This is a genomic window from Aggregatilinea sp., from assembly GCF_036822615.1.
Lineage (GTDB): Bacteria > Chloroflexota > Anaerolineae > Aggregatilineales > Aggregatilineaceae > Aggregatilinea.
Genome location: NZ_DAISHJ010000009.1, coordinates 6303 through 63973, shown reverse-complemented (window position 1 = coordinate 63973; position 57671 = coordinate 6303). Strand labels below are relative to the sequence as shown.

Genomic DNA, 57671 nt, shown 5'->3' with positions numbered 1-57671 from the left:
TGCCGTACAGGTAGAGTAAAAGGCCCATTTTCCCGATTTCCTCTCAATGCAGCCCGTCTCCGAACCGGCTGCGTTCTTTGTGTCCACAACCGAGTTCGGAATTTTGACACCCAAATCCGGCAAATTTCCGTACCCAAAATGGTAATCCTCCGCAAGATCGCCCTCTCCACTTTGATATCCTGAGAATGTCAGATGGAGCGGGGTGGCGCAGTCGCAACACGACCTCACTACTCAGAAGGAGAAGCGCGTCACAGACCGCGACTCCCACCCTGCCCTGACATCATCGTCTAATCCACATGTGGAGGGTTTTTACCGTGTCTTTGTCTCAAACGATCGAGCAGTGGTTTGCCGAAGCGCAAGCCGTCGCACAGTTGGTGGCCCCGATGGCTGCCTTCCTCGGGTTCATCGCGCTTGGAATTATGTACATGGGGTCGTCTTTTCCAATCATCGGGCAGTGGAAACAGGATAACCCCCGCGCTGCCAACCAGGTGGTGATGGGCCTCTTGTTCGTCATTGCCGCGTCCACCGTCGCCAGCCTCATCTCGTTCACCTAGTCCCGTCCGTTCATCACCCGCCGCCGCAAGGGCAGCCGCACTGGGCTGCCTTTGCGCACCGGCAGAGGACCATGTATGGCTGCCGACATCAAATCACACGTGCTGCGCAGAGACGAAAAGGGGTTCGCCGGGATTCCGTTCAAACGCCTGCTGCTAGGCGGCGTCAGCGGAGGCATGACACTCATCCTCGCCCGCTTCGCGTTGGGCAACGTGGCATTCCTGCTGGCCGTGATCACCTTTATCCTGGCGCTGGTCTTAACCGGCCCGCGCGGCGGACTCCCTTTGTGGCAGCGCCTGCTCTACCGCGTGCGCGGCAGCCTGATGCTCGCCGCCGAACGTAAGCCTAGAAGCATCGGCGGTCGCCTGGGGACAGCGCTTGATATGCCGACCGGCCTGGTTACTCTTGACTCTGAGGCCGTTTTCGCGCCGCCGGAAGGCGAAGTCGAGGCCGATATGACCGAATGGATCACTTTCGCACATGCCGATGAAGCCGACCACGACAGCGGCCTGATATTTGTCGAAAGACCTGCGGCGCTGCCGTTAGAAGGGAGTCACTAATGGCCGATAAGAACATCCCGGTTCGCACCTTCCTGATTGAACCGTTTGACATCATGCTGCACGCGACCGAAGAGGGCGTGCAAACATTGCAAGCGCGCTTCGCCACCTGGCTGCGCACGCTGCCCGGTCCGGCGCGTTTTTTCTGCTGGCAGACACCCGCCAGCCTGGATGAAAAGATCGCTCAGGTCAGCCGCGCCGCCCGTGAGACGGACGATCCCCGCCGCGCCGCGCTATTGATGGAATACCGCCGCCATTACGAGATGCTGGAAGCCGAAGCGGATTACCAGCGCACATTGTGCGGCATGGCATTGTGGTCGGATGAAATGCCGCGCGCCCTGGCAGGTGGCATGATCTCCGCCTTCGACACCCCGGTCTTCGAAGCGCCACTGCCGCCGCTCTTTGAGGGACGTTACGAACTGCGGGAATCCCCATTCTGGCACCTGGCTCCGGTCGGTCGTCCCGGTGGGCGTCCGCTGCTGGCGGTGCTGACCAGCTACGAATTCCTGCCTGCGTCATGGAACTTCTTCCGTCCGCTGGCCAGTGTGCTGCGCCTGAATATCCCGCTGGCGCTGGCGGTGGACATCCCCAAAACCTTCGAACGTAACGCGGCAGTGGATGCGGTGGAGAACATCATCGCCGCCTACCAGGTCCACCTGTCCGGTGTGAGCGGCGAGGACAGCCGCTCGGTCACGCGCATTAACGACTGCCGCCGCACCTTGCAGGAAATCAACGCCGGGGACGCGCTGCACCAGGTGCAGATCAGTTTCGCCGTGTTCGCGCCTGACCTGGGCACACTCAAGCGCCGCGTGCATGAGGTCATCAACGAGACCCGTCCCTGGTTCTTTTTACGGCAGGAAGTGGGCGAACTGCTGGCGCGGGCGGTAAGTTTTTTCTCTCACACTCCCAGCAAGCTTATCAACATCCCGGCGACCACCTGGCCGGTCACGTCGCGCGAGCTGGCGCTTTTGCTGGCTCCACTCGGGTATCGCAAGCTCTCGACTACGGATGGCGTGCTACGGGGCGAAGCGGTTGGCGCGTCCTACCCGGTCTTCCACAACTCGTGGCGTGACAAACGCGCCACGCATGAGGTCTGGGTAGGCACGACCGGGTTCGGCAAGACGTTCTTACTCAATGGCTATCTTTCCCGCGAATACGCCGAATCGGGTATCCCATTCGACCTGCTCGAACCGATGGGACATGGCCGCCACATTGTGCAGGCCTTCGACCTGCCCTGGTACGTGCTCAGCGCCCAGCACACCTGCCTCAATCCACAGGACGTGATGTTCCCAACGCTCATCGAGCAGAAGTCACACACCATCCGCATTTACGAGACGGTGTTAGGTCGCCAGCTTTCCAGCGGCCAGCGTGAAAACCTGGAGCGCGGCCTGCTGGGTGAAGCGCTCGAAATCCTCTACAGCGGGTTCGGTGACCTGGAGTCGGTGACGCCGGACATCGCGCCCTTGTGCGAGACGGTCTGTGATGTGCTGGCCGGGTTGGGCGACAAGCCGCACATCCAGCAGGTGGCGCGCGACCTGGCCGACGAGATCGCCGGGTTGTGTACCGGCTCCGGTCCCTGGGCCAAGTTCCTCAACGGACACACGACGGTGGATTTTGGACGTGGTGGCAAAGAGCAGATTGGCCCGCGTGTGTTCTCGTTCCACGAGTTGGAAGGCGACCCGGTCATGACCGCACTGGCGTATGCCCAGGTGCTGTCCGCCATCCGCCGCGACTGCCTGCGCGATGAGTTGCCGCGTATCATCGCGGTCGATGAGGTCTACCGCCTGATGCGCCACCCGTCGCTGTTGGACTTCCTGATTGAAGCTGCCAAGACGTTTCGCACCAAAAGAGCCAAGCTGATCGTGGTGGATCAACAGATGAGCGTGTTCCTTGAGAACAAAGCCCGCCTGGTCTTCGAGAACTGCCCGATTCGCGTCATCTTTTCGCAGCGCCAGGGCATGAACGTCTTCCGTGAGGATGCAGCCTTTCAACATCTCAACAAACACCACCTGGACATCATCGCATCCCTGCCGCGTTTCCAGTATGTCCTGGATATACAAGACGAGGGAATCTTCTGGTTACTAAATCGTCCACCTGTGTCCGAAATTGGGCGCTTCGGTACAACGTAATGGAGCAGTTATGGCTAAACAACCCAGCACCAGCCCCTTCAAGGTCATGGAGGAGGAAGCGTATCATGCCTTCCTGGAATGGCCCGTGTGGCTGGTCCTCAGAGAGAAAGAACTCGCGGCCTACCTGGCCGCAGATCGACCGCAAGCGGACCCGCGAGCAGCTTCGGATACTCGTGGACCTGCTCAATCCGATTCGGAGAAGTGAAACACATGGTTAACAAGCTGTTGATCGTCGAGAGCACTGCTAAAAGCGCTCGCATCGCCAAAATGCTTGGTTCTGGCTGGCGGGTGGAAGCCACACGCGGCCACGTCCGCGACCTGCCCCAGGACAAGCTGGGGATTGAAGTCAATCAGGATTTCCGCCCGTTGTACGAAGTCCAACCGCGTCAGGCTAACACCGTCCGGCGACTGCTCAAAGCTATTCGAGAAGCGGAATCGGTCTATGTCGCCACCGACCTGGATCGCGAGGGAGAGGCTATCGCGTGGCACGTCCTGCAGTTGGCCGACCTGCCGCCGGACAAGCCCGTCTACCGTGTGGCCTTCACCGCCATCATCGAAAGCGCGGTCAAAGCCGCCATTGCATCCCCGCGCCCGCTCGACCTGAACCTGATCGAAGCCCAACAGACGCGCCGTATTGTCGACCGGCTGGTGGGTTACCTCGTGTCACCGCTGGCCTGCCAGGCGTTGGATGGGCGCTACTCCGCCGGGCGTGTGCAAAGCGCATGTTTGCGCCTGGTGGTCGAACGCGAGCGGCAGATCGCCGCCTTCACGCCAGAAACCTATTGGACCCTGGATGCACAACTGGCGGCAGGTGAAGGAGAGTTTAACGCCCGGCTGTATTCGGTCAAGGGGCAGCGGGTTGAACGCCTCACGCACGAACAGGTCGATACGCTCACCAGTGGCCTGAAAAACGCTGCCCTCTGGATCGGCAGCATCCGGCACGGCGAGCAGATACGCCACCCTGCTCCACCGTTCACGACCAGCACACTCCAGCAGGCAGCCAGCCAGGCGCTGGGACTGTCGCCGGAACGTACCATGCAGGTTGCTCAAAGGCTTTACGAAGCAGGTCAGATCACGTATCACCGCACGGATGGGGCCGATATCGCGCCAGAAGCGCAGGATGCCGCCCGCCGCTTGATCGCGTTGACCTACGGTGGGGACTATGTGCCCAACGAGCCACAAATCTACCTGGCCAAGAGCAAACATGCCCAGGAAGCTCACGAGGCCATCCGGCCTACCGATGTGACGCGCCTTCCCCAGGACGTCAAGGGCGATGGCGCAGAGCTGTATGGCCTGATCTGGCGGCGTTTTGTTGCGTCACAGATGGCTTCAGCACGTTACGCAGTGCAAGTGGCCGAGGTGCTGGCAGGAAAAACACATGGCTTGCCCTACCCGCTGTCGTTCCAGGTCAAAGGCCGGATGCTGGTGTTCGACGGGTTCCTCAAGATCTACCAGGACCCCCCCGATCCCGATGCTGAACCCGAAGAAAACCCGATTCTGCCGCCGCTGTCGGAAGGTGCGGCGCTGCACCTGATTGGGTGGCTGCCTGTCGAACGCCAGACCCAAGCGCCGCCGCGTTTCACCGAGGCGTCACTTGTGCGCGAATTGGAACGCCTGGGTATTGGTCGCCCGTCCACGTATGCAAGTATGGTCCAGACGCTCAAGCAGCGTGGGTATGTAACCGTCAAGAGCAAGCGGCTGGTGCCCAGCAAGAGCGGCGTGAGTCTGTGTGACTTCCTGACTGTTCATTTCCCTGACCTGTTCGCCGCCGGATACACCGCACATCTCGAAAATGAGCTGGATGCAGTCGCGAGTGGCCGGGCGGCGCGGCTGGACATACTACGCGCGTTCTGGTCCGACTTCACCCCGCAGTTACACGCAGCGGGTGAGGTCACCCAAGCCACCAAATCACCGCAACAGTCACCTATAGTGACCGGTGAAACCTGCCCTGCCTGCGGTGGCGACCTGGTCGAGCGCAAAGGCAAACATGGCAAATTCACCGGCTGTGCCAACTATCCCGACTGCGGTTATACACGCGGTCTGGAACACAAACCGGTTACGCTGCACGGCGCGACGAGTTGACGGGAGCTAACCAATGACCTACGAACCGGACACTCTCCCGCCTGAGCCACCGCCTGATGACAAGTATGACTACGAGCCGCCGCCGGATGATTTACGCTTCATGGATGAGCCGCCGCCGGAAGTGTATGACTATGAACCTGAGCCATTTGTGGTTTCGCCGGATCAGCAGTCCCTGCCTGGCTTTGAGCCACCGCCCGGACCGCCGGATAACTGGTCCTGGCTGGATGCGCGTTTCGTCGGGCTGGAACAGGCCGATGCCGATGGAAACCTGACCGGCTACGAGGTCGGCTGTGTAGACCTCTATGCTGACACGGTATCGGGTGATCTAGGCGGTACGTTTTTGCGGGTGCAGGCCTTTGGCCCTGACGAACTGGATCAGGCCGAAGACCTGTTCAACCGTCTCAACAACTACGCCTACGACCAGGGTTTGGGCGCGCACGACGTGCCCGACCTCGCTGAACGCGCAGCCGCGAAAATCGCCGGACGTGAAAGGCTTGAGCCGCCGCAGTGGCGCGCTCTGACACCCGGTGAATACGGACTGTTCGCGCGTGAGTTTGGTTTGACTCAGGATGCCGAACCGGACATCCCGCCGGAATACGCTCATGACGACCTGCTCCGCACGGCTTTCGAGTTGGGCGGTGTGGCAGTCGAGATGATAGAACCGGAACACTATCCAGCAGCACAGGCGCTGGAAGAGATCGGTCTTTCCGCTGACGGGTTTGACCCCGATCAGGACATGCCGCCCTTCTACGATGCCGACACCAACACGGCTTACTGGATTGGCGTCTACCAGCCCGATCCCGATGACCGGGAAGTCTGCGTCGCCAGCATCCTGTCGCTGACACACGATCCTGACTCCGGCGTATATGAAGCCCAGCTTGCACCGTGTATGGTTGGGGATTGGGACAGAGCGTATGAAGCCAGCGAACACCTCATCGGCATCGCCGAGCGGAGTGAAGACATCGAGCGTGTCTTCGAAGCAGCGGAAGGCATGGCCATCGCGGCTGACCAGCGCGAAGGCTGGCAGCATGAGCGCGGTGTCTCACTCGAACCCGAGTCATCCCAGGGAATCGGTGAATACGCCACCCAGACATGGGAGCTTGACCTATGAACGATTTGAGCGTGTCCTTCACCTTCCGGATAAGCGAAGAGGACAAGGCCGCACTGAGCACCTTGGCCGCACGATGGGGGTGTGACCGTGGGGCGGCGCTGCGGCGCTTCATCCGGCAGTCGTCGCTGCCCCTCACTCCGCGTGAAGCCGGTCAATTCACGGTCAACGGCCATGTATTCCCGCTCAAACTGAGTGTGGGGGAGCGTGTGGAATGACGGAAGAACAGACCATCAACCGCAAGGAATTTCCGAACGGCGATGTAGCGGTGGACGAAGGGTACGGCCTGGTCTACCGCACGCCGGAAGCGGCCTATACTGTCGAACTCGACCCACCTGCACACCCCCTGAGTGGTGAGCCGTTTGGCGTGGACCTGGTGCGTACCACGCGCAGTGAACACGGTTTGGAGCGGGAGCAGCGCCTGACGCTGGCCGAGTATCCGTCCTTCATGTCGGCGGAGGAGCACATGCATGAAGCTGAAAAAACGCTGCTTGAGTCAGGCCGTGAGGGGCTGCAGCCTGCGATGACGCTGGTTGAGGCCATGCCGTATGAGCCGGACAGCGCGATGTACGTGGTTGGACTGTATCCCTTTGAGCCTGACCTCGACCGGGGCACGTTGAGCCTGATCCGGCTGGATGATGGGCGGTTGGATGTAGCACCGGTGGCGCGCGGTCCCATCGTTGAACTGACGCCCATCGAGCAGCGGCTGTGGGATGTCAAAGTGGAAGGCGATACTAGCAGGCTGCTCGAAGCGGCCACGCTGGAAGCCACCCGCGCCGGTGAACTGGCTCCCGGCACGCCGTTGTTCGCATCGGAGGGACAGGAAATGACCGTAAACAAAACCGAGTTCACACCGGAATGGGAAAACCATCCCGACTGGCCGGATCTCAGCATCTGGGACCAGCCCCCCACACCCCAACCCGCCGCCCTGGTGCTGCCGGTCACGTTTGGCGATGACATGACGCCCTTCGATGCGCAGGGGCGTTACGTGCCGCACCACCGCGACGCGGCGGACACCGTCCACTTCTTCTCGGTGGTGGACCGCCCATCAGACAGTCCGCTGCCGGAGGATGCGCCGCGCGAGCTGCGTTACTTCCGTGCCCAGAAAACCGAAGAAGACATCGTGATGCATGATTCGCTGCCGGTCATGCCGGTGACCGATCCCACCACATCCCCCTGGCCGCTGCCCGCGCTGCACCTGCACATGGAAGACGGTGACCTGGATACAGCGCAGAAACTCGCGCGTAACACGGCACGGGATAACGGACTGTTTTTCCCGGACAGGCTGCCAACACTGGGTGTGGTTGAACCTGAACCATCGCTGGAAACCTGCTGGTATCACTTCGATGCCGCATTGGTGTCTTCCACGCCGCAGGGCGTTGATGACGGTTACAACGTCGGCGTGGTCGATGTATATGCCAACCACGAAGATAACCGGTGGGCGGCCCGGTACCTGCCGATGGGCGAGTTTGACACGCTCGATGAAGCGCTGGCCTACCAGCAGCAGGCGCTGATCAACCGGATTACCGAAGACCGCGAGTCGGCGTTCTCACCGGCAGGCTTCCACGACAGCCCGGCGATCTACGAACGTATCGCGTTGGCTGAAGCCGATGCCGCCCTGACCGACTTGCTCGAACAGCACGACGGGCATTACCCGCCTGACTATGATGGTGGTTACGAGCCGGAATGGGAAGCGTTGACCTCCAAAGAGTGGGAAGCCTACCGCGACCACGTGCGGATGGTTACAGAAGCCATTCCTGGCACCGAGCCGATCCGCGACAAGCTGCCCACCGCGCCCCCTGGATTTGCAGGCGAAACGCTCATCGCGTCCAGTGTGTTGCCCGACTCGCCCTATCTCCAGGCGGAAGATTTTGTCTTTGAGGACTTCGAGCCGAAGGATATCGCGCCGACCTGGCGGCTGGACATCGTACCAGCGCGTGACCCGGAGGGCGCGCAGTTGGGGTATTCCGCCGTGTGTGTGATGGACTTCAGCGACCTGGCCGAAGCGCTGTCCCCCGAATCACCGGAGCGCGCCCAGTGGCTCGAAGTGGCGCAGTTCCAGACCGAAGAAAGGGCGCAGCAGTTCCGCGAGGACTTCATGTCGCTGGCAGGCATGGAAGAACTGAGCCACCTCACCGGCCCTGGGTTCGCCGAGGCGGTCGCAAGTGACCTGGGGATGGACAGCGAGTGGCAGGTGATGGAGAAGGATGCACTCGAAAAGCTGGAAGCCGGTGAATGGAGTGTTACACATCCGGCTGAGGCGTGGCAACCCCGGCTGAATGAAGTATCCAATCCGGCGCTAGAAACTGCACACCTCGATATTGACCTGTGAACGCGCAAAGGTTGGCGGGGGTCCTCTCCGCCAACCTTTTTTGTTCTGCATTGAGCATTCTTGTCGTATTGACGATTGCTCTGCTAAACTTAGGCCACCGTGATGACAACGTTGCCCTTCTTGTGGCCCTGATCCACATAGCGGTGCGCCTCGACGATTTGTTCCAGCGGATAACAGCGATCGATGACTGCTCTGAACTTGCCAGCCTCAATCAACTCCCTGAGCAGCACCAAATCCTCAAGCCGTGGCGTGGGGTTCCCGCTATCGACCGACATGTACTTCCCGTTTGCCGTGAGTGCGTTCTTGCACGCCAGCTTTAACTTGGAACTTTTCTTCTTTCCAACAGCGTCCATGACGAAGTCGTAACGCGCTCCCTCGACTACCGAATCCTGTCTGGTGTAATCAAGCACATGATCAGCGCCCAGCGATGTCACGAATTCCAGATTCGCGGTGCTGCATACCCCGGTCACTTCCGCCCCATAGTGGTGTTTGGCGATCTGCACCGCAGTAGTTCCAATTGCCCCCGAAGCGCCATAGATCAGCACCTTTTGTCCACGCTGGATATGACCCCCTCTCAGAAAGTGCGACGCCATCGCAACCCCATAGACAACAGCGGCAGCTTCTTCATAGGTCATCGTGGACGGTTTTGCTGTTATCACGCTGGGGACGGTTCCCGGAAAGACCATCATACGTCCTTCCGGCAGGCATGTGTACTCGGCATAACAGCCAAAGTGCGTCCCGGTGAATGCAAACACCTGATCGCCCGACTTGAACTGAGTGACATCCCTGCCAACTGCTTCGATTTCTCCGGCCAGCACCATGCCCAGGATGGAATTTCTTGGTCCTCTAAAACCAACCACAAGTCCCATCAACAGTCCTATCGGGTGCCAAATCGGCAGTTTGAAACCCCGTACAATACAGTCACTGGCGGTGACTGCGGTCGCGCGAATCTTGATGCATACTTCATGATGTTTGGGAGTAGGCTTTTCAACCTCTTTGAGTTGAAGAACTTCGGGTGGCCCGTATTTTGTGCATACAACCGCTTTCACGATTTTTCTCCCGAGTTTGATTTTGCATTACTGTACCACCGTGATGACAACGTTGCCCTTCTTGTGGCCCTGATCCACATACCGGTGCGCCTCGACGATCTGTTCCAGCGGATAGGTGCGGTCAATGACCGGTTTGAGCGTACCGGCTTCCAGCAGGTCTTTGAGCGCCAACAGTTCCTCATTGCGCACGATCCGCCCGCCACTCTCATGTGAGTCCTTGTGGACATTCAGGTAGATACCCGCCGGTTTGAGCGCCTTTTTAGCGCGCGCAGGCGAAAATTTAGCTACGGCGTCAAAAATGATATCATAGGTGTCGCCGTGTTGGGTAAAGTCCTCCTGCGTGTAGTCGATGACATGATCGGCCCCCAGCCCGCGCACCAGATCAAGATTCGCGGTGCTGCATACGCCGGTTACGACTGCGCCCCAGTGGTGGGCAAGCTGCACGGCATTCGTGCCGACCGCCCCTGAAGCGCCGTAGATCAGCACCGTCTGGCCTGGCTGAATGTCGGCTTTTTTCATGCACCGTAAAGCCGTCATCCCCCCACCGACCGCCGCCGCCGCTTCGCCATAGCTCACATGATCCGGCTTGATCGCGATCAGCCCGTCTTCCGGCAAGCATTTGTACTCGGCATAGCCGCCAAAATCGACTTCAAAGGTCGAGGCAAAAATCGGGTCGCCGGGCTTGAAGCGGGTCACGTTCTGACCGACCGCCTCGACTTCTCCGGCCAGTTCCATACCGAGAATCGGGCGGCGCGGTTTCCTGATCCCCAAATACAGCCGGGCGGGTATCCACTGCGCGCGCGGAACCGTGAAGCTGCGCATTCGCACGTCGCCTTTGGTGACGGTCGTCGCATGGACGCGAATCAGGACTTCATTTTCTTTCGGCGTGGGTTTCGCCATCTCGACCAGGCGCAGCACTTCGGGCGGACCGTATCGTTCGTAAACAACGGCTTTCATGGTGCTTCTCCGTTTTGCGGCACTGTGATAACCACGTTTCCCTTTTTGCGCCCGGTATCGACATAGCGATGTGCTTCGACGATCTGCTCCAGTGGATAAGTGCGGTCAATGACCGGTCGTATTGCGCCTGTTTCAACCAGGTCTTTGACAAATGCCAAATCTTCCTGTTTTTCGGACGAAACCCCGGCCAGCACTTTCTGGCCGCCGAACAATGACGTGCGCAGCATGTGACCAAACACACCCGGACCACCCGCCCCGGCGAGATAGCGTCCGGTAGCAGTCAGCGAGTTTTTGCAGGCCGGAAATGAACTTTTGCCGACCGTATCAAAAATGACGTCATAGGTCTGGCCGTTTTGCGTGAAATCCTGCTGCGTATAATCAATGACCTGATCCGCGCCCAGCGCTTTGACCAGTTCAACATTCGCCGTGCTGCACACCCCGGTGACATCTGCCCCGAAGTGTTTGGCGATCTGGACTGCCGCCGAGCCAACACTGCCCGACGCACCGATGATCAGCACCGTCTGACCCTGCTGGACATGGCCCAACTTTCTGAGGAAGGTCAGCGCGGTCAAGGCCCCATTCGGGATGGCGGCGGCTTCTTCATAGCTCAGATTGGCGGGTTTTAGCGCCAATCCAGCGCCTTCCGGCATCACCTTGTATTCGGCATACGCGCCCACCCGTATACCATCGATCCCAAAGACCGGGTCACCAACTTTGAACCGGGTCACCGCTTTGCCAACGGCTGCGATCTCGCCTGCCAGTTCGACTCCCAGGACCGATTTCCTGGGTCTACGTAGACCGAACATCAAGCGCGATATAGATTTGAACCCTGGCGGCACAAAGACGAATCCGCGCATATTACAATCGCCGGTAGTAACGGTGGTCGTATGAACGCGAATCAGGACCTCGTTATCCTTCGGCGTGGGGTTTTTTATCTCGGCCAGATGCAGTACATCCGGTGAACCGTATCGTTCGTAGACAACCGCTTTCATGGTTCTGATTGCTCCTTATGCTTATGGGCGCTCATGGCGCGCGCAAGGGGAAACGCTGGCCCTGTTCCACCGGGAGCACATTCACCCGGTATCCGTTCAGCGCGCCCCGGATCGCGATTACGATAGCAAACGCGATCACGCCCGTGCGGTAGTCGATGGTCCCGATGATAGGCAGCGCCAACGGGACCCAATAAACCAGGTTATACACGGTAAAAATGATGATCTCGATAGCGGTCTGTTCTACCCGCTTATCCTGCCCTGCCTGCTGCCGGAGCCATGCGAACCGCATGACCGCATGCTGCTCGACCACCACTCAATACACCGCCCCCAGAATCGCAAACACGATAAAGCCGGCGCGAATCGGCAAAACGGATGTGGACAACATGACGATCACGAAGACCAGGAGCAGCACACCCAACACCAGCGCGAGTATGTTGTTCCACCGGGGAGTTAGAAATCTGTCCTTATTTATGGCTGTTCCCATTTACTGTGCGCCCGATGTGATCACAACATGGCCGGTGCGCTGCCCGGATTCGGCGTAGCGGTGCGCTTCGGCGGCCTGGTCTAGCGGAAACGTGCGATCCACCACTGTTGTGATCGCGCCCGCCTCGACCAGTTCGCGGATCGTATCCAGGTATGCATATCCCTCGCCAGAGAACGCGCAGACCACTTTTTGGCCGCCGGATCGCGCCGTGCGCAGCATGTGCAGCAGGTGCGGCAGTTTGAAGCTGGTATATAGAAGGAGACCATTTGGGGTAAGCGACTTTTTGGCGCGCGGAAACGTACTCTTGCCCAGCACGTCAAAAATCACGTCGTACTGCTGGCCGTTCTGGGTGAAATCCTCGCACGTGTAGTCGATGACATGATCGGCCCCCAGCCTTTTCACCATCTCTACGCGCGCTGTGCCACAGACCCCGGTGACTTCTGCACCATCGTGTTTGGCAAGCTGCAATGCATACGACCCGATGGACCCCGACGCGCCGTTGATCAGCACCTTTTGGCCGGGCCGGATGTTCGCTTTTTTGAGCAGGTTCAGCGCCATCATCGCCCCATACGGCACGGTGGCGGCTTCTTCATAGCTCATATTAGCGGGTTTGTGCGTCACCGATCCATTTTCGCGCATACAGATATATTCGGCATTCGCGCCGAAGTTCTGCCCCGGATAGCCGTAGACCTGATCGCCCACCTTGAAGCGCGTGACATCCTTGCCGACCGCTTCAACTTCCCCGGCCAACTCAGAACCGAGAATGCGAATGCGCGGCTTGCGCAGTCCGAAAACCAGTTTGGTCGGGACCCAGAGCAGACTCGGCATATTGAATTCGCGCGGGGTAATGCTGCGAAAATTGCGCGCGACCAGGTCGCCGTATCCGACCGAGCGCGCGTAGACTTTGATCAGGATTTCGTTGTCTTTGGGTGTGGGCTTTTCGACTTCGGTGAGGTGCAAAACTTCCGGTGGTCCATATTCGGTGTAGATAACAGCTTTCATGTGTTTCCCTCCAAGGCGGCTTTGATCCGATCTTTCTTACTATCCCAAACTACTGTACGACACAGGTCGCCAGCCAGTTGCGCCATCATTGATAGTGGTTGCGTATCACCCAAAGCCCCGCCGTTACTGTAGAAAACCTGCTATGATTAAGAGCAATCCGCCAATGGGATTGAGATTGCTATGGATGAACAAAAGAACGAACACGATGACGATGTACTGATCGACACCATCTGTGCCGGTTGCGATCTCCCGTTCCCGGTGAATGATTTGGGCCTGTGTGACGATTGTTTTGCGAAGCTCGAACGCGATCTCATTCGAGCACGAGATTGGGATTATTCAACTACAGCCTTCATAACTCCGCCGGATCAACTTGAGGCGCTGCGTGAGCGTATTATACGAGACTACGGCGCTGACTACGAACTCATCGCGTCACCCGAGACCGCCAAAAAACCGAAGCGAAAAAACAAACGCTCACACTCACGGGCAACTCAGCGCAAGCGCGAGATCGCAGCACAAGCAGTGAAGGACTACAGCACGGAAGATGTCCTGCAGGCGGCGCGCAACTTTATCCGAGAACGAGACGAAGAATGGGTGAACATCAGCCGTGTCATGCAACATCTCTACGAAACCTTCTACAGACTCAAGCCGAAACATTTGGGGCAGCCCGGCAAGAAATACAAGAGTCTGCTCAAATTCCTGGAAGACTACCCATCTGATTTTGAGCTGCGTGAAGACGCGGACAAACGCGGCCTTTACTGGATTCGCCTGATCTAAAAACAGAGGGACTGATGCAGTGCCCTCTGTCGAATTGAATGATGACGGATTGTTCGAATAAGCTGCAAGCGAATCTGGTTCCTGCTAATCCATCAGGAAATCTTCGCTGAGAGCGCGCAACGCCCCAAAATGCTCAACTTCATGTCGCCACGCCGCCAAAAACGCCTGCGCAATCTGAAGCGGCCTAAGCGAAGAAACAACCTCGAATAGCATTCCATCGGCCTCATCATCCGACACCGTCAGTATTTGCCCCAGGCAGGCAGCCGAAGCGTGTGTCAACCGCAGGCGCTGCTCCTGGCTCAGTTGATCCCCAATCGACCGGAGCAAACTCAGCGCAACATCCATCGACCGGGTAAATTGACCGGTCTCAACAGCGAGTTCTTGCTCATCTGAGATCCAGTTTATCACGACGCCATCCGCATTGACGCTGTCTGGTGCCAGCTTATCCATGCCGAAGACCTCTTGGGCAATCGCACGAGTCAAATACGCTTCATCCAACGCCAGCACTTCTTCTAACTGATTGATCATTTTTGTCTCCTCATCGCTTTTTCGAATGTTCAAATAACCTACGATAGATACTTATCGCGAGCTGTTCTTGGCGAAGATTAGCACAAAAGTTCTGTAAAATCAAGCATGAATCTCGTTCAGTGCCATCGAATCAATGGTTGATCCGTGCTTTCAGTTTTTTGCTGGGTCGAACGACCAACCGGCGGATCACCTGGCGCGACTGACCGGTGACGAGCATTCCGCGCTGCTCCCCTCGGTCAATACGCCGCACTTCCAGTACCAGGAAATTCTCAAGCTCGATACGCCCGCCGGAGGTCAGTTCTTCAGTCCATACCTCGATTAACGCTTCCAGCATCCGCTGGACGTCATGGTTGCGCAGCCGGGTGCGGTGGCCAATCTCGCTCACTATCTTGTTCTTCGTCAGTGCCATCAGTCACGCTCCATCTCTGCTAACCGGGCCTGACGCGCCTGCCGCATCCGCATGAGGTCGGTGAACGGCGTTGCTTTGCCCGGTGTTTTCTGTTCCAGTTTTGCCATCACGCGATGATGCGCGCGTTCCAGCATTTCGCGGTCAGTACCAGCTTTGGCGACCGGTGCTGATGCTGGTTCCGGCGAATTGACTGGTTTCAAATCGAGGGCGATACCCCGCTCCAGCAGGAGCGGTTCACCGCTGCGCGTGATGTGGAACCGCTCCCGCCAGTCGCGGCGCTCGTAGAGGCGCGTCAGCCGCGCGGTCAGGATCACCTGGGTGGCGAAATTCGGCTCGACATACCGCGCAAAAATGGTGCAGTTGCCCGACTGTGGCGTGATGACCTCATCCACCGTCAGCAGAGGACGCTGGCGCAGGTGGCTGTTGAGGTCGTCCTTATTTGCGTCTGCGGTGGCGATTCCGGACGCCTTCGAGTAGTATTCCGCCGTTTCAGCATCGCAGCCGCCAAACACGATCTGTGTTGCCAGACCGGTGAGCAGCGCCTGGGTGCCTTCCTGGCCGTAGATCAGGTGGAACTGCCCTTTGGTCTGCGCGCCAATCAGGATAGAAATCCGCCGTTTACGCACCAGGTTCACGTCAGCTACCAGGCTGTCGAGTTTGCCCAGGGTCGGGAACTCATCCAGCACCACACCAACCGGCACGGGCAGCGGCCCGCCGTTCAACTCACCGATGGTGTCCAGGTCGAGCATCAGCTTGCGCAGCGTCGCGCCGAGATACGAGGCATAGACCGCACGCATCCGGCCCGGACAGGTCAACACAACCACGGTAGGTTGTGAGACGATCATCTCCACCCCGAAGTCCGACGCGCTGGTGTTGGCACGCACATCAGCCGACGCCCAACCGGTCAGCGCCGTGGCGAGCGTTGCGACCACGTTGGCCGCGACCTTACCATCCGAGCGGGCACTGGCAATGAAAGCATTCGCCAGCAGGGATGCATCATCTTTGCCCCCTGCCAACGTATCGGCCAGTGCTTTCAGATCGTTGAGCGCGTTGTAGATGTCACCGAGCGTGTCGAAACGAATCAGGCACGCGGCCAGCAGTGCGGCAGCACTGTCGGTCCAGAAGCGGTTGTCGCCTTGCGCGCTGGGGACCAACACATCAGCAATCGCACGCGCATCGGACACGCTCGTGATGTCGGCTGCCAGGTTGTAACGCGGTCCGGCGCTGCTGGTCGGGTCATGCACCGCAACCAGGTGACCGGTCACCTGTGCGAAGCGGATGACATGGTCTTTGATTTCACCCTGCGGGTCAGCCACCACCAGGCTGTGCCCGGCCAGCATTCGGTCGCCAATGACCGGTAAGATCACACCTTGCGTCTTACCGGACCCCGCACCGCCCAAGGTCAGGATGCCGCGCGCCGCGTCTTCGCCGCTCAGATGGAACGTACCTGCTCCGTAATCCAGCCGCCACTTGTTCTCGCCCCAAAACGCGCCCAGGAAGCTCACCCCTTCCCGGTCCTGGCGGCGGTAGCGTCGGTATTCACGCATGGTGCAGAAGTGAGATGAACCGAGCGATCCACGCCGCACTGCCGGGCGGCGTTGCCGATCTACGCGCTCACGCAGCCAACCACCCTGGCGCAACCCATCATGCAAGACAACATTTGCCATACACAACACCATACATGCCATCAATCCGGCCATGAACAGCCGAGCGCGGTGAACGGTGGGTGGTCCTCCGGTGACCGTAGTGATAAAGCCCTGATCAATCTGCGGTATTCTTGTGTACTTGATGGCAAAATCGCCCATCAGCGTGAGATAGAGTGCCAAGACTCCCAAAGAGACCATGAGGTGTGCCAGCAGTCGCAAGACATGATCCCGCACCGTGTTTTGTTTTTCCTCGTCGGTGCGGCGAATCGATGCACCCATCAGGGCCGCTGTGAGAATTGGAGTCAAAGGGATCAGGCACAATAACGGTGCAAGACACGCACCCAGCGCCGCACGTCCTTCGGTGAACACCCAGTAGAACATAAGTTACTTCTCCCGCCGCAAGCGCCATTCGGTCACACCATAACTCACTCCGACCAAACCTAATGTGGAAACGTACAACGCTTCACCAAAGGTTAGTCCCAACCAACCCAGTACGGTGGTTATAATCAGCATGATCCCCAGCAGAGCCAAGCCACCCACATACGACAATTCTCCGGCTCGAAACACAATGTCTTCCTTTCGTTTAGCGTGGAAACCACACGTCCAGGTCTTCCGAATCCGTTGGAATGTCGTGCGTGACTTCCGGTTCTTCGCGCAGCCGACGCCATTCCAAGCCAATCGTCCGGTCCAACGCCTGTTCGAATTCCTCACGCGCAATATCGTTGAACAACTCGTCGTGGCCCTGGCGTTTGTTGATGTACATGGGTTCCCATCCCCCAACGGTCGGAGCCAATCCCGGCAGAATGACATGGGTATGAAGCTGCTGCTCGCCTTCCTTGGTCTGCCGATCATGGAGCACGTAGCTGTAGCACGGAATTTGGAAACCACGCGCATCGTAGTAGGCTTCAACGATGCGTTCGGTCACGTCCATCACCAGGGTTCGTCGCTGATCTTCGGGAACCAGCGCCATAAGGTCAGGTGCAGGCGAAATCACCCAGGTCCACGCCAGTACATGCTGGCTCTTGAGACGCTGGCAGTTGGCATCAATTTCGCGGTAGTGTGCGCCCAATCCCCGGTCCTGCCAGCGATCCCGCAGCTTACTTGCGCTGGCTTTGGTATTGTGATCTTCGCGGTACTGGAAATATTTGAGAGCCGAACGAAATCCTTTGGGTCCGCTGCCGCGTCCCCGTCGCCTGGGCGACTTGTACTTCAGATCGGGAACGATGATCGCTTTACTCACTGTTCACGCACCGTATCGATTTGTCTTTTGACAGCCTGCGTGTCTTGCGCAGCTGAGACAATCGCAGCTTGAATCAACTCCACGGCTGTGATGGACTGTTCGGTAAATACGGGCAGCATAACCGCCAGTCCGTGGGCAACCAGAGCGATGATCACATGCAGGTGGAATTCCAGGTCATCTTGCAGTTCATCAATCCGATCGCGAAACACCTTGTGGAAATGTACCTTACTGCCGGTGATATCTTCCTGCCGGTCCAGGTACTCCCGGATGGCCTGGCGAATGATCTCGGCTTCGGTGATCTCTTTGTCCTGTTGGTCGATTAGTTGTTGAAGTCGTGCGCGCAATTGAGGTGTCATCGCAACGCTGCGTCGAACGGTTTTGGTTGCTCGCATGAGAAGCCCTTTCAGTTACATTGGACTTCCTCATTGTCTCAAATCGGGGTGCTATCAGATGCGGAGAATTACCGTTTTGAGTATGGAATTCTCCCAAATCGCGGGGCAAAATTCCGAAGCAACACGTATTGTACTGGCTCACACACTATGCGTTGTGAGTTGGTCGCGTTTCCGCGACCGTCGCACCCAGAAAAACAGTGCTGCCGGTGGGCACGCTGTGGGGTGCGACATCTCAGCCTGGGAACCCAGGCTGAGACGCTGCGCGGGTGCTCTATCCCGCGCAGGGGTGCCTCGCGTGAGCGGGGCACGCCAGCCTCACCGGCGCATGAGGTGCGAGCTTTTAGCTCGCTACGCTCCCGGACAGCCAGTCCGCGCCCATGCCCCGTAAGACACACCTGTCTTACACGGCTGATGGCGCTGTCCGGGGGCGTAGGTCACCGCCGTGAGGCGGTGACTGGGCGTGCTGCAAGGCACGCCCGACACGCGCACAACGTCGATACCCTCAGGCGCGTGACAGTGTGTCCACGCAAAAAAAGAGCGGCACCGAAGCGCCGCTCTGGATGTCGTGCGAGGATGTGTCAGAAAGGCATCTCCTCCTCAACCGGTTCGTCCCCATTGGCGCGGTCCAACAGGACCAGGCGGGAGGCGCTCATGTCCAGGCTGACCTGCGGATTACCGCTCTGGTCAACCCAGGCGCGCGGGCGCAGCCACTCACCCGTCACCTGCAAAAGCGAACCCTTGTGGACGTACTTCTCGACCACGGCCACCAGGCCATTCCAGCAGCTTACGCGCACCCACAGCGTCTGTTCGCCCGAACGGGTCTTGCGATTGACTGCCACCGAAAAGCTCGCGACCTTCTGCTCCCCGACGGTTTTGACTTCAGGCTGACCACCCACGAAACCGACGACCGAGATATTGATGCTGGTACCCATGTTGTTGTCTCCTTGCGCCCTGGGCGCTCTTGTTCCACCGGCTCCATTGCCGATTGGCTGACCGGTCATCAGCAGGGGCGAACAGCCGGGGGTCACCCGTAGGGCGCTGCCTGTTTGCAATGAGCGCAGCGGCACAAGCCCGGCGCAAACAGGCGTAGCGACATCTGCAATGCAGATGTTGACGCCCGGCGCACCTGCTAGACTGTCAGCCTCCAAATCGGCGTGATGGGCAGCCGGTGGATGCACCGGGCAGCAGGGGACAATGGGAACCCAGAAAATCAGGTCATCGGATGTGGTCAAGCCGGGACTGGCGTGGGCGCAGCGTTCGCGCGAGCCGGTATCTAGGCAGCCGCTGTCGGGTGTCATACGCAGAGATGCGCCTGGCTGGAACCAATGGGCTGATTCCGGTTCGCCGCAGGAAACGAGGTGTGAGGATGGCTACTCCTGGCCTGGAAAGCGGTGGTCAGGCTCTATGAGCGCCCTCAGTGTCTTGCACGCGAAACGGTGGTGTGAGGAGGCTGACTCTATCGGCTGCACGACAGGCGCGCGAGACACTCTACCAGTGGCGTGTAACACGCGTCAGCGGTTACAATGGACCTATCAACTCATGGAGGAAAATGTGATGTCACCCACTCCCAAGAAGTTCAAACGGCCCGACCAAAAGCCCCTGCCCAAACCCAATGTCGATCTCACCGCCAGCGAAGATGGTCAAATGACTGCCGAGAAAGTCCGGGCGATGTTCTGCAACCCCCTCTATGCGGGAATATCAGCGAATTTCCCGAAGCTGGTTGACGACGAGACCTGGATCAGGGCCGCCGCGCAGGCCATTCGTGAGCATGGATCAGAACAATGGCTGGTCAACATGCTCTATGTCTTGCGCGAGTCCTTGGGCACCAAGACTCCCAATGCAGACGAATAACCTCCCGCCACCCACTCAAAAAAAGAGGCGGGAGGCTCGCGCCCCCCAACCTCAAATCAGATGGAACGTACATGGACCATACCGTTCTGCATAACGCACCGCCATCTGCTCAGCCCACTCCTCACCCCGACCTTCGTCCAAAGGCCGTATCTTCCAGGCCAGCGGAATCCAGCCCTGTTTGCGCTTGAGCCACTCCATCGTTGCCACGGCCATCTGCTTGCAGACGATTGGCCCTGGCCGGAACGGTCGCAGCGGCGCATCGACCAGTTCGTTTGAGGTGATGTGTCTCCACATCTGGCGATGGGTGAGATGTGGCTCAAACAGTGACATCTGGCCCACCGGCTGCAAGACACGCTCGTAGTAGGATGTCGATATCACTGCCAAGTTTCGGCGGTTTCGTGTCGCGTGCGGTTTGCGACACGGACAATCCGGGTAGTGCGGACACTGCCAGGGAAAGTCGTATCGACAGCGGCGGCGCTCGCGTTCGCGCTCTTTTGCCGTGCGCTCGGCGGTCTGCTTCACAAGCTCAAAAGCGGCGATCAGCCCTGCATCGTTGCAGCGGCGAGTCCGGCTGGAACCCACAGGATTCAGGTACCAAATATCCCCATCAGGCAGCAGCTCGAACTCGAACCGCCGCCCATCAGACGTGAGTTGCACAGTGGTATGCATGATGTTCTCACCCGTTGTTAGGAATTACTGTCTTTCGAGGTAGGGCAGCAGTTCTTCCCTACAAACCGGCAGACTGCGGGCACTGAGCGTGTCACCGTCGACAAATGAGGCGAAGGTGTGGATAGGCTGGCGATACAGGATGCGCCAGATGTACTGCGCTGCTATGGCCGCGACGAGGTCATTCACAAACAATCCCTGCTCACCAAGTGCCACGAGCGCTGCACATGACAGCCCTGCGTCTCGAATTTCTTGCTCAGATTCCGAGGGTGTCTCCGGTTCGAGCAGTTGGGGAAATAACAGTGCCGCGTTGGGTAGATGGGTATAGATCCCGTCCTTGCCATCGATGTGTTGCAGCATCACATCACGTTCCAAAACCTGGCCGATTACGATCTGGCCTGACTGTCTGTGGTTGCCTGTATCCAACCATAATGCCCCATGTGCGCGAGCAAGTTCACGCCGGGCAAGCTCATTGTCAACCGCGCCAATCAGCAGTGTGGATGAGGCATGTTTGACATGGCGCTCCGCGTCGAAGGGTTGGTCAATGGCGGAAATGTTCAGCCCTAACGCCGCGTTGAACCGTGCAGCCAACACACGTGCTTTGTTGTTCCCTAAATCTCCGTAACTGAATAGCTGGCGTCCGAGATTCGCATCGTCTACTGTATCGGGGTCGATGAAACACATGGCGGGCACATGCAGCCGCGCCCGCCCCATGTCATACGCCAGCCGTGCGATACAACGTGCAATCTGCGCGCCCGTGCCGCCGGTGCCAACGAGGATCACTTCCTTGATGTGCATGTGAGGGTCATACACGTTCATCGTCAATCTCCTAGTGCCTGCGCCAGCGTGCGCTTGACGGGAATGAGATCGGATTTGGGGTACACCCGCGCCTTGCGGCTTTCGAGTTCGAGCAGCTTCTGCCGGATGTCGTGCGGATGAGATTTGGATTTGCCGCTTACCACGTGGTCTCCAAAGGGAGAACCCAGAAGAGCCGACCAGTCAGCAGACAGCGAATTGCCGTGTAATGCGCTGTCCTCCACGCGGCGCACGCTGCCCCAACAGATGCTGCCTGAGTTGAAGACATTCGGCAGTGGGGCATGAAACAACGGCGAATCCAGCGTGGTCGGGCGAGCCTTAACCGCGTAGACCTGGTACTGCGGGTTTCTGTCTTCGGTGGTCGTGCGGACAAGCAGCAGCGGCGGAAGCGCGACGCGCACCGGCGCATCCGAACCTTCAAGGTAGATGCCGGTTTTCTGCGGGCGGCGGTACTCCACCACCAGTCGTTTGACGCCATCCTGCCGGACCAGCAGCGTGTCTTCGCTCAGCAGGCCAGTATCGAAGGTTACTTTCGCGGCCAGTGCCAGCGCGATCTGTCCTGGATCGACTGGATACTCTGTCACGCTGTCACCATCGCGTTTCCGCAGCAGTACACCGTATGAATAGAACTCAAGCGTCAGGTTCGGTTGTTCCTGTAAGGCCGCAGTCAAGCGCGGGCCAGTGAAGTCGAGGGCGGTCATGGATCTTGCGCTCCTTTTTGGATTGTCGTGCGAATAAACGATACAGGCGCTGGATGTTGTCTTGCAGCGCCTGCTGGATGAGAGGATTACATTGAACCAGCACGAGTCCGGCCTGGGCATCCGACATGATCTCGTCGGCCTCCTGGATGATGGCGAGGGCGAATTCGACATTCTCCGGCTCCCAACTCAGCGGCTCAAACTCCCACATGGATTCGGGATCGAGGTCAACGCTCGAATTGCCGGTGCAGGAAAAAAGCCAGCCGATCAGCCAGCCGACCTGTTGGTAACGCGGGCCGGGATGTTCCACCAGGCTGTCCATTAGGCGCTGCGCAGCCGTGCAGGCGTGGTCTGGGATGTCGATGGGGTCGTCTCCGTCCGGTTGAATGCCAAACCACTGCACGACCGGCACAACATCGGGGTGATGAGTGTAGAACTCAGGGTCGCACAGCAGCGTGCCATAAGCAGGCAGTGGAATGCCACAGCCCATGCTTTCCACAAAATCGAGGGGAAAACCCAGCTTCGAGAGTTCGGTGCAGATCAGGTGATCTAGGTCGTCATACGCTGCGCCGTGATGTAGTGCATCGACCGTCATCGCGTAAATGCCAGGGAAATGATTACGTGTAGCATCCAGCGCGGTCGCCAATGAACCATCATCGTTGAAGTCGTCATCGGACAGCCCAGCCCAGAACGGGTCGAGCCACGCAACCGCCTGTGCAAGACACAACAGCGGATCGTCGTGCAGCCCGGCAACGAGGAAACCATACACATCGGGAATGGTGGTCATAGCCCAAACTCTACAATCACAACGTGAAACAAAGGGACGGGAGCGAGGTTGCTCAGCCGGTTGGCAGCAGCCACACAGCGCCCGGTATAAGCGATGATCTCCGCCACCGCCTCGCGCAAAACATCACGCGGAACGTTGGAGGGAAGAAGCTGGGGACTTCCCTGCCTGAGCAAGGTCATCCCCAGCAGTTCCACCGGGGCAGCAGCGGCCAGACACGCGCATAGATCGTCGTGAGTCAAGCCGGACATGGAAATTATCCTTTCCGGCCCGGTTGAGGGAGATACTCGACGTAATGAAAGCCATCCTGCTCGCGCTCGCGGATAGTGGCATGCGCCACTTCGGGGTACGTCCGGACGAGAATCTGTCGAACTTCTTCGTTCGAAAGCCCGGTCATCGTCTCGTCCTCAACGATACGGATCGCGCCGGTCTTGAAAATACGCGGGGTACGGGTGGTTTCAGTGGTCATGATCTGGTGCATCCTTTCTGAATAGGGTTAGAGGTAACGGGTGAGGTCGAACTTGCTCAATCTGATGTGTCTTGCATCTCCGCAAGAACTGGAGCATCGTCCTGGCTGTCTTGCAGGCTGTTGTCAGCGCCTTGTGCTTCATCGGTTGCTGGCGTTTCCGGATTGACCTGCACAAACTGCTCCAGCTTGAACAGCACCTTCAGTTCTTTGTCGGTCAGCCCATCCAGACTGAGCTGCACCGCGTATACATCGTTGATGCCAATCGGTGTCTTGCCATCCCACAACCCACTGTCGAGCAGCCGCCCGGCGATCTTGATCGCCTGCTGTTGAGCGTCTTCGTCCGTCTCGCCGCCCACAATCCGCAAGCAGCGCGCCGGAACAGCCGTCGCGCCTTTCTTGGTTTTAGTGGGCACCTGGATCATCGGCTCAGGTGGTTCGGCAGGTGGTGTTGGCGCAGCGGTCACCGCTGTCTTGCGCGGCGGCAGATCGGGGATCATCGGCGGCGGGTTGTTTTCCAACGCGATCAGGGCATTGGTCGCATCGTGAATGGCGGACGCCATGTCGCCCGTGTTGGTGTAGTGGAACTGGAACAGCTTCGCCAGATCGCCGCGCTGGATGAGCAGCGTTCCGGATTTTGAGAGCGCGTCCGCGTGCGGCAGTGTCAGCGTGATCGTGATCGGCTGAGGTGTGCCGGTAATGTTGTTTGTCGTCATGAGCAGTTCCTTTCAGCTAATGAATGAGTTATGCGAGTAGGCCGCCATAGTCCGCCGGGCAAATGCCCAGTGTCTGGCAGAGGTCTTTGAGCAGCAGCGAGCCACACCTGTAGCAGTTTGCGTACCCGCTGCGCATGTTGAAGCCAAAGCTCGGATGTTGGTCGCCGTGCCTGTGATGCTTGGGAAAGAGGCATGGCCCGCTCAGCCAGTCACCGGAGCGCCGGTAGCCCTGGCGAATCAAAGTCTCGGTTACAGCGTCGAGCAAGGCCGGATTAAGGGTGTCTCTGGTTGGTACTGATCTGGCTGTTGATGCAGTCGGAGGTACTGGTCTCCGCACTGCACGATAAGCCATCAGTGGACTGAAATCCGCGAGTGTGTAACGCGCATCGCGCAAGACAATCACTTGGCACAAGGTGTTGTTGCGTCCAGCCTTAGTGTTGCGTGTGCCCGGTAGTCGCAGCGACTGTGTTGGGCTGAGCTGGTCTCCGCCCAGCTTTGTCGCTAGCGCGTGCAGCATCTGCCGGGCTTGCGTGAAATCGGGGAGCACAGCCGCTAACCACCAATACGCGTGGAATCCTCCGCCTGTGTAGGTGATGCAAGATGGAGTTGGAGACGCTTGCTGCAGTCGCTCCAGGGTGTCTAACGCCGGATCATCCACATCCACGAACAACGCCGGCAGCGCGAGCAGGTCGTCCTCTCCCCCACGCCGCCAGCGTCCGAGGTTCGTCTTGCGGGTAGCCACCGCGACATACGCGCCCCAGCCTTGTTCATTAGCAGCAGAGAGACGCTCCAGGGTGCGTGCAAGACAGACCGGATCGTTGACTCGCACATGCCGCGAAGGAGTCGGATGTCGTCCATCCGGATGGATGGCAGTGAGAGTGAGAAAGCCCTGTTCACACGGGGTAAACAGGGCTTTTAGGAAGTCGAGAGTGTCGGTGGTCACGATGCACCGCCTAAAACAGTGCCAACTGCCGGACTTCGGGAGCCTTCTTGACCGGCATAGGCTCCGGTTCCGGCTGGCGGATAGGCCAGTTCGGGACCTGGATTGGCTGTTCATCAGTTTCGGGCACGTCGAACAGGCTCACCTTACGGCGGCGGGTCTTCTTGCGCGGCGGCAGCACAGCCGGGCTGGGAGCGGGACGTTTCTCGTCCGACTCAGCGCTTTCGGCCACTTCGACCACCACGCCGCCAAGCTCTTCGACGCCAAAGCGGACCAGGTCATCACCGCCTTCAGCCGCGTAAAACGCTTCGGGTTCCGGCTCAGCCACAAACCAGGCGCTTTCGCTGGGGTCCGTTTGCTGCGCATGGCGTGCAAACAGGTCGCGCAGATCGGTGACACTCTCATCCCGATCAATGGCTTTCGCCAACTCGGCCATGAGGTCGCCTCCGCCGCCGTTCGCGCCGGTGAGTTCGCTCAACCCGCCTGCGCCGGTCTCGCCATAGAGCAGGTTGGCCGCTTGCTGCTTGCGCCCGATGAGTTCGACTGCCTGGTGCTCCATCGTATCCTCGTAATGCGGATAGTAGGTCTTGCACGGGCGATCCTGGATGATGCGCCACGCCCGCCGCGACGCCTGCCCCATCACGAAGAGGCTGTAATCCGGTTCCAGAAACACGAGAGTCGGGAACGCGACCAAATCCAGCCCGGTTTGAACTAAGCGAGGATTACACACCAACACGTTGATGCCCGCGTCCAACTGCTGCTGGACCAGGCTCTCGCGGCGTTCGGGGGTGACGCTACCCTTGAGGATGAAGGGTTTGGCGTTGGGGACATGCTCGCGGATGATGTGTTCGATGCGCGGCTGGATGTCTCTGGTACCCGTCTGGCGGAGAAACACACCGACGTTCCGACCCTGCGCCAGCTCGTCACGCACCAGATCGACCAGCCACTGCTCTTTCGGATACAGCCGGTCTTCACTCAAACCCGGCATGTCGTGCACCGGGATTTCGATGAACTGATCACTCTCGCGGTCGAAGCGGCGCTTGTGGATCACCCGCTCGCCCCGGAACGGCGCAGTCGGCCAGGCCAGCAGTGTTTGGAGATACCGTCCGAGGAAAGACGCATCGCCCTCCATTCGGCACTGGAAGAGGTAGGTCCCCATCTTGTCTTTGGCGCGGTTGTAGTGCAGGACCATATCGGCGTCCATCGGGATGGGAACGGGGATTTCTTCGAACTCCGGCATGTTGCGCCCAATGTCTTGCAGGCCGACAAAAACCGTGTGATCGATGATCTCTCGGACCAACAAGGGGGAACAGCCCGGCGCTTCTTTCGGTTTCTGTTCGATGCGGCGTTTGCCGGTGTAGTGCCCACCCTTGTCATACTCCGGGCGGTATTCGACGATGCGCTCCAACGCCCCCATGTCACGCACCCACCCGGCCTGCCCCTTGATACCCCAGGGGTAGTTCTGGCGCACGCGTGGGTTGAACACGAACTCCATCCCGTACAGCGACGACGCGACCCCACCGTAGAGTGTACCGGTCAACCCAACCACTTTTTCGGCGGTCTGGGCCAGTGTCATCATCGCCGCACCCTGGTCGGTGCTGGTCGATTTCGCCTCATGAATCTCATCGCACATGTAGAGATACACGCGGTTGGGAAACACGGTGGCGATGTACTCGGCCAGTGGCATTCGTGGGTTGCGTTTGGGGTACTTTTCGCCGGGTTTGGGAGCGGAGAAGGTGCGGGTGAACTGCCACAACGCCCCGCCGCATGACGGGCATTTCTGCGGGGCGCGCGCCAGCCAGTTCTCATCGGCGATGATCGCCTCGCCGTTTTTGGTGCGAGTGACGGTGGCATTGCAGTTTGGGCAAAGCGGTACTTTTGTGGTCAGGATACGCTCGCCGGTCAGGTTTTCCGGTCGTGTTTCGCCGTAAGCCCAGCGTGTCGTGCGCACCAGACGCCACTGCACTGCCGGTTCCCAACCTTCGCCCAACTTCGCCATTTCACGCGGGATGATGCCTACTTTGAGCGTGAGCGGCATATCAGTATCCATGAAGGCGCGGGTGTCATCGACGGTCTTGAGCACCTTGATGTGCAGCCGTACACCCACCGACCGGCAGACCATCTCGACCTCACGCTGCCACTTGCCCACCAGATGCGGCGGCGACATAACCAACACCACCTGGTCCGGTTTCATGTGGGGGCGCAGAGCGACCGCCAGTGTTGCTCCCACCACCGTCTTGCCGACGCCCGGCTCGCCCACCACAATCACGCCCTTACGGTGTTGCAGTGCGGTATAGGTGGACGCGACCACATGCTTCTGCGTCTCGTAGAGCCGGTGGCCGTTGAGCCGCGCGCGGTTGAGGATGGAAGCCAGTGGACCGTAGTCAAAATTGTATAGGGGTGTGAAGTGAGAATCCAGATAGTCCAGCAGCGCGGATTTATGCTTTCCGATGAAGTCTACCAGCGCCGCATCACCGCTCATGTCGGTGATCTGGCCGCGCTCGTCCAACAGGGTGATCGTCACCTGGGGGCGTGTGCGGTACACCTCTCGTTCGGTCGTGGTTTCGTCGGCTTCGTCAACTTCGACTCCTTCGACCAACTGCTCGACCGACTCAACGGTACTGCGCACGGCTGCGCGTCCTTCATCGGTCTGCACGACGATGCCGTTGAACAAGCCTGCCGCCAGCACCAACGCTAACTGCCCGCCGCGTGGGCGCACGATGGGATGCACTTCCTCGACCGGAGGTGGAGGTTCCAGTAGCCGCTGAAAACCCGCCCCGAACTGTGCGCCATCTGCCCGAACTGCCTGTAGTGCAAGCTCAGGCGTGATGACCTTTGGCGCGAACACAAAACGCTGCTTCGTGCGTGGTGGCGGAAAGGCGTAACGCGCAGTGTCTTGCAAGGTCAATTCACGCGGATGGGCGGCATCTTGCAGGATGTGCTGAGCGAACAGGGCTGGGTCTTCCGGCGGTGTGCCTTCCTGCGCAACCACCACGACGTGGACATACTCACCCAGGTGCAGCCCTGGCAGCCGCCACACATCGACCGACCGGCAGTGTTTCGCCAGAAAACTCGCGGCATCCGGCGTGACATGGTGTGCATAGACAACCCATATCACCCAGCCGCCGGGAGCCAGCCATTTCCAGCTGTGTTTGAGCATCCCCAGCTCGCGCCGCTTGTCGTCCGAATTGGCCATGTCCCAGGTGTAGGGGGGATTCAACCAGATAGCCGGGAAACTGCCCAGCGACGCGCGCAGGGTGTAGAGGTCGCCTTGCACCGCCTGGATGGGGCCAAACAGTGTCTGGCACGCGGCAGCACGCTCGCTGTCGAGTTCGTTGGCGTAGGGTGTAAGCTGCCACACCGCTGAAAGATGCTGTAACGCATGGCCTTCACCCGCACAGGGATCCAGCAGCCTGCCGCCATCCGGCGCTGAGGCGAATAGCGAAGCGACCGACGGAAGAGATTCTGGTGGAAATTCGTAGAAGCCACCTTTTTCGATGGATGATAACCTGGGCATCGTTCCTCCAAAAAATGAAAACGCCCCGTGATCTCCTTCAATCACGGGGCATCTTACAGTGCGAGAAATGACTTACGGCAGCGCGATAACGCCGGAAACCAGGCCATCCTGGATAGTCCGGGTCCAGCGGGAAACATCCAAAGTAACTACCCACACTTGCGCGCCACCATAACATACACAGCGCTGCATCAGGTGTTCCAGGCGTCCTTTCTGGACCAGAAACGGATACCAGTCCGGAAACACGGCTACCTTGACCAGCTTGGAGATGTGATCGCCGAGGATCGCAGTCGCCTGCTCTTTGTCGGCGAAGAACATGTAGGTGGTCGTCAATTCGGAGTACACCGGCTCGGTGATCGCTTTGTGGACCAGCAAGAGATGATCGATGCCAAGCCCATCAATCTTGCGTTGAAAGCGCGCAAACAATCCCGGCTCTGGTGGCTGTAAGACAATGCTCGACCCTGTATCCGGCACGATACGTGATTCCTTACCTTGAGCCAGGCGCGCCCAGACGGCTTCAACTGAGGTGGCCGGTCCGGCGATGTCCAGATACACCGGGCGATTGTCGTGCAAGGCTGCTCCGAACACGAAGCAGTCACCTACAACGTTCATGCGTCCGCAGTACTGCTGAGGAATGAGATGAGTTGTCATGGCTGCACCTCTCACGCCCAGGGATCGTCGAGACGGACGGTCGCCACCGCAGGCAGCGCGGGATAGCGGGTCGCCCGTTCCAGGTCCGCCTGGAACTGCTCGACAAACCGGCGTAACATGCGCGCCTGGTATGTTTCCCGGAAAGTCGCTGCGGTCGTGGTCAGTGGTGGCGAATAGTGTGGAGATGGCGGCGTAGTGGGTATAGGCAGATTGTCGTGTGCGGATGGCTCGTTGGCTGTGTCTTGCGATCCGAGCAGTGCGGTGATCTCCTCAGGCAGCTCGCGCCCGATGTAATACCACTGGCGGCGCTTTTTGGACCAGCGGCAGCCATACACTTTGAGGATGTCGCGGTGGCGGTAGGTCTGAGACAGTGATTTGGATACGTGACGCTCGTCGCCGATCCACCACCAGGGCACCAACCCACCTGGTTTCTCAGTGCGCTCGATGAGCAGGCCGTTGCCCGTGAGCGTCTGGGTGACCGTTTCATCGTGAGACATGGCAGCCCTCCTTGTCTTGCGCGGTGAGCCGCTCGTGGAACTGGCGGATAACCGGGTGGGGATTGCCATAGTGCACTATTTCCCCGGTCCCTGTACCGAGCATTTCGAGCGCTTTGCCGAACTTCTCGACCAGGTAGTCCGCGCTGGGGTCGCCTTGCAAGACAATCTCGGCGGAACGAATGATCTGGGTGCAGGCCAGCAGCCAGTAATACGGAGCTGTGCCTTGCCAGCCCGGCAGCAGTGCGGCATGATCCAGCGTGCGTACCAGCGCACGACGCGCCAATTCAGCCAGCGCCAGGGTCGCCATGTGAGCAATCTGCTCGCGTATCTTCCAAGGGCGCTCTCCGGTGGCGAAATTGTCCAGATGATCTGATGCGAGTTTGACCAGCGTGGACGTATGGTCATCCAGGGTACCGAGGGCATTGCCAAGTCGTTGTCCGGCCCCGGCGTAGAACTCAGCACCGACGAGTTCCATTGAGGCGTCGATAAGCAGATTCATGATCTGGTTGTGACGCTCATCATACGTCTCCAACTGCGTCACCCGTTCGTCCAGACCTAATGCCGAAGCAAGAGCTTCACTGAGTGCGCGATAGGTCTGGTTGTTGTAGTGGGCGTTGTAGTGATCCAGCGTATGCTGGGGAATAGTTGTCGTTTGGGACATACGAACCTCCGAAGCAAGGAACGAGGGTTTCAAAATGTGGAAATGAGGCCAAAACCTGCCGAACAGGCTGATGGCGAGGAACTCGCGCGAGGGAGGTTCTGTCTTGACGGGCTGGGCCTCAAAAACGCCTCGTCAGTGTAGGGTGCCGCCCGAACGTGACCACGCCTATCAGGGGATGGCGCAGCATTCAGAGGCCTTTCCGGCGACCACATCTCAGTGGTCAGTTCACGACGATCTACACCGGGCACCGCCCGGATCGGGGAGTGATCCGGACGGTGGAGGCGGATGACATCGCGGCCTCGCACGCGCTCGCTAGGTGTCGCGCCAGCACGTAATGTGGTGGGCAAAGGGCCTCGTGCACGACCCGTAACGCGTGAAAAACCGAGATGTATTTTTTAAGGTGCGCCTTCGCAGGCCACATGCCCCGCCGCAACCAGTGCAGATGTCGTCGCAGACCGGCCTGACCCTCGCCTGAGTGAAACGGCGCAAGCCAGGGCGAGGGTCAGAGTCCGCAGCCCGCAGGGCTGGACATCCGCACGCGGTGGGGCAGACTGCGAAATCAGGCGCACCCCAAAATGCATCTTGGCATGCGCTGTAGTTCGTGCACAGAGAGTCCCTGCCGACCACTTGGCAATGTTCGGACTGCGCGTCGATTGCGTCATTCCAGCAACCTCCATTCTGATCACTATTCCTGTTCAATGAGTTCCCTCATTCTTCAAGAAAACTTTCCCAAAGTTCTACGCTCTTACACTTGACCATTAAGCCGTGTTTCTCATCCTGCGTCTCTCCGTGTTATCATGGAAGAGTGTGAGACTATTCAGTGGACTATTCGATGATGAAACTAGAAGACCTCAAGCGTGGCGCGCAGGTCAAAGGGATCGATCCTCATCAACCCGTTACAGTGATTGACATTCAATGGCACGGAGCAAACGCCGTTGAGCTGTTCTACAAACGTGCCGATGGGCATCCTGGAACACAACTCCTGTATCGCGATAGCGAAGCCGTGCTTGAAATCGTGCAAGCGGGGCGTGCCTGGAGCTTCGATGGAGATGGCAGCCTGCTGCGCCTTGCATCTGAAGCCTATCGCATCCACCTGGCGCATCTCTTTGATCCCGTACTGGCCGTTCACACTTCACTCATCGAGCCACTGCCCCATCAGATCACAGCAGTCTACGGCGAAATGCTGACCCGCCAACCACTGCGTTTCCTCCTGGCAGATGATCCTGGGGCGGGCAAGACGATCATGGCAGGACTGTTGATCAAAGAACTGGTAGTGCGCGGTGACGTGCAGCGCTGTCTGATCTGCGTACCCGGTGGTCTGGGCGAGCAGTGGCAGGATGAACTCTGGTTCAAGTTCCAGCTTCCCTTCGAAATCATGACTCGTGAGACGGTCGAGGCATCGCGCAGCGGCAATCCGTTCACCGAGCACGACCTGGTCATTATCCGGCTGGATCAAATCAGCCGAAGTGACGATCTGCAAGCCAAGCTGAAGGTCACCGACTGGGACCTAATTATCTGTGACGAGGCGCACAAGCTGTCAGCATCCTTCTTTGGCGGCGAACTCAAAGAAACGAAACGCTACAAGCTCGGCAGGCTGCTGAGCAGTCTGACACGTCATTTCCTGCTGATGACCGCCACACCGCACAACGGCAAAGAAGAGGATTTCCAGTTGTTCCTGGCGCTGTTGGATGCGGATCGGTTTGAGGGCCGCTTCCGTGATGGCGTGCATACGGTCGATGTCTCCGACCTGATGCGGCGCATGGTCAAGGAAGACCTGCTCAAGTTCGATGGCAAACCCCTCTTCCCTGAGCGACGGGCGTATACGGTGGATTACGCGCTGTCCGATGCGGAAGCGCAACTCTATCACGCGGTCACCGAATACGTGCGCGAGGAGTTCAACCGGGCCGATCAGCTCGATAACGGCGGACGAAAAGGCACGGTCGGTTTTGCGCTGACCATTCTCCAACGGCGCTTGGCATCCTCCCCTGAAGCTATTTACCAATCGCTGAGGCGGCGACGCGAGCGACTCGAAGATCGCTTGCAGGAAGAAAAGGTGCTCAAGCGCGGCGCAGACCTGCTGGCGGAAACCGGTCTTCCCATGTTCAGCGAAGAAGACCTGGACGATCTGGACGATGCGCCGGACGCTGAAGTCGAAGAGGTCGAAGAAGCGGTCATCGACCGGGCCACTGCCGCCCGCACGATTGCCGAGTTGGAGATTGAAATTGAGCATCTGCGCGGCCTCGAAGCGATGGCATCGCGTGTGCGCTACAGCGGCCTGGACCGCAAATGGGAAGAACTCGCCAGCCTGATGCAGACCAACGAAGAGATGGTCGATTCGGATCGCGGACGCAGCAAGCTGGTTCTCTTCACCGAACACCGCGACACGCTCAACTACCTCTACGAGCGCATTACCACGCTGCTTGGCCGTGAGGAATACGTGGTATGCATTCACGGCGGGATGGCACGCGAGGAGCGGCGCAGCATTGAGGAACAGTTCCGCAGCGATCCTGATGTGGTGGTACTGCTCGCCACCGACGCAGCAGGCGAAGGGATCAACCTTCAGCGCGCACACCTGATGGTCAACTACGATCTGCCCTGGAACCCCAACCGCCTGGAACAGCGCTTCGGGCGTATTCACCGCATCGGCCAGACCGAGGTCTGCCACTTGTGGAACCTCGTAGCCGGAGAGACACGTGAAGGATATGTCTACCGGCGGCTGCTCGACAAGCTCGAAATCGAGCGGCAGGCGCTCAACGGTCAGGTCTTTGATGTGCTGGGCCACCTATTCGACCAGGAGCCTTTGCGTAAGCTGCTGGTCGAGGCCATCCGCTACGGCGAGCGCCCCGACGTGCGCGCCCGTCTGGAACAGGCGGTGGATAATGCGCTGGACCGCGAGCGGGTGCGCGATCTGCTCGAAAGCCGATCACTGGCAACCGAAAGTATGGACATTCGGCACGTCATGCGCATCCGCGAGGACATGGAACGCGCGGCGGCCCGGCGTTTGCAGCCATTCTACATCCAGTCCTTTTTCCTCGAAGCCTTCCAGCATCTTGGCGGGACCATCCGCGAGCGCGAACCGGGGAGGTATCAGATCACGCAAGTCCCGGCGGCCATTCGCAGCCGCGACCGGTTGATCGGCACCGGTGCGCCCGTTCTCAAGCAGTATGAGCGCATTTGTTTCGACAAACCGTTGATCAGTGTGCCGGGTAAGCCACTGGCTGCGTTTGTCTGTCCTGGACACCCACTGCTTGATGCAACGCTTGACCTGTTACTCGAACGCCACCGCGACATCCTGAAACGCGGCGCGGTGCTGGTTGATCCCACCGATCCCGGCGCAGAAGTGCGGGTGCTGTTCTACTTGCAGCAGAGCATCCACGATGCGCGCCCGATACGCGGCGGTGAGCGGCATCTCATCTCGCAGGAAGTGCATTTTGTCGAGATTGACGCGCAGGGCCACGTGCGCAATGCAGGCAGCGCTCCCTACCTGGACTATCGTCCGGCCAGTGAGCAGGAGATTACGCTCGTTCAGCCTCACCTGGAAGCGGACTGGCTGGCGGCTGAGCATCTCGAGGCAGCGGCCAGCAGCTATGCCATTGAGGAACTGATTCCGCGCCATCTGGCCCGTGTGCGCCAACGCCGCGAGGAGCTGATCGACAAGACCATCGCGGCGGTACGCGAGCGCCTGACGAAGGAAATCAACTACTGGGACTTCCGGGCTAACGAGCTACGCGCGCAGGAGCAGGCCGGGCGTCCCAACGCGAAAATCAACTCGGCGCGGGCGCGGCAGCGGGCGGATGAACTCGAAGGGCGGCTGCGGCGACGCATGGAAGAACTCGAACAGGAGCGGCAGATAGCAGCTTCACCCCCGGTGATCATCGGGGGCGCGCTGATTGTGCCTGCCGGGCTGCTGTGGGGCAATGATGTACCCGCCGCCATCCGAGACCGGCGCATCACCGAGCAGATCGCCATGCAGGCCGTGATGGAAACAGAAATCCGCCTGGGACATTCCCCGCGCGACGTGAGCGCCGACAACCTGGGCTACGACATCGAAAGTCGCGACGGGGAGACCGGGCAGCTTCGCTTTATCGAGGTCAAAGGGCGGCGCGCCGGTGCGGAAACCGTGACCGTGACCTATAATGAAATCCGCGCGCTCTGCAACCGGCCCGATACCGGCATCCTGGCGCTGGTGGAAGTGGACGATGACGGGCGAGCGCATCCACCGCGTTATGTGTGGCACGCATTCGACCAGGAACCCCATTTTTCCGTCGCCAGTGTGAACTATAATATGGATGAGTTGTTAGTTATGAGCGAGGAACCAAACTGATGGCCGTTCAACTCGACATCCCTTACGAGACGTTGGTCACCCTGGTTGAGCAGCTTTCCGAAGACCAGAAGATCGCCCTGCTGCGCCATTTACAGGGACATACTGAGCAGAAGCCCGCTTCTGCCGCCGATAAAAAGGCCCTGCTGCGGGCCGCGCAGCTCCACCTACCGGTGAATGAAGAGCCGTCACCACGCCGCGAAGACTGGTATGATGATGACGACCGATAAAGCCTTTGTCGATACCAATATCCTACTGCGGACCATCATCACGCAGATGGATCAACATGTCGAAAGTGAGGCCTTAGTCCAGCAGATGTGGGCGGACAAGGTCGAGTTGTGGATTAGCCGCCAGGTGATCCGCGAGTACCTGGTGCAAATAACGCATCCACGCACGTTTGATCCGCCGCTTGAGATCGAGCAGGTCATGGAGCATCTGACGCAGGTCGAAGGGCTGTTTCGGGTGGCAGATGATACACAAGCGGTGACCGCCCACCTGAAAACGCTGCTGCAAACGGTTCCCACGCGCGGCAAGCAAATCCACGACGCCAATATCGTCGCAACGATGCGCGCCAACGCCATCGATACCCTGCTTACGCTCAACTATGACGATTTCCGGCGCTTTGAGGACCAGATCACGATTCTTGCGCCCGACACCACACCTTGAGACCAGGACACACCATGACCCCACGCAAAAAACTGATCGAAGTCGCACTGCCACTCGAAGCGATCAACGTCGCCAGCGCGCGCGAAAAATCCATCCGGCACGGCCACCCCAGCACGCTGCACCTGTGGTGGGCACGGCGACCGCTCGCCGCCTGCCGCGCGGTGATCTTCACCTCGCTGATAGACGACCCCGACGACCCCAACGCGCCGCCGGAATTTGTTGAGGCGTGCCGCAAGCTGCGCAAGGGCGCGAACGCCAGCGTCGAGGACACGCCGCGCCAGCGACTGTTCGACTTCATCGAGTTGCTGGTGCAGTGGGAAAGCACGACCAACGAAGAGGTGCTCGAAACGGCGCGCGAACTGATCCGCCTGAGCACGGACGGCAACCCGCCCCCGCTGCTCGACCCCTTCGCGGGCGGCGGCTCGATCCCGTTGGAGGCGCAGCGCCTGGGCCTGGAAGCTCACGCGAGCGACCTGAACCCCGTTGCGGTGATGATCAACAAGGCGCTGATCGAAATCCCGCCGCGTTTTGCCAACCAGCCGCCCGTGAACCCGCGTGACCGAGAGAAATTTGGCGGGGGAGAAGGCTGGCGAGGAGCGCATGGGTTGGCCGCCGATGTGCGCTATTACGGCGAGTGGATGCGTGACCGGGCCTGGGAACGAATCGGCCACCTGTACCCGAAGGGACCGAACGGCGAAACGGTGATCGCATGGCTTTGGGCGCGCACAGTGAAGTGCCCGAATCCAGCGTGTGGGGCACAGATGCCGCTCATCTCGTCCTTTGATCTGAGCAAAAAGAAGGGGCGGCAAGCCTGGGTAGAGCCAGAGATTGATCGCCGGGCAAAAACGGTGCACTTCAGGGTACACAATGGAGTAGGCAAAGCGCCAAACCCGCCCAAGATTGGACGCGGGGCAAAGTTCCAATGCCTGGTCTGTGGCGAAATTGCACCTGACCAACATATTAAAGATGAAGGTATGGCCGGGCGCATGGGCGCGCAGTTGATGGCTATTGTCACTGACGGCAAGGGCGGGCGGAATTACTACACGCCAACGCGAGACCTTGAGCAAGCCGCGCAACTGGCGCAACCCGGCTGGCGACCATCGGGAGAATTAGCCGATGATCCGCGAAACATTTGGTGCAAACAATATGGGCTGATAGATTTCGCTGATCTCTTCACCCCGCGCCAACTCGTCGCGCTAATTACCCTGAGTGATCTGGTGAGTGAAGCGCGTACACAGATTCGCATAGACGCGGTGGCCGCTGGGCTGCTTGATAATGATGTGTCACTACGCGATTGCGGCTCCGATGCGCGGGCGTATGCCGAGGCAGTGAGTGTATACTTGGCATTTGCGGTAGATCGGCTTGCAGAGAAATGCAATACTCTCTCAAGTTGGCAAAACACCGCGGACTTTGTCCGCGGTGTATTCGCGCGCCAAGCCATCGCTATGGTATGGGATTATGCAGATGTGAATCCGTTTTCAAGCTCTACAGGGAATTTTGGAGATGCGTTGGTATGGATTGCTGAGGTTCTAGAATCGAATTTTTCGCTTCTTGATAGTAATTCAATTGATAATAGCGCAAAACAAGCTGATGCCACTCAGCCGCGACCCGAACACAACTCGTTGATGATCTCTACTGATCCGCCTTATTATGACAATATTGGCTACGCTGATTTATCAGACTTTTTCTACATTTGGATGCGCCGTAGTTTACAAGCACAAGCAGAAGATATTTTTGGTACACTGCTTGTTCCCAAAACACCAGAGCTTATTGCTTCGCCATATCGATTTGACGGTAACAAAAGCGCTGCTGATCGACATTTCGAAGACGGATTGTTGAAAGCATTCATACATGTTAGACGCATGGTACATCCTAACTATCCCCTATCGGTCTATTATGCATTCAAACAATCCGAAAGCACAGAAGATGAAGATGATGCAAACGGGCGTGTGATCAGCAGCACTGGTTGGGAGACAATGCTGGAAGGGCTGATTCGGGCCGGGTTCACAGTTGATGGAACATGGCCAATGCGAACTGAGCGAGGAGGTAGAACCAATAGCCTTGAAGCAAACGCTCTCGCTTCGTCCATAGTGCTCGTCTGCCGCCCGCGTCCTGACGATGCGCCGCAAACCTCGCGCCGCGAATTCGTCAATGCTCTGCGCCGCGAAGTACCCATAGCACTTAAGAAGATGCAGTCCGGTAGCATCGCCCCGGTGGACCTGGCACAGGCGTCCATTGGGCCGGGCATGGCCGTCTACAGCCGCTACAACCGCGTGCTCGAAGCCGATGGCTCGCCGCTGACGGTCCGCACAGCCTTGCAGCTCATCAACCAGGAGCTTGACGCTTTCCTGGCCGAAACTGAAGGCGACGTAGACGCCGATACGCGCTTCTGCATCAACTGGTTCGAGCAGTTCGGCTTCAAAGAGGACGAATTCGGGCGGGCGGACGTGCTGGCGCGGGCGAAGAATACCAGCGTCGATGGGCTGGTCAATGCGGGCGTCATCGCCGCCGGAGCGGGCAAGGTGCGGCTGTACCAGTGGCACGAACTCGATCCCGGCTGGACGCCGCAGGAGGATAAGCGCGTCACGGTGTGGGAGTGCGTGCATCACCTGATCGAGCGCATCAACACGCACGGCGAGTCCGGTGCGGCGGTGCTGCTGATGCGGATGCACAGCGATCTGGCTGCCGAAGCGAAGATGCTCGCCTATCGCCTGTACCAGATTTGCGACCGCAAGGGCTGGGCCGAATACGCGCTGGAGTACAACGCGCTGGTGCTGTCATGGCCGCGCCTGCAGGAGTTAGCGAACGAGTTGAAGCAGAATCAGCCGCCGGAGCAGTTGGGGCTGTTTTAGGATAGATGTGAAAACACTTACGGAGAGGTAATAGCATTATGGCGACCAGCAATCGAGATCGTGTCGCGCGGGTGATGGACCTGCTCAAAGAGGGGTTGGGGCCATTCGTGCTGCGCGAATATAAGATGGTGTACAAGGGCAGCGGGTATGCGCGGGAAATCGATGATGCACTCCGCACCAGCGCCTATGAACTGCCGCGTGATGTTGTGTTGAGTGCGGGCAACTTCGAAGAAACGCTGCTGGAACATGTGGATGCGCATGGTTGGCTGAACCTGATCTGGCGGCGCTGGAAAGAGGTCTTCGGGGAGAAACTGGGGCACGCCGAGCGGTCCTACATCAGCGAGTTGATGGAAGCGCGCAATGCCTGGGCACACCAGCGCGCGTTCAGCAATGACGATGCCTACCGCGTAGCCGATACCGCTGCACGCCTGTTGGGCGCGATCAGCGCGGGCGATCAAATGGCCGAGGTGCAGCTCATCAGCCAGGATTTGCTGCGTTTACGCTACGAAGCCGAAGCGCACAAGTCCAAGAAGGTCACCGGTCCATTGGATGAAGATGAGCGCCGCACCACGACACCGGGCCTCAAACCCTGGCGTCAGGTCGTGCAGCCGCATCCCGACGTGGCGAGCGGTCGTTACATGCAGGCCGAGTTCACCGCCGATCTGTCGCAGGTGCTGGCCGGTCGCGCTGCACCGGAGTATCAGGACCCGCGCGAGTTCTTCCGCCGCACGTATCTGACCGAAGGGCTGCTGGCCCTGATCACCAACGGTATCCGGCGGATGACAGGTCAGGCCGGTGATCCGGTTGTTCAAGTGCAGACCGCCTTCGGTGGCGGGAAGACGCACAGTATGCTGGCACTGTATCACCTGGCCGGGGGCGAGATTCAGAAGCTGTCCGACATTGTCGGCGGCGAGCGCATCGCGGAAGAGATCGGCGACATCGACCCGCCGGAGGCTAACCGGGCGGTGTTAGTCGGTCAGGCGCTCAACCCCGCCGATCCGCGTGTATACAAAAACTGCACCACACGCACGCTGTGGGGCGAATTGGCCTACCAACTGGGCGGCGTCGAAGGCTATCACATGGTCGAAAACGCCGACCTCAACGGCGTGAATCCTGGCTCGGATACGCTAGTCGCACTGCTGGAAGCTCACGGTCCCTGCCTGATCATCATCGACGAACTGGTTGCCTATGCGCGCAACCTCTACCGAACCGACAATCTGCCCGCCGGTACATTCGACTCGGTGATGAGCTTCGTGCAGTCGCTGACTGAGGCGGTGCGGCGCTCGTCGGATTCGCTGCTGGTCGTCTCAATTCCCCAGTCGCGCATCGAGATCGGCGGCGAAGGTGGTCAGGAAACGCTCAACATCCTCTCGCACATCGTCGGGCGTATGGAGGCAGTGTGGCGTCCCATCACGGCCATTGAGAGCTTCGAGATCGTGCGCCGCCGCCTGTTCGCCAGCGAGGTCGATTACGCGGCACGGGATGCGGTGCTGGATGCGTTCGCGGCCATGTACTACGACAACCGGGGCGATTTCCCCTCAACCGTCTCCGAGCGCGAGTACCTGGAGCGGATGCGCGCCGCCTACCCGATTCACCCGGAACTCTTTGATCGCCTCTATCAAGACTGGTCTACACTGGATCGTTTCCAGCGCACACGTGGTGTGCTGCGCCTGATGGCCGCCGTGATTCACGAACTGTGGGCGCGTGGTGATCAATCGCTGCTGATCCTGCCCGGTACACTGCCGTTGGATGCAGCATCCGTGCGCAACGAACTGCTGCGCTACCTGCCGGAAACCTGGTCGGGCGTCACAGACGCTGACATTGATGGCACCGAATCACGCCCATCCCAGATCGACAACAATGTACCCACACTGGGCAAGTACACCGCCTGCCGCCGTGTGGCGCGCAGCATCTTCATCGGCAGCGCGCCTTCGGTGACCGCTCAAACAGTGCGCGGCGTTGAGGAAGTGCGCATCCGGTTGGCGACGGTGCAGCCGGGCGAGCCGGTCCCTGTGTTTGGGGATGCACTCAAACGCATGAGTAACCAGCTCACGTATCTCTACACGGATGGCAGCCGCTATTGGTATGACACGCGTCCGACCGTCAACCGTCTGGCCCGCGACCGCGCGCAGAATGTTTCGCCAGACGTGGTGAACCAGGATATTGTCGCCCGGTTGAAGAAGATTTCGCGCACACGCGATTTCGATGGAGCACACGTTGCGCCGCTGCAAACATCGGATGTGATCGATGAACCGCAGGCGCGGGTCGTGGTATTGCACCCGGATCACAGCCACAAACGCACCAACGGTGATTCAGAAGCGCTGCGGTTTGCTCAGAGAGTATTGGAGGAACGGGGCAATTCGCCACGCCTCTATCGTAACATGCTGGTCTTCATCGCAGCGGATCAGGGTAATGCCGAAGCGCTGCGGGAAGCGGTGCGCGAATATCTGGCCTGGTCCTCTATCCGTGACGATGAGGAACAGCTCAACCTGGATGCCCAGCAGCGTAAACAGGTGCAGGCGCAGCTTGCCCGTACCCTGGAGACTGTCGAACACCGGCTGATGGAAACGTATAGCTGGCTGCTCATGCCCTACCAGCCGGAGCCAATTGGGGACATTGAGTGGCAAACAGCCCGCATCAGCGGTGATGAGAGCTTCTACCTGCGAGCAGCACGCAAACTGCATCAGAGTGAAGCGCTGATTCCGGCCTGGTCGCCTGACAACCTACGCATGGAACTGGATCGTTTCAACCTGTGGGGTGAGCACGGATACATCGGACTCAGGCAGTTATGGGAATACTTCGCCCGCTATTGCTACTTGCCTCGGCTGCTCGATGACAGCGTGCTGCAAAACGCCGTGCGGGATGGCATCAACCGCCTGGATGCGCCATTTGCCTACGCAACCCAGGTGAAAGATGGACGTTTCAACGGTCTGGCTTTCCGCAGCGCCAGCAGCATCTACTTCGATGATGAGAGCGTGTTAGTCCATCCCGATGTGGCACAGAGCCAAATCAACGAGGATGAGGCACGTGCTGACGCCGCCAAAGTTGCTGCCGAGTTGCGCGAAGGCGAACAGGTTGCTGTCGTTCAACCAACGAGAACCAGGACCGAACTCGAACCGGATATACACAAACCGCCTACGCTCACCCGTTATTATGGAACTGTGGCAATTGATCCCCAGCGTGTGAACCGGGAAATCGGGTTGGTCGTGGAAGAAGTCATTCAGCGCCTGACGAGCTTGACCGGCTGCGAGGTTGAGATTCATCTGGAAATCAGCGCGCATCGTGCAGAAGGCTTCGATGAAGCCACCGTCCGGACGATTGGTGAGAATAGTCGGACCCTAAGATTCGGCGGTCACGGGTTTGAGGCAGATTAAATCCCGACATTGGTAGGCAGGGATAATTTTGGAAATTGTGTTCGATATGCTGTTCATTAGTAATAAGGCAGTATTGGGGAAGTGAGGAAACTTAGGCGTGAAATCTCAACCAGAACATGCAGTCGCCAAGAGCTTCCAAGAACTTCGCCGGCTTTTATCCGAAACTGAAGAGGGCTTAGAAGAACACGTTTCCTCCAAACTAAACCAAGGGGATGTATGGTCCGTACCTGACGAAGTAACCGGATTTGGTGATAAAGATAAACATCCTTGGGTAGTGATAAAAGGCCATCGAGCGGGACGCAACTATGTTGTGGCGTCTCCCCGCACTACCACGTTTGAAAAGTCTGATGATGGCAAAAGAGGAATTGTTACCCCCGCAGGCGTTATTGCTGACCTTGACAAAGAAGGGCTAATCCTGCTCAAGCACCTGTCTTCACAAATTGGGTACTTGACACCCATTATATCGGGGCTTAGGGTAAATTTACGTCCAGATGTGTTCGGTAGCCCCCACAGCAGCCGCTTCCACCATACTTTCTCGCCCGGCTGCTAACACATACTGAATGAGACATCACAATTTCAGGCTAAAAGAGACCTCTTCAGGGAGTCAACTCTCAATTGCTGCTAGCTGCAGGAGTTGACGTGAGGGGAGAAGGTGTTGTGGCATATGGAGTCACTGTAGGCGTATCAGTAGGAGTTGGCGTAGTTGTCGGAGTTGCCAGATCAATTGGAGCAGAAACTGTGGGCGAATAGTTGTCTAGCCCGAAGTAATCTCGAATCTCAGGGACAAAAAAGGCAACGACAAAGGTAGCAATGGCAACAACTAGCGTGAGCAGATCGAGTCTCGCTCGTCGCGTCCGTTTTCTCATTAGCTTCTCCCGCCTAATACTGAAACGCCTTCGCCCGTAGACTTTCCCGGTGCATTAGCCTTACCCCTCATGGATCGCCCGCAGGTGACATGTATCATTCATGGTCACCAGGGTAAATACGCCATTTTCTACCTCAAAAACATTAATAGCGCAGGTATCCTGGCGGAGCCGCCAGAAGCGTTCGTTTCGAAGCCCTAAGACACCCAATAAAACAATCCGGTTAACAACCGTATGGCTCACCAGAACAATCGTCTGGTCAAGGTGCCGGGCGACCAGATCGTTTACCGCAGACATAGCGCGGACATGTAGCTCGTCCAGCGTCTCCCCGTTCGGAATTCGCGCCACGTGCGGCGTGTCGTACCATGCCGAGAGTGTCTCAGTCCAGCGCTCTCGAACTTCGCCAGGGGTTAGTCCCTGCCATTCGCCATAATTGATATCAATGAGCCGAGGTTCAACCTGTACAGGCAAGCTGCAACAGAAGCCTATCGCCTCTGCCGTTTGAATAGTCCGGGAAAGTGGACCAGCGTAAATGGCAGCAGGCTGCCATTCGCTGGCGACGCGTTGTCCGGTGGCGTTGGCTTGTGTCAGGCCAACCTGATTGAGCGGCACATCTGCCCGCCCGCGGAACCGTTCCACCCGGTTCCATTCCGTTTGCCCGTGTCGTACTAAAATCATTCTTGTCACTGACTAATCTCCATTCAAACCATTTCTCTATGAAATAAGGGATGATCATCTGTTTCAAATATCCTGCTATACAAATCTCCGCCATAACTGGTTTGCAGTGGTTCGCCCTCGATCATTTTGAAAGTGCGCTCTCCATCGGCCTGCCTTTCAGCGCGCAGGAAAAGAGCACCATCCAGTTGTTTTCCATAAAAACCGTGCGCAAATTCGTACAAGTGCGTGACGAAAAAAACCTTGATGCGTTCTTCCAATAAGGCGCGAGTGATCTGCCCTGCAATCTCCGATCCTTCACGTTCGTTTGTCGCGGCAAATGATTCATTGAACAGCAGCATGGAATTTGATGTCAGGTGATCTACGATCTCACTCATTCGGCTGAGTTCCTCGTCGAGTTTCCCGCTGCTCATCGCGGCATCTTCTTCCCGCTTGAAGTGTGTGAAAAGGCCATCGCGGAGATTGGAACAGAAAGCCTTAGCCGGTACAAACATCCCGCACTGCATCATTAACTGGGACGAACCTATGCTTCGCAGAAATGTCGATTTGCCGCCCTGGTTCGCGCCAGTGATGATCACGAGGTCCTTGTAGTCAGCATCGACATCGTTACCAACGATTTTTTGTTCCATCGTTAAGGCCAAACAGACGTCGTATAATCCTTCAAAAGAATGTCTGCGTTCCCTAACGCCCACAGGCATTGGAAAGGTCGTTGGCTCTCCTATTTGGGCGAGGTGCTCATGTAGGTTCAAACATCCGATATAGAAGGCCAATTCAGTCCGCAGCATGTGGAAAAAGCTGAGAATGTGGTCGTTAGACTGAGCCAGTGCGTTAGCTACCAGGTTGATTCCCCGGTCTCTGAGTTCCGATAACGCTCTAGCGCCGCTTTCGTCGCGGTCACTGATATGCAAGGTGTAGGCGCGCGGACCTGCGCCTAAGAGCCGCTCCATCCAGCCATATTTCTTGTCTTGCTTCCGAAGCGTATAATTAGCGCCTTTGTTGCCCTTGCCCAATTCAGCACTCACCAACACGCCGCCACGGAATTTCAGTTCCCTCAAATGACCCTTGATGACGTCAAAATAGTCATCGTTAAGCTCTTCATGTAACATGGCGAAAAAGCGAGTAAAGCCCGCTGACTCAAATTCATCAGCATGATCATCGGCGATACGCCGCAGTTTCTTGAGCATTCCGACAAACATCTCCAGCGCTTCGATCGAGCGCCGCAGGACAGACGAGGGATACCTGATGATGCCGAAGTAAATCTTTCTCTCACTGGCAATCGTCTCTCCGGCGAGATCGTAGATCTCCCTGACAGTGGAAGGATGGCTCAGGCAATCTCTGAGAATATCCTGGCGGTAGAGGATGGTGTCCAAATCATTCCTTGTACCGGACAAAACGGCTGACTTTGCCACTTCAGACAGGAGTTTGTCGTCACGCGCCATGGCGTTGAACAGTGTATCTAATTCCAGGTCCTGTATCAGGGCTTGTACGCTCGGCGGTAATTCTTGCTGGGGGTCAAAATCACGATCTCGAAACATGAGAAACGCTTTCATGATGTGATCCGCTCCTTCACGCGCTTGTAGGTAAGTCCATACTTTTCGGCAATGGAGATCGCGTAGGCCAGTCCGTCGGCAGGTCGTCTTACGATCTTGAACGTTCGCAGGGCCGGATTTTCGGGAACGACCGTGCTGACCACGCTGACAGTCTTTTCGCTTAAAGATGCTAATTCATCGATGAATGTTACACACACACCCAATAAATTCAGTTGGATTATTTTCTCCATGATCTTCTTGCCCAAAAAAATCGCGTCTTCGACGGTTGTCGAGGCAAAAATCTCATTGATGATGATCAGGCTGTTGGGGGTTGCCTGGTCCAGAATGCGGTGGATTCGAACCAGGTCATCCTGGAGCTTGCCATGGAGATTGGTGATGTCTTCTTCCCTTTCGAAATGCGTAAAAAGCCGGTCGAACAGAAAAAGCCGCGCATCACGACCTGGAACGGGACAGCCGATGCAGGCTAGATAATGCAATTGTCCAAAGGTTCGAGCGAAAGTAGTTTTGCCTCCCTGGTTCGGGCCAGAAACGACAAAGATACGCTCGCTGCCTTTCAGATAAAGATCATTGCAGACCACAGACGATTTTTCAGTAACAAGTTTATGGGCCAGAGCGATGTCAAAGCCTTCGTAATCATAAATTTCTTTGTCTGTATCCGACACCTGCGGATAACAGAATTTCAATCCCGTTCGTTTCAGTCGTGCGATAAAGTCCAGGTAAGCAACGTAAAACTGTATTTCCCGGTCAAAGGCACCGATAGTTCCGTCCAGATAATCGCTGTTTCTCGTGCAGTAATCATCAATCGCTGTAAATGTGTCAGGATACAACCGGGCGACCAAATCCAGTATGCCGGCTTCGACATGGTTCATGTCCGGGCCGGTGGGAAACTCGGCTCTGTAATCTTCCACCGCCCCTTGTTTGAATTTCTCGAATGTTTCCTCCACTTCGGCGCTGTAGTCAGTTTCAGACCCGTATCGGCGAACCTGAACCTGGTTACTCCTAATGAACAGGCAGTATTTTACGGCGGCCAGTTCAGCTTTGAGCTTTTTCGTGGCTGCCCGAAGTGATATAAATCGGCTTGATCTCGTATACGTCGCCAGGTACTCACGGAAGGCCAAAAAGCCGCGCGACTTCAAATCCATCAGCGTGAGATCATGCACCAGACTGTCCACGGTATCGCAGTAAATTTCCACCGCGTCTAAAAACCATCGTTGTTTTTGGCGTGTGTAGTGAAGCTTGTCGGCCTGGGCGAGATGATCGCGCATCGCGCGCATTCCTCGCGCAAACAGGTTGATATACTCATACAAGCTTTTATTTTCAAGGTCCCGCATGACTTCCTGACGATACAGTATCGCATCGATGTCATTCAGGGAGGTGTAAAAGAACGGTTTGAGGTTATATTCCCGCTTCGCAGCCGTGATGGTTTCCACAACCTGATCCAGGTTTAAATCAACAAAGAAATCAGGCGCTTCAAGCATGCCCGGTTGTGCGCCGTCTTCAGCGCCTGAAAATAGGATACTGTGGAAAACCATGAGCGTGATACCTCCTAGAACGCGGTTATCCCGGCTAGTTTCCCAGGCTGGCCGCCAACAAGGTTTGACGATCAACAATGCCTATCGGGTGCCCGGCATCATCCACGACCACAATTCGCTTGCGCCCCTCACGCAGCATGAGCGCGATCGCGTCAAGCACGCTCGTCTCTTGCAGGGCAGTCAGAACGCGCTCGGACATAATATCCCGCGCCAGGGCGTGGCCTCGCATCAGACCGGTTCCCATCACCCGCTCGGTGATTGCGCGCAGCATATTGCGCCGCATCACCGGTGCCACCCGCGCAACCAGATCACCCTCAGTGATTACCCCAGCGGCACGCTGCTGCTCATCTAGCACCACCACATACCGGATGTTCGTTTTGAGCATTTGCTGCAAGACATCGACCAGGTCGTCATTGATGTAGACAGAGGGCACACCTGGTGTCATGATTTCACCGAGCGTTCGTCCTGGCTTGGGCGCAGGCGCTTGCTCCTGTTCCCCTGCACCATTGCCCGCTACCGCACGCAGGATATCCAGGCGGCTCACCATGCCTACCAATCGTTTTTCGGCGTCTACCACGGGGAACCGGGTGAAGTTGCGCTCAACCATCTGCTGGGCCACATGTCCCAGAGCATCATCCTCATTAACTGTGCTCACTGGCTGCGTCATGATATGCCGAGCGGTTTTTTCATGGCGAATTTGAGCTAGAAATTCCTGGAGGTCTTCCTGTTCCAGCCGTCCGACAACCGCCAAGTGCGCTGGCATCTCAACTTTTTCTAGCAAATCCTCTTCTGTAATGATGCCGATGATGTGCCGCTCATCGTCAACGACCGGTACAGCCTTGAAGAGCTGCCCTAAGAACAGCTCGATCACTTGCCTGGCAGGAGTATCCGGAGTCACGGTCGTGACGTTACGGGTCATAATCGCCGAAACAAGACGATCGGCGGGTAAGGGTTGCAGATAACGATGGGTGTATTTCACGATCACGACATCTTCGACCGTAATCAGACCTTCGCGCACCATCGGTTTCACTAGCGCCAGGGCTTTGTCGATATTCTCCGGCGAATCAACCACTGTGATCACCATGGGAAGATCCATCGAAAGCCGTTCGATCCGCCACGTATGGATGAGACTGTGCGCGCCAAACCCGGCATGCCCGCGCATGACGGTCGCCCCGGCGATACCGCCCTTGCGCAGCGTTTCCAGAATGCTCATGTACAGCGACCGCCCACGCCAGGTGTCGCTTTCCCCCACATAAATGACTAATCGTTTTCCATTCGTAACCATGCTAACCTTGCTTCTCCTCGCTACAGTTGCCTGCCGATTGCCAGCCCTACTAATGCCCCGACCACACACACGAGGTTGGTACCCATGATATTACCAAGCATACCAAGAATGTCGCCTGATTCGAAGAGCAGCGCACTCTCGTTCGCGTACGTTGAAAACGTCGTGTACGCGCCAAAAAATCCTATAGCAACCAGCATCCGCACGCGCGGGTCGAGCGTGATATGCTGCGTAGACCAACTGATAAACACCCCAAGCAACAACGATCCACTGGCATTGATCACGAATGTCCCCCACGGAAAAGTTTGCCCCACGTGATCGGCCACCCAGCCGCCCACCCAATAGCGCATATTTGCACCGATAAATCCGCCCAATCCGATTAACAGTAACGTTTCCACATTTCTCCTCGTTAGAGCCATCCTGCTCACCCCGAACCGTAGTAGCCGATGATGAAATTCCTGTACGCTGTTCGATCAAACCGGTGCTGCCCGGCACTAAAAACCGGGCAGCACACCTTTCAAGCTTAACGCTGTAAATGCGCAAACGCATTCCACCCGGCGTAACGGGCTGCACTGCCCAACTCTTCTTCAATACGCAGGAGCTGGTTGTATTTGGCGATGCGATCCGACCGCGCGGGTGCGCCGGTTTTGATCTGACCGGCGTTAATTCCAACGACGAAATCGGCAATGGTGTTGTCTTCACTCTCGCCGCTGCGGTGGCTGACGACCACCGTCCACCCGGCGCGCATACTCATCTGGGTTGCGGCGAGGGTTTCGGTCAGGGTCCCGATCTGGTTGAGTTTACACAACAGGCTGTTGACCGAACCTTCCTTAATCGCCCGCGCCACACGTTCGACGTTTGTCACCAGCAGGTCATCGCCAACAATCTGAACGCGCTGCCCCACCCTGGCGGTGAGCATGGCCCAGTGTTCCCAATCATCTTCCGCCAACCCATCTTCCAGGGAAATGATCGGATATTTTCCCAGCCATTCAACCCAAAATTCGACCATCTCTTCGGGGGTCAGGCTGCGGTTCTCGCGGGTCAGAACGTATTTGCCATCATGGTAGAACTCGCTGGCAGCCGGGTCGAGCGCGAGCATTACCTGCTCACCCGCACGGTAGCCCGCCTTTTCGATGGCTTCAAGAATTAACTCGACAGCCTCTTCGTTGCGCTTGAGGTCGCTCGGCGCAAAGCCACCCTCATCACCAACGGTAGTCGCTTTGCCCTTGTCACGCAGGACTTTTTTCAGGCTCTGGTAAATCTCAGCGCCCCAGCGCAGTCCTTCGGCAAAGGAGTCTGCACCGACCGGCATGATCAGGAACTCCTGGAAGTCGGTGCTGTTCTCGGCATGTTTGCCGCCGTTCAGAATGTTGAACTGGGGCACCGGCAACAGGTGCGCATGTACGCCGCCTACGTGCTTGTAAAAGGGGATGTCCAGGCCATCGGCGGCGGCCTTGGCAACGGCCAGCGACACGCCGAGGATCGCGTTGGCTCCCAGCTTGCCTTTATTGGGTGTGCCATCCAGCCCAATCAGCAGTTCATCCAGACCCTTCTGATCCAGCGCATCTCTGCCGATGACCGCTTCCGCCAGCGTGGTATTCACGGCCTGGACCGCTTTTCGCACGCCTTTGCCGCCGTAGCGCTTCTTGTCGCCATCGCGCAACTCAACCGCTTCATGCTCGCCGGTGCTGGCCCCGCTGGGCACGATGACCCGGCCCTTTCCTCCGTTTTGAAGCCTAACTTCTACTTCGACGGTGGGATTACCGCGCGAGTCCAACACTTCCCGACCTTTAACTGATGCAATTGCCAACATAGAGCTCATCTCCTTGACGCGAAATCTAAAAAAGGGTTCTTCACAGGCTGGTCGCCTGACCAACACATTGTTAACGCTGCTGCTCGGACAGCTTCTGCCGCAGTTTCTCATTCGCCTTTCGTAAGAGATCGGTCTCCACCTCAGAGGCATTCAACTTCATCTCCAGGATTCGAACCGCCTGCATATAATGAAAAGCCCGATACTTCATAACGGCCAACTGCCCCCGCATATCGATCATCTCTCGTTGAGACTTCTGCGGCTCAGGCACACGATCCGCCTCCGGGTCATCTGGATGGGCCATCTCGGCACTGGTCTGCAAATATGCTCTCCCGGCGGCCAGGATGTAGCGCAGCCCTTCATCACGCTCCCACTCGTTTTCTTCAATGATCTGGCACAGCGCTGCCCAATCATCACTGGTAATTTCAAGAGTCAGGGTATGCGGTTCGGTATTCGGAAAGAATTGGCGGCGAAAGTCTTCAATCATTGTCTCTAAACCTCCCTGCTGATCCCGCCAAACATTTGCACCATCCCGTTTCGCCAATTAGCTCCTGTATTCACGGAGCACGACGGTCATGGTCACAGCACCCAGCAAAGTCAGGACCAGGCTGTAGGCGAAGCCAGCCATGGGAGAAAATGCCGACCACAGCACACCGACCACCAGGCTGGAGACAAAATCGCCGATGCCGTTGACCGTCGCCAACACGCCGAACCCCGTGCTGCGCACCTGTTCCGGTACAAGATCGGCGGCAATCGCGCGCTCCAACGACTGCTGCGATGAATAGACTGTTCCCGCCAGAGCAAACACCAACGCCAACACTGCAACAGAGGGAATCTCCACAATCAGCAGAAGGTTGTAAAGCGCTGCCAGCCCGTAAGCGCCGGTTAATAACCAGCGTTTACCAAAACGGTCGGCCAGCGCGCCAACCGGATATGCGCCTGCCATATAGAACACGTTATGCAGTGTGTAAAGTGCCACCGCGACACTGCCCGCCTGCTCCGGGCCAAGTCTGCCGGTCAACACCTGCGTAGCCCGTAAGATCAGGAGTGTATTGGCATAATCCCCGATCCCAAAAAGAAAAATGCCGGCCAGATAGCGCCGAAACGATGGCGGCAGTGCTCTCATAGAACTGAAAAACGTGAGTTTACCGTCGCGTTCGTGAGGTTTCTCGTTGACCAATGTCAGAATGGAGAGCGCAGCCAGGACGCCTGGCACAGCCGCCAGCACGAAAATCCAGCGGTAAGCATCGACTCTCGGCATAGTGCGCCCCAATGCCATGACGAGCGCGAGCGCAGCGAGCGGTCCACAGACCGCGCCGAGCGTATCCGCTGCCTCATCAAAGCCAAAAGCGCGCCCCCGCGCTTCGGGCGGAACGACATCGGTCAGCATGGCATCGTGTAAGGGCGAACGAAGTCCTCGCCCGGCCCAACCAACCGCACGCGCCACCAGGACGGCGGGCCAGGCGTTAGCTAAGGCATACATCCCGGTGGTGATGCCCGTTACTATGTAGCCCAGCGCGGCCCAGGGTTTTCGCCGATGAACCTGATCTCCCAGCCAGCCGCCAAACAGCTTGGCAAAACTCGACAGGCCATCTGAAACCGCTTCAATCACGCCCAAGGCCGCCGCAGGTGCTCCGATGGTTGCCAGGAACAGCGGCAGAATGGCCGTACCGGCTTCATGACCAAGATCCGACAGGAAGCGATTTAATGCAAGACCCACAACATCGCGGCTGAACCACGATGTGCGTTTTTCGAGCTGCTGCGCATCCATATCCGCCTACACCCGCTCTTCACACCCCATTTTTGTAAAACTATCCGGCATGGTTCAACCTGCCTCTCAACGCGCTCAAGAAGCGCCGCCAGCGACCGGACGATTTGGACGTACCAACTTCGTCAGTCACCGGTGCTTTTGCCTGGAGTTCTCGTTTTAGGCGTTCATTTTCTGCTTTTAGGGCGTCATTTTCCCTGCGCAGCGGCCAAACCATGCTCTTGTAATGCAGGTACTCTCGCTCAATCGGCGCATGTTTAATCTCAAGCGCCCGGTGATCTCGCATGATATCGAAAGCAAAGTTTTTGATAGAAGCGTACCGGGCTTCAATCACCATCTGCCGGTCGAGCAGTTTCTTAACTTCCTCGCCGGATAATCCCGCCGCGTCCTGGGTGACGCTCAAGGCAGTTTCGGCCCTGAGAAAAGCCATCCCGGTAGTCAGCAAAATAACCAACCCTTCATTTTGTTTCCACTCGTTGTCCTCGATCACCGCGAGGATATCATCCCACGTTTCGCGCATGAGAGTGACTTCGACTTTAACCTGTTCGGCACCATCGAAAAAGCGGTGCTCAAAATCCTCGGAAAACGAATGAAATTCGGGATCATCGCTCTGAGGCAGTGGTTCTAATGGCGATAGTGTACTGGTCATCTTCAACTCCCTTACAATTTTCCACCGATGAGTCGTCCGCCTGGTTATTAGGGAATTTCCGGCTCACCCGTCCCGCCCAGTTGTTGTTTGAGTTGTACGTTTTCAGCCTGCAAAGCCGCCCGCTCGTCTTTCAGGCGCATGACCAGGGCTTGACAGTCGCCAAGCTCCTCCCGTGTGAGCGGGAGATCTCGCCATTCGAGGACATGGAGGCTATTAACCCGATTTCTCAGGGCTTCACACTGTGCCTCAAGATCGGCTAGTTGCGTTCGTAAAGCCTTTATAGTTTGATCCGGTGTATTGTCCTCACCAACTGCCGCAGGTTCAGTTTGCAGAACAGCAACCCCTGCAGCAACCACGGCAGCGAGCCCTTCATCATCGGTCCATTTGCGCGTAACGAAAAGTCCCCGCAGATTCTCCCACATAGATTGAGGTAACTGCATTTCCACGGTAACGGTGTCCGATCCATCAGGATGACCTGCCTGCAGCTGCACAGAGGCAACCTTTGACAGGCTTTCACGCTTACCAGGTTCCAATTTAGTCTTTGAGGTCATATACGCCCACCTTTCTCTGCACGATAGAGACTATTCCGCCGCGACTGGGGTGATGCTTCAGCACGCTTATGATTGCGCCACCAGCGTGATCTCCTGGAGAAGCTCGATCAGGGTATCAATAGTGGGATCCAATTCGGCCTCAAGGTCCGGATCGACATCGCCAAATCGCCTCAGTTTTCCGGCGTGAGCATCGTGCAGATCGCTGCGGAGCAAAGCCAGGGGGCCGCGTAGGATAGCCGTGTTGTCTATGATCTCCGGTGGAAGCTCAAAAGCTTGTGCCAGCCAGGCAATTTGCTCTAATGCTGTTTCGACCAGTTGTTTCACCTCCGGTCGTTTTTCCTCCGGCAGGGTGATCTTCGACCGGTACAGAATCGCCTGTTCTTCGTTCACCAGGTCATGCAGAACACTGCGCAGCGTTCTTTCAACCTGGCGCAGCGTAATCGCCAACGCTAACCGCTGATGCGGATTAAGCAGATCGCGAGTCAAGCCCAACACTCCTTCTTCCTCGACCAGACGTCTCATACTTCAACCTCACATGACGATCCGGCAACAAAAAAGCCTCTACCACTGCACCTTGTGTGCCGGTAGAGGCTATTAGTCCCTGTGTCGAAGACGTTTTGGCCGGTTTTAGCCGACGCCAGCGAGCCTCATCGCTCTATGTTTCCTCACATTTATTGTCGCACGTTTGGCCTGGAACGTCAAAATGTAAAGGGGGCCTCGATTTATGATTCAGATAAAGCATAGTATTTCCACCACCCGGTGCGTCAAACAGCAGGGGATCAAATATCTTTTGATCCCACTGTCGCCCAGACTATCGCACAAACAGCCATATAGCCGCCAGAGACAGGATCAGCAGCACAACCAGCACAAGCGCTGCTGACGCCTCCAGGCTGTTGCGGTACACCCGTTCGTGCGCCTGTCGCCAGTCAGCCAACCCGCCCTCGCCCGCCGCTGGAATGGTCAATAAGAACAAAGCCACTCCACTGGCAAACATCCCCACGACACAAATTCCAGCTAGAAAAAAACCATTGATCCTCCTGTCGTTCTACTTGCCATGATGCTGGAAACGATGATACCAACTTTCCCCGTAGCGCCGAACACGCACCAGGAAACCTCCAGGAGCAGTCTCCTGCGCCGCCATCCGTTTTTGGAGGATGGCATCCAACCGGTCGAGTTGCTTCTCGGTATCTGACAGCCGGCGGTCCAACTCTCTGAGTTTCTCGGCTGTAGTCCTAAGAGGGTGAGCAGGTTTCATAACGGCCTCCATTCACGTTCGCACACGCGCCTTATGCGCCTGTGCTATCCGGCTGCGACCTCTGCCGTTTCCCGGAAAATTGCCTCCGTGTGGTCGTCATACGCCAACACCTCGGCGTAGCGCCCCCACTGGATCGCCAGTTCCACCTGACGCGCGGCGTCCTCCGGCGAGAACTCAAGCTCCAGCGCCAGCCGGATCACATCCCGGTCCAACTGCCCCTTGTCGGCAGCGTCCAACATAGCGAACAGCCACTTGAACATCGGCAACCGCCGGATGCGCGTGGCGAAGATTTCCTTACGCGCGAGGATCCTAGCTTCGGCGAAGGTCTCGCCCAACGGCGTCAGGGTGATGTCCCCTTTGGCAATCGTCGCAAAACCCAGCAGTTCCGCTGCCTCCGTCAGTTGCAGTACCGCGCTGGTCCCCAAGTTAAGCTCTTGCTCCAGCCGGTAGACGTCCATCCGGTCGTTGGGCATTTCATCCAAGAACTCCAACAAACCGGCTAACTCACCCACCGAAACATCCGGCACTGCGCGCGTGCGTCCGGCTTCGCCCGGCGCAGACCCCAGTTCGATGTGCTCGGGCTGAGTTTGACCGGCCAGCGTCGCGTACACCCGGTCCAGTAACTCCAGAAACTGGGGCGACTTGCGCTGACGCGGGTGGGGAAGGGTGATCTTTTGGTCGGTGATCACGCGCCCCGGCTGCTTGTCCATCACCACCACGCGGTCGGCCATCAACACCGCTTCCTCGATATTGTGCGTGACCATCAGGATCGCTTTGGTCGGGATCGACCCGCTGGTCCACAATTCGAGCAGCTCACCGCGCAGCGACTCGGCGCTGAGCACGTCCAGGGCCGAAAACGCTTCGTCCAGGCACAGCAGTTCCGGCTCAACCGCCATTGCCCGCGCAAAGCCGACTTTCTGCCGCATCCCGCCCGACAGCTCGCGCGGGAACGCCGTTTCAAACCCGTCCAAGCCCACCATGTCCAGCAGATCGATGGCGCGCACCGTCCGCAGGCTGGGTGACACGCCGCGCGCTTTGAGGGCTACCTCGACATTTTGCTGCACCGTCAGCCAGGGAAACAGGGCGAAGGTCTGAAAGACGATGGTGGCGTGCGGATTGACTCCGTCGAGTGGCACACCTCGATACAACACCTGGCCTTCCACAGGCTGGTTCAACCCGGTGATGATGCGCAGCAGTGTACTCTTGCCACACCCGGAAGGGCCGAGCAGCGCCACAAACTCGCCCTCGTCAATCGCCAGATTCACGTTTTCGACCGCCGTAATGCGGCGCTCCCCTCGCCCGTATTTCTGCGTGATGTTCTTGAGTTCCAACAGATGTCCGGTCATCATCTACTCCATCCGATACTGTTCTTCGGCCCGGCGGTACAGCCGCCGCCAGAACAGGCGATTGATCAACACCACGGTCAGGATCATGCTCAGTGTCGCCGCCAGCAGCAGGTGAAAATCCCCGGCGGCAGTGGCGTCAGCGATCAGCGCGCCAACCCCAGTCACCTGGTGGGTTTTGCCGCCCAGTTGAAAATACTCGGCCACGATGCTGGCGTTCCACGCGCCGCCGCTGGCCGTGATGGCCCCCGTGATGATGTACGGGAACAGGGCCGGCAGGATCAGCGTGCGCCAGCGTGCTCGCCGGTCGAGCCTGAGCAGTGTGCTGGTGAACTTCAGATCCTGGGGGATCGCTGCCGCCCCGGCGATGATGTTAAACAGCAGATACCACTGGGTGCCCATCAGCATCAGCAGCACCGCCGCGATATTCAGCCCGGCGGGCAGTTGCAGCATGACCAGCAGCAGCACGGGAAATAACGCGGTAGCCGGGATCGACGCAGTGACCTGCACCACCGGCTGCAACACAGTGGCAATCCGTGGATTGGTCCCGATGAGCACCCCGACCGGGATCGTCCAGGCCAGGGCAATCACCAACGCGATCATCACCCGCAGCAAGGTCGCCGCCACACCTAAGCCAACGTCGGTCCACTGCGCAGCCGGGACTTCCACCAGCATCTGCCCGGCTTGCGTCAGGCCATACACCAACCCCACGCCCAGGGCAATCACGACCAGGATGGTGAACCATGGACGTCTCCGGTGGTTGTTCGTGCCGTTACGCGGGGCGATAGTCAGGGGAGAACGGGCGAACAGCGCATCCAGCCCCTGAATGACGGGCTGGCGCATGCGCCGGTCCAGCCAGTTGGTGATATGCGCCGTGCGCAGCAGGTCATAGAACCACGAGGTAGGCGGGTTGTCGCTCTCGGTCATTTCCAGCTTGAAGCGGTCGGCCCAGGCCAGCAGGGGCCGCCAGACCAACTGGTCCAGCAGCACAATCACCAGCACCAGCGTCGCGATACCCAACCCAATCGCGCGATAGTCTTCCTGATTGGCTGCTTCTTGCAGGTACGCGCCCAATCCTAACAGGCGGAAGTCCTTGTCACCGACGGTGAAAATCTCGGCGGCCATCAGGAAGAACCAGCCCCCGGCCCAGCTCATCATGCTGTTCCACAGCAGACCAATCGCCGCAAACGGCAGTTCCAGCGTCCGGAAGCGCATCCACGTATTGAAGCGAAACGTGATCGCGGCTTCGTTCAATTCGTTGGGAATCGTCGTCAGCGATTGGTACCATCCAAAACCGAGGTTCCAGGCCTGACTGGTGAAAATCAGGACAATCGAGGCCAGCTCAGCGGCGATGGCCTGGGGCAGGATCGCGCTCAGGCTCAACAGTACGACCGGTAGGAATGATAGAATAGGCACGCTTTGCAGCACATCCAGCAGCGGCATCAGCACCTGTTCGGCCCGCCGGTGATAGGCCGCCGCCCGCCCGTACACCAACGCAAAAACCAGTGACAGCGTGTACGCCGCGGCCATACGTCCCACCGACCGGAGTGCGTAATACGGCAGCACTTCGGGAGCCAGGGAGATCGAGGGACCTTCGATTTCTGCCGGGGTGTCTATCGCCAGTCGCACCCCCGCGTAAATCACAACCACGACCAGCGCAATGACCACCGCATCCGCCCAGCCAAATGTGCGCTGGGTGGGTTGCTGGACTTTGAAGATTCCGGAGAACCGATTCAGCATACGATAGTCACCTCCTGGTCATAGTCGGTGACTCTGCCGGGATCCATCTCGTCTACACTATTGTCCAGGATGGGGACTTGCATATTGGACCTCCGAACAAGTCTAGCCCTCGGAGGTCACGGGGGACACGTCAACTCAAACGCGAGGGACCGGACGTCCAGGGGACACGGACGATTCGATTGTCAGAACCTAATTCTTGGGACGCCTGCCCAGGACTAGGTAAGGGGTAATCGTCGTTCATCTCGTTTTCAGTCACTCGTTCAACAGATATGGGCCGAAGCCACGAAGCGATATTTTCCACTCAAATGCAAGATCCGTCAACTGTTTGTCCACTCTCAGTGACCAGAACAGCCCCAGCGATTAGATTACCTGGGGCTGTGTGCATGTTGGATTGCACGCTGGCGTTTGGCGCGTTGGCGACACGCATTGGAACAATAGAACCGACGACGACCTCCCTGAGGAGATGGATCAGGCAGTATTTCACCACACACTACACAGCGCCGCTCCCTATGGCGGCACTCACTTTTGGGTGTATGCCATTCCCATTACGTTTATTGGAGTCAGCGGCTATGTCAAGCGCATGTACAGGCATATCTTGAGTGGGCCTTGGTCCTTCATACCACAAGTCGGCTTGTGTTTCGCGATAAACGGCTGTTCTCCAGTCGCCGATAGACATTTCGCTCAGCACTTCCCTGCGCCGCGAATTGGCTTTGAGTAAGGTATCCCGCAGCGCGTTGGCGTAGAACTGGGACCACTGCGGATGCTTTTCCGGTTCAGCAGCCGCTGCTTGCCATTGCGCAAAAACTGCCTGGAATGCGCGCTCATCCGCGTGCCGTTGTTCGATGCGCTCAAGTACTTGCTCTTTTAGCACGTAAGCCGTACTGAGAACCAAAAGCGGGGGGGCGACCGCTTCTAGCCAAGCGAACGGACTCGAGGTATGCCCTGGG

At 58.0% G+C, this 57671-nt stretch carries 54 protein-coding genes; 16 read left to right on the top strand and 38 right to left on the bottom strand.

The window, feature by feature from the left end:
* Positions 1-314: 314 nt before the first annotated feature.
* From V7116_RS05100 to V7116_RS05065, 8 genes are all read left to right on the top strand, one after another.
* Positions 315-554, top strand: coding sequence for a hypothetical protein (locus V7116_RS05100; protein WP_324390809.1), 240 nt, complete (start codon positions 315-317; stop codon positions 552-554).
* Positions 555-629: 75 nt separating this feature from the next.
* Positions 630-1112: a hypothetical protein gene (locus V7116_RS05095; protein ID WP_324390808.1), complete on the top strand. Its 483-nt coding sequence runs from the start codon at positions 630-632 to the stop codon at positions 1110-1112.
* Positions 1112-3238 (top strand): hypothetical protein, encoded by a 2127-nt coding sequence (locus tag V7116_RS05090; RefSeq protein ID WP_324390807.1) that lies wholly within the window; start codon positions 1112-1114, stop codon positions 3236-3238. Before V7116_RS05095 ends, V7116_RS05090 begins: the two co-directional genes overlap by 1 nt.
* Positions 3239-3248: 10 nt before the next feature.
* On the top strand, positions 3249-3443 hold the full coding sequence (locus tag V7116_RS05085; RefSeq protein ID WP_324390806.1) for a hypothetical protein: 195 nt from the start codon (positions 3249-3251) through the stop codon (positions 3441-3443).
* Positions 3444-3448: 5 nt separating this feature from the next.
* Positions 3449-5320, top strand: a complete 1872-nt coding sequence (topA, locus tag V7116_RS05080; RefSeq protein WP_324390805.1) for a type I DNA topoisomerase — start codon at positions 3449-3451, stop codon at positions 5318-5320.
* A 13-nt stretch (positions 5321-5333) separates the two neighbouring features.
* Positions 5334-6431 (top strand): hypothetical protein, encoded by a 1098-nt coding sequence (locus V7116_RS05075; protein WP_324390804.1) that lies wholly within the window; start codon positions 5334-5336, stop codon positions 6429-6431.
* Positions 6428-6646 (top strand): hypothetical protein, encoded by a 219-nt coding sequence (locus V7116_RS05070; protein ID WP_324390803.1) that lies wholly within the window; start codon positions 6428-6430, stop codon positions 6644-6646. Before V7116_RS05075 ends, V7116_RS05070 begins: the two co-directional genes overlap by 4 nt.
* Positions 6643-8760 (top strand): hypothetical protein, encoded by a 2118-nt coding sequence (locus V7116_RS05065; protein WP_324390802.1) that lies wholly within the window; start codon positions 6643-6645, stop codon positions 8758-8760. Before V7116_RS05070 ends, V7116_RS05065 begins: the two co-directional genes overlap by 4 nt.
* 89 nt (positions 8761-8849) lie before the next feature.
* Here the strand turns inward: V7116_RS05065 and V7116_RS05060 are convergent, their stop codons facing one another.
* The 5 genes from V7116_RS05060 to V7116_RS05040 form a co-directional block, all read right to left on the bottom strand.
* A complete protein-coding gene (locus V7116_RS05060; RefSeq protein ID WP_324390801.1) occupies positions 8850-9809 on the bottom strand; it encodes an NAD(P)-dependent alcohol dehydrogenase in 960 nt (319 codons plus the stop codon).
* Positions 9810-9836: 27 nt separating this feature from the next.
* A complete protein-coding gene (locus V7116_RS05055; protein ID WP_324390800.1) occupies positions 9837-10766 on the bottom strand; it encodes an NAD(P)-dependent alcohol dehydrogenase in 930 nt (309 codons plus the stop codon).
* Complete coding sequence (locus V7116_RS05050) at positions 10763-11758, bottom strand: NAD(P)-dependent alcohol dehydrogenase (RefSeq protein WP_324390799.1); 996 nt, start codon at positions 11756-11758, stop codon at positions 10763-10765. The genes V7116_RS05055 and V7116_RS05050 overlap by 4 nt, the downstream gene beginning before the upstream one ends.
* Positions 11759-11789: 31 nt before the next feature.
* On the bottom strand, positions 11790-12047 hold the full coding sequence (locus V7116_RS05045; protein WP_324390798.1) for a hypothetical protein: 258 nt from the start codon (positions 12045-12047) through the stop codon (positions 11790-11792).
* A 195-nt stretch (positions 12048-12242) separates the two neighbouring features.
* Positions 12243-13244 (bottom strand): NAD(P)-dependent alcohol dehydrogenase, encoded by a 1002-nt coding sequence (locus tag V7116_RS05040; RefSeq protein WP_324390797.1) that lies wholly within the window; start codon positions 13242-13244, stop codon positions 12243-12245.
* A 180-nt stretch (positions 13245-13424) separates the two neighbouring features.
* On the opposite strand from V7116_RS05040, the gene V7116_RS05035 reads away from it, so the two are divergent.
* Positions 13425-14018 carry an OST-HTH/LOTUS domain-containing protein gene (locus V7116_RS05035; RefSeq protein ID WP_324390796.1) on the top strand — a complete coding sequence of 198 codons (594 nt, stop codon included), beginning with the start codon at positions 13425-13427 and terminating at the stop codon, positions 14016-14018.
* Between the two features lie 84 nt (positions 14019-14102).
* Here the strand turns inward: V7116_RS05035 and V7116_RS05030 are convergent, their stop codons facing one another.
* From V7116_RS05030 to V7116_RS05005, 6 genes are all read right to left on the bottom strand, one after another.
* Positions 14103-14546 (bottom strand): hypothetical protein, encoded by a 444-nt coding sequence (locus V7116_RS05030; RefSeq protein WP_324390795.1) that lies wholly within the window; start codon positions 14544-14546, stop codon positions 14103-14105.
* A 130-nt stretch (positions 14547-14676) separates the two neighbouring features.
* Entirely contained in the window at positions 14677-14955 is a 279-nt protein-coding gene (locus tag V7116_RS05025; protein WP_324390794.1) for an HU family DNA-binding protein, read from the bottom strand.
* The gene (locus tag V7116_RS05020) at positions 14955-16982 is read right to left on the bottom strand and encodes a type IV secretory system conjugative DNA transfer family protein (protein WP_324390793.1); all 2028 of its coding nucleotides are present in this window, start codon (positions 16980-16982) and stop codon (positions 14955-14957) included. The genes V7116_RS05025 and V7116_RS05020 overlap by 1 nt, the downstream gene beginning before the upstream one ends.
* 202 nt (positions 16983-17184) lie before the next feature.
* Positions 17185-17841, bottom strand: coding sequence for a hypothetical protein (locus V7116_RS05015; protein WP_324390792.1), 657 nt, complete (start codon positions 17839-17841; stop codon positions 17185-17187).
* Positions 17838-18233, bottom strand: a complete 396-nt coding sequence (locus tag V7116_RS05010) for a hypothetical protein (protein ID WP_324390791.1) — start codon at positions 18231-18233, stop codon at positions 17838-17840. Before V7116_RS05010 ends, V7116_RS05015 begins: the two co-directional genes overlap by 4 nt.
* A gap of 578 nt (positions 18234-18811) precedes the next feature.
* Entirely contained in the window at positions 18812-19165 is a 354-nt protein-coding gene (locus V7116_RS05005) for a single-stranded DNA-binding protein (RefSeq protein ID WP_324390790.1), read from the bottom strand.
* 607 nt (positions 19166-19772) lie between these two features.
* Between V7116_RS05005 and V7116_RS05000 the strand changes: the two genes are divergently transcribed.
* Entirely contained in the window at positions 19773-20084 is a 312-nt protein-coding gene (locus V7116_RS05000; RefSeq protein WP_324390789.1) for a hypothetical protein, read from the top strand.
* A 51-nt stretch (positions 20085-20135) separates the two neighbouring features.
* Here the strand turns inward: V7116_RS05000 and V7116_RS04995 are convergent, their stop codons facing one another.
* The 12 genes from V7116_RS04995 to V7116_RS04940 form a co-directional block, all read right to left on the bottom strand.
* The gene (locus V7116_RS04995; protein WP_324390788.1) at positions 20136-20753 is read right to left on the bottom strand and encodes a hypothetical protein; all 618 of its coding nucleotides are present in this window, start codon (positions 20751-20753) and stop codon (positions 20136-20138) included.
* A gap of 24 nt (positions 20754-20777) precedes the next feature.
* Positions 20778-21569, bottom strand: a complete 792-nt coding sequence (locus tag V7116_RS04990) for a PRTRC system ThiF family protein (protein WP_324390787.1) — start codon at positions 21567-21569, stop codon at positions 20778-20780.
* Between the two features lie 2 nt (positions 21570-21571).
* Positions 21572-22267, bottom strand: coding sequence for a hypothetical protein (locus V7116_RS04985; protein ID WP_324390786.1), 696 nt, complete (start codon positions 22265-22267; stop codon positions 21572-21574).
* Positions 22197-23051 (bottom strand): hypothetical protein, encoded by an 855-nt coding sequence (locus V7116_RS04980; RefSeq protein WP_324390785.1) that lies wholly within the window; start codon positions 23049-23051, stop codon positions 22197-22199. Before V7116_RS04980 ends, V7116_RS04985 begins: the two co-directional genes overlap by 71 nt.
* On the bottom strand, positions 23048-23299 hold the full coding sequence (locus V7116_RS04975; protein ID WP_324390784.1) for a hypothetical protein: 252 nt from the start codon (positions 23297-23299) through the stop codon (positions 23048-23050). The genes V7116_RS04980 and V7116_RS04975 overlap by 4 nt, the downstream gene beginning before the upstream one ends.
* A gap of 5 nt (positions 23300-23304) precedes the next feature.
* A complete protein-coding gene (locus V7116_RS04970) occupies positions 23305-23517 on the bottom strand; it encodes a hypothetical protein (protein ID WP_324390783.1) in 213 nt (70 codons plus the stop codon).
* A 56-nt stretch (positions 23518-23573) separates the two neighbouring features.
* Positions 23574-24230, bottom strand: coding sequence for a hypothetical protein (locus V7116_RS04965; RefSeq protein ID WP_324390782.1), 657 nt, complete (start codon positions 24228-24230; stop codon positions 23574-23576).
* Positions 24231-24258: 28 nt separating this feature from the next.
* Complete coding sequence (locus tag V7116_RS04960) at positions 24259-25173, bottom strand: DNA-primase RepB domain-containing protein (RefSeq protein ID WP_324390781.1); 915 nt, start codon at positions 25171-25173, stop codon at positions 24259-24261.
* Between the two features lie 10 nt (positions 25174-25183).
* Positions 25184-28687: a DUF6094 domain-containing protein gene (locus V7116_RS04955; RefSeq protein ID WP_324390780.1), complete on the bottom strand. Its 3504-nt coding sequence runs from the start codon at positions 28685-28687 to the stop codon at positions 25184-25186.
* Between the two features lie 72 nt (positions 28688-28759).
* Positions 28760-29335 carry a hypothetical protein gene (locus V7116_RS04950; protein ID WP_324390779.1) on the bottom strand — a complete coding sequence of 192 codons (576 nt, stop codon included), beginning with the start codon at positions 29333-29335 and terminating at the stop codon, positions 28760-28762.
* A gap of 11 nt (positions 29336-29346) precedes the next feature.
* A complete protein-coding gene (locus V7116_RS04945; RefSeq protein WP_324390778.1) occupies positions 29347-29832 on the bottom strand; it encodes a hypothetical protein in 486 nt (161 codons plus the stop codon).
* Positions 29819-30493 (bottom strand): hypothetical protein, encoded by a 675-nt coding sequence (locus tag V7116_RS04940; RefSeq protein WP_324390777.1) that lies wholly within the window; start codon positions 30491-30493, stop codon positions 29819-29821. The genes V7116_RS04945 and V7116_RS04940 overlap by 14 nt, the downstream gene beginning before the upstream one ends.
* 832 nt (positions 30494-31325) lie before the next feature.
* On the opposite strand from V7116_RS04940, the gene V7116_RS04935 reads away from it, so the two are divergent.
* From V7116_RS04935 to V7116_RS04910, 6 genes are all read left to right on the top strand, one after another.
* Positions 31326-34817 (top strand): helicase-related protein, encoded by a 3492-nt coding sequence (locus tag V7116_RS04935; RefSeq protein ID WP_324390776.1) that lies wholly within the window; start codon positions 31326-31328, stop codon positions 34815-34817.
* Positions 34817-35044: a hypothetical protein gene (locus V7116_RS04930; protein ID WP_324390775.1), complete on the top strand. Its 228-nt coding sequence runs from the start codon at positions 34817-34819 to the stop codon at positions 35042-35044. Before V7116_RS04935 ends, V7116_RS04930 begins: the two co-directional genes overlap by 1 nt.
* Positions 35031-35480 (top strand): type II toxin-antitoxin system VapC family toxin, encoded by a 450-nt coding sequence (locus tag V7116_RS04925; protein WP_324390774.1) that lies wholly within the window; start codon positions 35031-35033, stop codon positions 35478-35480. The genes V7116_RS04930 and V7116_RS04925 overlap by 14 nt, the downstream gene beginning before the upstream one ends.
* A gap of 14 nt (positions 35481-35494) precedes the next feature.
* The gene (locus tag V7116_RS04920; RefSeq protein WP_324390773.1) at positions 35495-38332 is read left to right on the top strand and encodes a DUF1156 domain-containing protein; all 2838 of its coding nucleotides are present in this window, start codon (positions 35495-35497) and stop codon (positions 38330-38332) included.
* Positions 38333-38370: 38 nt separating this feature from the next.
* Positions 38371-41706: a DUF499 domain-containing protein gene (locus V7116_RS04915; RefSeq protein ID WP_324390772.1), complete on the top strand. Its 3336-nt coding sequence runs from the start codon at positions 38371-38373 to the stop codon at positions 41704-41706.
* A gap of 97 nt (positions 41707-41803) precedes the next feature.
* The gene (locus V7116_RS04910) at positions 41804-42256 is read left to right on the top strand and encodes a hypothetical protein (protein ID WP_324390771.1); all 453 of its coding nucleotides are present in this window, start codon (positions 41804-41806) and stop codon (positions 42254-42256) included.
* Positions 42257-42632: 376 nt separating this feature from the next.
* Here V7116_RS04910 and V7116_RS04905 read toward each other — a convergent pair whose 3' ends face one another.
* From V7116_RS04905 to V7116_RS04835, 15 genes are all read right to left on the bottom strand, one after another.
* Positions 42633-43247, bottom strand: a complete 615-nt coding sequence (locus tag V7116_RS04905; RefSeq protein ID WP_324390844.1) for a histidine phosphatase family protein — start codon at positions 43245-43247, stop codon at positions 42633-42635.
* A gap of 23 nt (positions 43248-43270) precedes the next feature.
* Positions 43271-44794, bottom strand: a complete 1524-nt coding sequence (locus V7116_RS04900; RefSeq protein ID WP_324390770.1) for a MutS-related protein — start codon at positions 44792-44794, stop codon at positions 43271-43273.
* Positions 44791-46326: a MutS-related protein gene (locus V7116_RS04895; RefSeq protein WP_324390769.1), complete on the bottom strand. Its 1536-nt coding sequence runs from the start codon at positions 46324-46326 to the stop codon at positions 44791-44793. The genes V7116_RS04900 and V7116_RS04895 overlap by 4 nt, the downstream gene beginning before the upstream one ends.
* Positions 46327-46360: 34 nt before the next feature.
* Complete coding sequence (locus tag V7116_RS04890) at positions 46361-47611, bottom strand: DUF190 domain-containing protein (RefSeq protein WP_324390768.1); 1251 nt, start codon at positions 47609-47611, stop codon at positions 46361-46363.
* A gap of 20 nt (positions 47612-47631) precedes the next feature.
* The gene (gene crcB, locus V7116_RS04885; protein WP_324390767.1) at positions 47632-48006 is read right to left on the bottom strand and encodes a fluoride efflux transporter CrcB; all 375 of its coding nucleotides are present in this window, start codon (positions 48004-48006) and stop codon (positions 47632-47634) included.
* A gap of 125 nt (positions 48007-48131) precedes the next feature.
* The gene (gene eno / locus V7116_RS04880; protein WP_324390766.1) at positions 48132-49421 is read right to left on the bottom strand and encodes a phosphopyruvate hydratase; all 1290 of its coding nucleotides are present in this window, start codon (positions 49419-49421) and stop codon (positions 48132-48134) included.
* A gap of 70 nt (positions 49422-49491) precedes the next feature.
* Positions 49492-49905, bottom strand: coding sequence for a hypothetical protein (locus V7116_RS04875; RefSeq protein ID WP_324390765.1), 414 nt, complete (start codon positions 49903-49905; stop codon positions 49492-49494).
* Positions 49906-49962: 57 nt separating this feature from the next.
* Positions 49963-51189, bottom strand: coding sequence for an MFS transporter (locus tag V7116_RS04870; protein ID WP_324390764.1), 1227 nt, complete (start codon positions 51187-51189; stop codon positions 49963-49965).
* A 40-nt stretch (positions 51190-51229) separates the two neighbouring features.
* Positions 51230-51835, bottom strand: coding sequence for a hypothetical protein (locus tag V7116_RS04865; RefSeq protein ID WP_324390763.1), 606 nt, complete (start codon positions 51833-51835; stop codon positions 51230-51232).
* Between the two features lie 47 nt (positions 51836-51882).
* Positions 51883-52386: a hypothetical protein gene (locus V7116_RS04860; RefSeq protein WP_324390762.1), complete on the bottom strand. Its 504-nt coding sequence runs from the start codon at positions 52384-52386 to the stop codon at positions 51883-51885.
* 66 nt (positions 52387-52452) lie between these two features.
* Complete coding sequence (locus V7116_RS04855) at positions 52453-52872, bottom strand: hypothetical protein (protein WP_324390761.1); 420 nt, start codon at positions 52870-52872, stop codon at positions 52453-52455.
* Positions 52873-53197: 325 nt separating this feature from the next.
* Positions 53198-53359, bottom strand: a complete 162-nt coding sequence (locus V7116_RS04850) for a hypothetical protein (RefSeq protein ID WP_324390760.1) — start codon at positions 53357-53359, stop codon at positions 53198-53200.
* A gap of 326 nt (positions 53360-53685) precedes the next feature.
* Positions 53686-54987, bottom strand: a complete 1302-nt coding sequence (locus tag V7116_RS04845) for an ABC transporter ATP-binding protein (RefSeq protein ID WP_324390759.1) — start codon at positions 54985-54987, stop codon at positions 53686-53688.
* 3 nt (positions 54988-54990) lie between these two features.
* Complete coding sequence (locus tag V7116_RS04840; RefSeq protein ID WP_324390758.1) at positions 54991-56724, bottom strand: ABC transporter permease; 1734 nt, start codon at positions 56722-56724, stop codon at positions 54991-54993.
* Positions 56725-57214: 490 nt separating this feature from the next.
* On the bottom strand, positions 57215-57671 hold a 457-nt coding region (locus V7116_RS04835), incomplete at its 5' end, for a hypothetical protein (protein WP_324390757.1).

Coding starts and splice junctions, on each gene's coding strand:
- V7116_RS05095 (WP_324390808.1), top strand. CDS start 630: ATGGCTGCCGACATCAAATCACACGTGCTGCGCAGAGACGAAAAGGGG.
- V7116_RS05090 (WP_324390807.1), top strand. CDS start 1,112: ATGGCCGATAAGAACATCCCGGTTCGCACCTTCCTGATTGAACCGTTT.
- V7116_RS05085 (WP_324390806.1), top strand. CDS start 3,249: ATGGCTAAACAACCCAGCACCAGCCCCTTCAAGGTCATGGAGGAGGAA.
- topA (WP_324390805.1), top strand. CDS start 3,449: ATGGTTAACAAGCTGTTGATCGTCGAGAGCACTGCTAAAAGCGCTCGC.
- V7116_RS05075 (WP_324390804.1), top strand. CDS start 5,334: ATGACCTACGAACCGGACACTCTCCCGCCTGAGCCACCGCCTGATGAC.
- V7116_RS05070 (WP_324390803.1), top strand. CDS start 6,428: ATGAACGATTTGAGCGTGTCCTTCACCTTCCGGATAAGCGAAGAGGAC.
- V7116_RS05065 (WP_324390802.1), top strand. CDS start 6,643: ATGACGGAAGAACAGACCATCAACCGCAAGGAATTTCCGAACGGCGAT.
- V7116_RS05055 (WP_324390800.1), bottom strand. CDS start 10,766: ATGAAAGCCGTTGTTTACGAACGATACGGTCCGCCCGAAGTGCTGCGC.
- V7116_RS05050 (WP_324390799.1), bottom strand. CDS start 11,758: ATGAAAGCGGTTGTCTACGAACGATACGGTTCACCGGATGTACTGCAT.
- V7116_RS05045 (WP_324390798.1), bottom strand. CDS start 12,047: ATGCGGTTCGCATGGCTCCGGCAGCAGGCAGGGCAGGATAAGCGGGTA.
- V7116_RS05040 (WP_324390797.1), bottom strand. CDS start 13,244: ATGAAAGCTGTTATCTACACCGAATATGGACCACCGGAAGTTTTGCAC.
- V7116_RS05035 (WP_324390796.1), top strand. CDS start 13,425: ATGGATGAACAAAAGAACGAACACGATGACGATGTACTGATCGACACC.
- V7116_RS05030 (WP_324390795.1), bottom strand. CDS start 14,546: ATGATCAATCAGTTAGAAGAAGTGCTGGCGTTGGATGAAGCGTATTTG.
- V7116_RS05025 (WP_324390794.1), bottom strand. CDS start 14,955: ATGGCACTGACGAAGAACAAGATAGTGAGCGAGATTGGCCACCGCACC.
- V7116_RS05020 (WP_324390793.1), bottom strand. CDS start 16,982: ATGTTCTACTGGGTGTTCACCGAAGGACGTGCGGCGCTGGGTGCGTGT.
- V7116_RS05010 (WP_324390791.1), bottom strand. CDS start 18,233: ATGCGAGCAACCAAAACCGTTCGACGCAGCGTTGCGATGACACCTCAA.
- V7116_RS05005 (WP_324390790.1), bottom strand. CDS start 19,165: ATGGGTACCAGCATCAATATCTCGGTCGTCGGTTTCGTGGGTGGTCAG.
- V7116_RS05000 (WP_324390789.1), top strand. CDS start 19,773: ATGGAGGAAAATGTGATGTCACCCACTCCCAAGAAGTTCAAACGGCCC.
- V7116_RS04995 (WP_324390788.1), bottom strand. CDS start 20,753: ATGCATACCACTGTGCAACTCACGTCTGATGGGCGGCGGTTCGAGTTC.
- V7116_RS04990 (WP_324390787.1), bottom strand. CDS start 21,569: ATGAACGTGTATGACCCTCACATGCACATCAAGGAAGTGATCCTCGTT.
- V7116_RS04985 (WP_324390786.1), bottom strand. CDS start 22,267: ATGACCGCCCTCGACTTCACTGGCCCGCGCTTGACTGCGGCCTTACAG.
- V7116_RS04980 (WP_324390785.1), bottom strand. CDS start 23,051: ATGACCACCATTCCCGATGTGTATGGTTTCCTCGTTGCCGGGCTGCAC.
- V7116_RS04975 (WP_324390784.1), bottom strand. CDS start 23,299: ATGTCCGGCTTGACTCACGACGATCTATGCGCGTGTCTGGCCGCTGCT.
- V7116_RS04970 (WP_324390783.1), bottom strand. CDS start 23,517: ATGACCACTGAAACCACCCGTACCCCGCGTATTTTCAAGACCGGCGCG.
- V7116_RS04965 (WP_324390782.1), bottom strand. CDS start 24,230: ATGACGACAAACAACATTACCGGCACACCTCAGCCGATCACGATCACG.
- V7116_RS04955 (WP_324390780.1), bottom strand. CDS start 28,687: ATGCCCAGGTTATCATCCATCGAAAAAGGTGGCTTCTACGAATTTCCA.
- V7116_RS04950 (WP_324390779.1), bottom strand. CDS start 29,335: ATGACAACTCATCTCATTCCTCAGCAGTACTGCGGACGCATGAACGTT.
- V7116_RS04945 (WP_324390778.1), bottom strand. CDS start 29,832: ATGTCTCACGATGAAACGGTCACCCAGACGCTCACGGGCAACGGCCTG.
- V7116_RS04940 (WP_324390777.1), bottom strand. CDS start 30,493: ATGTCCCAAACGACAACTATTCCCCAGCATACGCTGGATCACTACAAC.
- V7116_RS04935 (WP_324390776.1), top strand. CDS start 31,326: ATGATGAAACTAGAAGACCTCAAGCGTGGCGCGCAGGTCAAAGGGATC.
- V7116_RS04930 (WP_324390775.1), top strand. CDS start 34,817: ATGGCCGTTCAACTCGACATCCCTTACGAGACGTTGGTCACCCTGGTT.
- V7116_RS04925 (WP_324390774.1), top strand. CDS start 35,031: ATGACGACCGATAAAGCCTTTGTCGATACCAATATCCTACTGCGGACC.
- V7116_RS04920 (WP_324390773.1), top strand. CDS start 35,495: ATGACCCCACGCAAAAAACTGATCGAAGTCGCACTGCCACTCGAAGCG.
- V7116_RS04915 (WP_324390772.1), top strand. CDS start 38,371: ATGGCGACCAGCAATCGAGATCGTGTCGCGCGGGTGATGGACCTGCTC.
- V7116_RS04905 (WP_324390844.1), bottom strand. CDS start 43,247: ATGATTTTAGTACGACACGGGCAAACGGAATGGAACCGGGTGGAACGG.
- V7116_RS04900 (WP_324390770.1), bottom strand. CDS start 44,794: ATGAAAGCGTTTCTCATGTTTCGAGATCGTGATTTTGACCCCCAGCAA.
- V7116_RS04895 (WP_324390769.1), bottom strand. CDS start 46,326: ATGGTTTTCCACAGTATCCTATTTTCAGGCGCTGAAGACGGCGCACAA.
- V7116_RS04890 (WP_324390768.1), bottom strand. CDS start 47,611: ATGGTTACGAATGGAAAACGATTAGTCATTTATGTGGGGGAAAGCGAC.
- eno (WP_324390766.1), bottom strand. CDS start 49,421: ATGTTGGCAATTGCATCAGTTAAAGGTCGGGAAGTGTTGGACTCGCGC.
- V7116_RS04875 (WP_324390765.1), bottom strand. CDS start 49,905: ATGATTGAAGACTTTCGCCGCCAATTCTTTCCGAATACCGAACCGCAT.
- V7116_RS04870 (WP_324390764.1), bottom strand. CDS start 51,189: ATGGATGCGCAGCAGCTCGAAAAACGCACATCGTGGTTCAGCCGCGAT.
- V7116_RS04865 (WP_324390763.1), bottom strand. CDS start 51,835: ATGACCAGTACACTATCGCCATTAGAACCACTGCCTCAGAGCGATGAT.
- V7116_RS04860 (WP_324390762.1), bottom strand. CDS start 52,386: ATGACCTCAAAGACTAAATTGGAACCTGGTAAGCGTGAAAGCCTGTCA.
- V7116_RS04845 (WP_324390759.1), bottom strand. CDS start 54,987: ATGACCGGACATCTGTTGGAACTCAAGAACATCACGCAGAAATACGGG.
- V7116_RS04840 (WP_324390758.1), bottom strand. CDS start 56,724: ATGCTGAATCGGTTCTCCGGAATCTTCAAAGTCCAGCAACCCACCCAG.